The 55,015-nt window shown below is 67.3% G+C and carries 56 protein-coding genes (2 of these 56 only partly in view); 27 read left to right on the top strand and 29 right to left on the bottom strand.

What is annotated here, in order from left to right:
* Both MC375_RS09440 and MC375_RS09435 read left to right on the top strand, forming a co-directional pair.
* Nucleotides 1-38: the final stretch of a DUF1428 domain-containing protein gene (locus MC375_RS09440; protein ID WP_242103102.1), read on the top strand. It extends 325 nt beyond the left edge of the window; 38 of the gene's 363 nt are visible here — the last part of the coding sequence; its start codon lies beyond the left edge, outside the window; it ends in the stop codon at nucleotides 36-38.
* 9 nt (nucleotides 39-47) lie between these two features.
* Nucleotides 48-686 (top strand): dihydrofolate reductase family protein, encoded by a 639-nt coding sequence (locus tag MC375_RS09435; protein ID WP_242103101.1) that lies wholly within the window; start codon nucleotides 48-50, stop codon nucleotides 684-686.
* Between the two features lie 67 nt (nucleotides 687-753).
* Here MC375_RS09435 and MC375_RS09430 read toward each other — a convergent pair whose 3' ends face one another.
* Both MC375_RS09430 and MC375_RS09425 read right to left on the bottom strand, forming a co-directional pair.
* Nucleotides 754-1,602, bottom strand: coding sequence for a glycoside hydrolase family 16 protein (locus tag MC375_RS09430; protein ID WP_242103100.1), 849 nt, complete (start codon nucleotides 1,600-1,602; stop codon nucleotides 754-756).
* 64 nt (nucleotides 1,603-1,666) lie between these two features.
* Nucleotides 1,667-2,581, bottom strand: coding sequence for a hypothetical protein (locus MC375_RS09425; protein ID WP_242103099.1), 915 nt, complete (start codon nucleotides 2,579-2,581; stop codon nucleotides 1,667-1,669).
* A gap of 149 nt (nucleotides 2,582-2,730) precedes the next feature.
* Here MC375_RS09425 and MC375_RS09420 point away from each other — a divergent pair, with 149 nt between their 5' ends.
* The gene (locus MC375_RS09420) at nucleotides 2,731-4,197 is read left to right on the top strand and encodes an amidohydrolase family protein (RefSeq protein ID WP_242103098.1); all 1,467 of its coding nucleotides are present in this window, start codon (nucleotides 2,731-2,733) and stop codon (nucleotides 4,195-4,197) included.
* 34 nt (nucleotides 4,198-4,231) lie between these two features.
* Here MC375_RS09420 and MC375_RS09415 read toward each other — a convergent pair whose 3' ends face one another.
* The 5 genes from MC375_RS09415 to MC375_RS09395 form a co-directional block, all read right to left on the bottom strand.
* Complete coding sequence (locus tag MC375_RS09415; protein ID WP_242103097.1) at nucleotides 4,232-4,948, bottom strand: hypothetical protein; 717 nt, start codon at nucleotides 4,946-4,948, stop codon at nucleotides 4,232-4,234.
* A gap of 95 nt (nucleotides 4,949-5,043) precedes the next feature.
* Nucleotides 5,044-5,940 carry a hypothetical protein gene (locus MC375_RS09410; protein WP_242103096.1) on the bottom strand — a complete coding sequence of 299 codons (897 nt, stop codon included), beginning with the start codon at nucleotides 5,938-5,940 and terminating at the stop codon, nucleotides 5,044-5,046.
* Nucleotides 5,941-6,072: 132 nt separating this feature from the next.
* Nucleotides 6,073-6,588, bottom strand: a complete 516-nt coding sequence (locus tag MC375_RS09405; RefSeq protein ID WP_242103095.1) for a DUF1697 domain-containing protein — start codon at nucleotides 6,586-6,588, stop codon at nucleotides 6,073-6,075.
* A 33-nt stretch (nucleotides 6,589-6,621) separates the two neighbouring features.
* The gene (locus MC375_RS09400) at nucleotides 6,622-8,073 is read right to left on the bottom strand and encodes an MATE family efflux transporter (protein WP_242103094.1); all 1,452 of its coding nucleotides are present in this window, start codon (nucleotides 8,071-8,073) and stop codon (nucleotides 6,622-6,624) included.
* Nucleotides 8,074-8,188: 115 nt separating this feature from the next.
* Nucleotides 8,189-8,368 carry a hypothetical protein gene (locus MC375_RS09395; protein WP_242103093.1) on the bottom strand — a complete coding sequence of 60 codons (180 nt, stop codon included), beginning with the start codon at nucleotides 8,366-8,368 and terminating at the stop codon, nucleotides 8,189-8,191.
* A gap of 31 nt (nucleotides 8,369-8,399) precedes the next feature.
* Between MC375_RS09395 and MC375_RS09390 the strand changes: the two genes are divergently transcribed.
* The 3 genes from MC375_RS09390 to MC375_RS09380 all read left to right on the top strand — a co-directional run bounded on the left by MC375_RS09390 (nucleotide 8,400) and on the right by MC375_RS09380 (nucleotide 10,514).
* The gene (locus MC375_RS09390) at nucleotides 8,400-8,933 is read left to right on the top strand and encodes a phage baseplate assembly protein V (protein ID WP_242103092.1); all 534 of its coding nucleotides are present in this window, start codon (nucleotides 8,400-8,402) and stop codon (nucleotides 8,931-8,933) included.
* On the top strand, nucleotides 8,933-9,241 hold the full coding sequence (locus MC375_RS09385) for a hypothetical protein (protein WP_242103091.1): 309 nt from the start codon (nucleotides 8,933-8,935) through the stop codon (nucleotides 9,239-9,241). Before MC375_RS09390 ends, MC375_RS09385 begins: the two co-directional genes overlap by 1 nt.
* Nucleotides 9,242-9,470: 229 nt before the next feature.
* A complete protein-coding gene (locus MC375_RS09380) occupies nucleotides 9,471-10,514 on the top strand; it encodes a glycoside hydrolase family 5 protein (RefSeq protein ID WP_242103090.1) in 1,044 nt (347 codons plus the stop codon).
* Between the two features lie 63 nt (nucleotides 10,515-10,577).
* On the opposite strand, the gene MC375_RS09375 is transcribed toward MC375_RS09380, so the two are convergent.
* A complete protein-coding gene (locus tag MC375_RS09375; protein WP_242103089.1) occupies nucleotides 10,578-10,850 on the bottom strand; it encodes a DUF2277 domain-containing protein in 273 nt (90 codons plus the stop codon).
* A 188-nt stretch (nucleotides 10,851-11,038) separates the two neighbouring features.
* On the opposite strand from MC375_RS09375, the gene MC375_RS09370 reads away from it, so the two are divergent.
* The 3 genes from MC375_RS09370 (at nucleotide 11,039) to MC375_RS09360 (ending at nucleotide 13,701) form a co-directional block, all read left to right on the top strand.
* Nucleotides 11,039-11,953, top strand: coding sequence for a helix-turn-helix domain-containing GNAT family N-acetyltransferase (locus MC375_RS09370; protein WP_242103088.1), 915 nt, complete (start codon nucleotides 11,039-11,041; stop codon nucleotides 11,951-11,953).
* 211 nt (nucleotides 11,954-12,164) lie between these two features.
* Entirely contained in the window at nucleotides 12,165-12,674 is a 510-nt protein-coding gene (locus MC375_RS09365) for a hypothetical protein (protein ID WP_242103087.1), read from the top strand.
* 190 nt (nucleotides 12,675-12,864) lie between these two features.
* On the top strand, nucleotides 12,865-13,701 hold the full coding sequence (locus MC375_RS09360; protein WP_242103086.1) for a restriction endonuclease: 837 nt from the start codon (nucleotides 12,865-12,867) through the stop codon (nucleotides 13,699-13,701).
* Between the two features lie 25 nt (nucleotides 13,702-13,726).
* On the opposite strand, the gene MC375_RS09355 is transcribed toward MC375_RS09360, so the two are convergent.
* The 6 genes from MC375_RS09355 to MC375_RS09330 form a co-directional block, all read right to left on the bottom strand.
* Nucleotides 13,727-14,422, bottom strand: coding sequence for a transposase (locus MC375_RS09355; protein ID WP_242103085.1), 696 nt, complete (start codon nucleotides 14,420-14,422; stop codon nucleotides 13,727-13,729).
* 470 nt (nucleotides 14,423-14,892) lie between these two features.
* Nucleotides 14,893-15,252: a hypothetical protein gene (locus MC375_RS09350; RefSeq protein WP_242103084.1), complete on the bottom strand. Its 360-nt coding sequence runs from the start codon at nucleotides 15,250-15,252 to the stop codon at nucleotides 14,893-14,895.
* Between the two features lie 5 nt (nucleotides 15,253-15,257).
* A complete protein-coding gene (locus tag MC375_RS09345) occupies nucleotides 15,258-18,467 on the bottom strand; it encodes an RHS repeat-associated core domain-containing protein (RefSeq protein ID WP_242103083.1) in 3,210 nt (1,069 codons plus the stop codon).
* A complete protein-coding gene (locus MC375_RS09340) occupies nucleotides 18,464-21,166 on the bottom strand; it encodes a chitinase N-terminal domain-containing protein (RefSeq protein WP_242103082.1) in 2,703 nt (900 codons plus the stop codon). The genes MC375_RS09345 and MC375_RS09340 overlap by 4 nt, the downstream gene beginning before the upstream one ends.
* A 232-nt stretch (nucleotides 21,167-21,398) precedes the next feature.
* Nucleotides 21,399-22,061, bottom strand: a complete 663-nt coding sequence (locus MC375_RS09335) for a DsbA family oxidoreductase (protein ID WP_242103081.1) — start codon at nucleotides 22,059-22,061, stop codon at nucleotides 21,399-21,401.
* A gap of 210 nt (nucleotides 22,062-22,271) precedes the next feature.
* A complete protein-coding gene (locus MC375_RS09330) occupies nucleotides 22,272-23,144 on the bottom strand; it encodes a formylglycine-generating enzyme family protein (protein ID WP_242103080.1) in 873 nt (290 codons plus the stop codon).
* A 251-nt stretch (nucleotides 23,145-23,395) separates the two neighbouring features.
* Here MC375_RS09330 and MC375_RS09325 point away from each other — a divergent pair, with 251 nt between their 5' ends.
* The 3 genes from MC375_RS09325 to MC375_RS09315 all read left to right on the top strand — a co-directional run bounded on the left by MC375_RS09325 (nucleotide 23,396) and on the right by MC375_RS09315 (nucleotide 25,334).
* Nucleotides 23,396-23,980: an RNA polymerase sigma factor gene (locus MC375_RS09325; RefSeq protein WP_242103079.1), complete on the top strand. Its 585-nt coding sequence runs from the start codon at nucleotides 23,396-23,398 to the stop codon at nucleotides 23,978-23,980.
* Entirely contained in the window at nucleotides 23,973-24,629 is a 657-nt protein-coding gene (locus tag MC375_RS09320) for an NrsF family protein (protein WP_242103078.1), read from the top strand. The genes MC375_RS09325 and MC375_RS09320 overlap by 8 nt, the downstream gene beginning before the upstream one ends.
* 165 nt (nucleotides 24,630-24,794) lie before the next feature.
* A complete protein-coding gene (locus tag MC375_RS09315; protein ID WP_242103077.1) occupies nucleotides 24,795-25,334 on the top strand; it encodes an SRPBCC family protein in 540 nt (179 codons plus the stop codon).
* A 56-nt stretch (nucleotides 25,335-25,390) separates the two neighbouring features.
* Here MC375_RS09315 and hutU read toward each other — a convergent pair whose 3' ends face one another.
* From hutU to MC375_RS09300, 3 genes are all read right to left on the bottom strand, one after another.
* Nucleotides 25,391-27,073, bottom strand: coding sequence for a urocanate hydratase (gene hutU / locus MC375_RS09310; RefSeq protein WP_242103076.1), 1,683 nt, complete (start codon nucleotides 27,071-27,073; stop codon nucleotides 25,391-25,393).
* A gap of 159 nt (nucleotides 27,074-27,232) precedes the next feature.
* The gene (locus MC375_RS09305) at nucleotides 27,233-27,562 is read right to left on the bottom strand and encodes a hypothetical protein (protein WP_242103075.1); all 330 of its coding nucleotides are present in this window, start codon (nucleotides 27,560-27,562) and stop codon (nucleotides 27,233-27,235) included.
* Nucleotides 27,563-27,663: 101 nt separating this feature from the next.
* Nucleotides 27,664-28,200, bottom strand: coding sequence for a nuclear transport factor 2 family protein (locus tag MC375_RS09300; protein ID WP_242103074.1), 537 nt, complete (start codon nucleotides 28,198-28,200; stop codon nucleotides 27,664-27,666).
* Nucleotides 28,201-28,290: 90 nt separating this feature from the next.
* Here MC375_RS09300 and MC375_RS09295 point away from each other — a divergent pair, with 90 nt between their 5' ends.
* From MC375_RS09295 to MC375_RS09280, 4 genes are all read left to right on the top strand, one after another.
* Nucleotides 28,291-29,052, top strand: a complete 762-nt coding sequence (locus tag MC375_RS09295) for a ThuA domain-containing protein (protein WP_242103073.1) — start codon at nucleotides 28,291-28,293, stop codon at nucleotides 29,050-29,052.
* Between the two features lie 204 nt (nucleotides 29,053-29,256).
* Entirely contained in the window at nucleotides 29,257-30,540 is a 1,284-nt protein-coding gene (locus MC375_RS09290; protein ID WP_242103072.1) for an ectonucleotide pyrophosphatase/phosphodiesterase, read from the top strand.
* Between the two features lie 130 nt (nucleotides 30,541-30,670).
* Nucleotides 30,671-32,224: a DNA-3-methyladenine glycosylase 2 gene (locus MC375_RS09285; RefSeq protein ID WP_242103071.1), complete on the top strand. Its 1,554-nt coding sequence runs from the start codon at nucleotides 30,671-30,673 to the stop codon at nucleotides 32,222-32,224.
* On the top strand, nucleotides 32,224-32,739 hold the full coding sequence (locus MC375_RS09280; RefSeq protein ID WP_242103070.1) for a methylated-DNA--[protein]-cysteine S-methyltransferase: 516 nt from the start codon (nucleotides 32,224-32,226) through the stop codon (nucleotides 32,737-32,739). Before MC375_RS09285 ends, MC375_RS09280 begins: the two co-directional genes overlap by 1 nt.
* A gap of 168 nt (nucleotides 32,740-32,907) precedes the next feature.
* On the opposite strand, the gene MC375_RS09275 is transcribed toward MC375_RS09280, so the two are convergent.
* Nucleotides 32,908-34,173 carry a formimidoylglutamate deiminase gene (locus tag MC375_RS09275; protein WP_242103069.1) on the bottom strand — a complete coding sequence of 422 codons (1,266 nt, stop codon included), beginning with the start codon at nucleotides 34,171-34,173 and terminating at the stop codon, nucleotides 32,908-32,910.
* A gap of 62 nt (nucleotides 34,174-34,235) precedes the next feature.
* Between MC375_RS09275 and MC375_RS09270 the strand changes: the two genes are divergently transcribed.
* From MC375_RS09270 to MC375_RS09260, 3 genes are read left to right on the top strand one after another with little or no spacing between them, the layout of a single operon-like run.
* Nucleotides 34,236-34,472, top strand: a complete 237-nt coding sequence (locus MC375_RS09270; protein WP_242103068.1) for a hypothetical protein — start codon at nucleotides 34,236-34,238, stop codon at nucleotides 34,470-34,472.
* Nucleotides 34,462-35,682, top strand: a complete 1,221-nt coding sequence (gene hutI / locus MC375_RS09265) for an imidazolonepropionase (protein WP_242103067.1) — start codon at nucleotides 34,462-34,464, stop codon at nucleotides 35,680-35,682. Before MC375_RS09270 ends, hutI begins: the two co-directional genes overlap by 11 nt.
* Nucleotides 35,683-35,742: 60 nt before the next feature.
* A complete protein-coding gene (locus tag MC375_RS09260; protein WP_242103066.1) occupies nucleotides 35,743-36,936 on the top strand; it encodes a dipeptidase in 1,194 nt (397 codons plus the stop codon).
* A gap of 90 nt (nucleotides 36,937-37,026) precedes the next feature.
* On the opposite strand, the gene MC375_RS09255 is transcribed toward MC375_RS09260, so the two are convergent.
* Nucleotides 37,027-37,206, bottom strand: coding sequence for a 30S ribosomal protein THX (locus MC375_RS09255; RefSeq protein ID WP_242103065.1), 180 nt, complete (start codon nucleotides 37,204-37,206; stop codon nucleotides 37,027-37,029).
* 232 nt (nucleotides 37,207-37,438) lie between these two features.
* Nucleotides 37,439-37,849 (bottom strand): MerC domain-containing protein, encoded by a 411-nt coding sequence (locus tag MC375_RS09250; RefSeq protein WP_242103064.1) that lies wholly within the window; start codon nucleotides 37,847-37,849, stop codon nucleotides 37,439-37,441.
* Nucleotides 37,850-37,926: 77 nt separating this feature from the next.
* Between MC375_RS09250 and MC375_RS09245 the strand changes: the two genes are divergently transcribed.
* From MC375_RS09245 to MC375_RS09220, 6 genes are all read left to right on the top strand, one after another.
* Complete coding sequence (locus MC375_RS09245) at nucleotides 37,927-40,119, top strand: TonB-dependent receptor (protein ID WP_242103063.1); 2,193 nt, start codon at nucleotides 37,927-37,929, stop codon at nucleotides 40,117-40,119.
* A complete protein-coding gene (locus MC375_RS09240) occupies nucleotides 40,119-40,634 on the top strand; it encodes a DUF2938 domain-containing protein (protein WP_242103062.1) in 516 nt (171 codons plus the stop codon). The genes MC375_RS09245 and MC375_RS09240 overlap by 1 nt, the downstream gene beginning before the upstream one ends.
* 123 nt (nucleotides 40,635-40,757) lie before the next feature.
* Entirely contained in the window at nucleotides 40,758-41,150 is a 393-nt protein-coding gene (locus tag MC375_RS09235; RefSeq protein ID WP_242103061.1) for a MarR family winged helix-turn-helix transcriptional regulator, read from the top strand.
* Nucleotides 41,147-41,587: a PaaI family thioesterase gene (locus MC375_RS09230; RefSeq protein WP_242103060.1), complete on the top strand. Its 441-nt coding sequence runs from the start codon at nucleotides 41,147-41,149 to the stop codon at nucleotides 41,585-41,587. Before MC375_RS09235 ends, MC375_RS09230 begins: the two co-directional genes overlap by 4 nt.
* 19 nt (nucleotides 41,588-41,606) lie before the next feature.
* Nucleotides 41,607-42,848: an MFS transporter gene (locus MC375_RS09225; protein ID WP_242103059.1), complete on the top strand. Its 1,242-nt coding sequence runs from the start codon at nucleotides 41,607-41,609 to the stop codon at nucleotides 42,846-42,848.
* The gene (locus MC375_RS09220; RefSeq protein ID WP_242103058.1) at nucleotides 42,845-43,210 is read left to right on the top strand and encodes a cupin domain-containing protein; all 366 of its coding nucleotides are present in this window, start codon (nucleotides 42,845-42,847) and stop codon (nucleotides 43,208-43,210) included. The genes MC375_RS09225 and MC375_RS09220 overlap by 4 nt, the downstream gene beginning before the upstream one ends.
* A 9-nt stretch (nucleotides 43,211-43,219) precedes the next feature.
* On the opposite strand, the gene MC375_RS09215 is transcribed toward MC375_RS09220, so the two are convergent.
* Both MC375_RS09215 and gltX read right to left on the bottom strand, forming a co-directional pair.
* Nucleotides 43,220-43,711 carry a transcriptional repressor gene (locus MC375_RS09215; protein ID WP_242103057.1) on the bottom strand — a complete coding sequence of 164 codons (492 nt, stop codon included), beginning with the start codon at nucleotides 43,709-43,711 and terminating at the stop codon, nucleotides 43,220-43,222.
* Nucleotides 43,712-43,742: 31 nt separating this feature from the next.
* A complete protein-coding gene (gene gltX / locus MC375_RS09210; protein ID WP_242103056.1) occupies nucleotides 43,743-45,140 on the bottom strand; it encodes a glutamate--tRNA ligase in 1,398 nt (465 codons plus the stop codon).
* A 154-nt stretch (nucleotides 45,141-45,294) separates the two neighbouring features.
* On the opposite strand from gltX, the gene lpxH reads away from it, so the two are divergent.
* Nucleotides 45,295-46,026: a UDP-2,3-diacylglucosamine diphosphatase gene (gene lpxH, locus MC375_RS09205; RefSeq protein WP_242103055.1), complete on the top strand. Its 732-nt coding sequence runs from the start codon at nucleotides 45,295-45,297 to the stop codon at nucleotides 46,024-46,026.
* 205 nt (nucleotides 46,027-46,231) lie between these two features.
* Here lpxH and MC375_RS09200 read toward each other — a convergent pair whose 3' ends face one another.
* The 6 genes from MC375_RS09200 to MC375_RS09175 all read right to left on the bottom strand — a co-directional run bounded on the left by MC375_RS09200 (nucleotide 46,232) and on the right by MC375_RS09175 (nucleotide 52,255).
* The gene (locus MC375_RS09200) at nucleotides 46,232-46,705 is read right to left on the bottom strand and encodes a hypothetical protein (RefSeq protein ID WP_242103054.1); all 474 of its coding nucleotides are present in this window, start codon (nucleotides 46,703-46,705) and stop codon (nucleotides 46,232-46,234) included.
* Between the two features lie 52 nt (nucleotides 46,706-46,757).
* The gene (locus MC375_RS09195; RefSeq protein ID WP_242103186.1) at nucleotides 46,758-47,555 is read right to left on the bottom strand and encodes a ferritin-like domain-containing protein; all 798 of its coding nucleotides are present in this window, start codon (nucleotides 47,553-47,555) and stop codon (nucleotides 46,758-46,760) included.
* Between the two features lie 87 nt (nucleotides 47,556-47,642).
* Nucleotides 47,643-49,115, bottom strand: coding sequence for an amidophosphoribosyltransferase (gene purF, locus MC375_RS09190; RefSeq protein ID WP_242103053.1), 1,473 nt, complete (start codon nucleotides 49,113-49,115; stop codon nucleotides 47,643-47,645).
* Nucleotides 49,116-49,136: 21 nt separating this feature from the next.
* Nucleotides 49,137-50,105 carry an SPOR domain-containing protein gene (locus MC375_RS09185; protein ID WP_242103052.1) on the bottom strand — a complete coding sequence of 323 codons (969 nt, stop codon included), beginning with the start codon at nucleotides 50,103-50,105 and terminating at the stop codon, nucleotides 49,137-49,139.
* 88 nt (nucleotides 50,106-50,193) lie between these two features.
* The gene (locus MC375_RS09180; RefSeq protein ID WP_242103051.1) at nucleotides 50,194-51,537 is read right to left on the bottom strand and encodes a folylpolyglutamate synthase/dihydrofolate synthase family protein; all 1,344 of its coding nucleotides are present in this window, start codon (nucleotides 51,535-51,537) and stop codon (nucleotides 50,194-50,196) included.
* 73 nt (nucleotides 51,538-51,610) lie between these two features.
* On the bottom strand, nucleotides 51,611-52,255 hold the full coding sequence (locus MC375_RS09175; RefSeq protein ID WP_242103050.1) for a histidine phosphatase family protein: 645 nt from the start codon (nucleotides 52,253-52,255) through the stop codon (nucleotides 51,611-51,613).
* A 181-nt stretch (nucleotides 52,256-52,436) separates the two neighbouring features.
* Here MC375_RS09175 and MC375_RS09170 point away from each other — a divergent pair, with 181 nt between their 5' ends.
* Nucleotides 52,437-52,835, top strand: coding sequence for a DUF3224 domain-containing protein (locus tag MC375_RS09170; protein WP_242103049.1), 399 nt, complete (start codon nucleotides 52,437-52,439; stop codon nucleotides 52,833-52,835).
* Nucleotides 52,836-52,911: 76 nt separating this feature from the next.
* On the opposite strand, the gene MC375_RS09165 is transcribed toward MC375_RS09170, so the two are convergent.
* Nucleotides 52,912-55,015 carry the 3' portion of a S46 family peptidase gene (locus MC375_RS09165; protein WP_242103185.1) on the bottom strand. It continues 71 nt past the right edge of the window, so 2,104 of the gene's 2,175 nt are visible here — the last part of the coding sequence; its start codon lies beyond the right edge, outside the window — the gene reads right to left on this strand; its stop codon occupies nucleotides 52,912-52,914.

The raw sequence follows: 55,015 nt of genomic DNA, 5'->3' as shown, positions 1-55,015 counted from the left end.
GCGGCTTCGCGCCGGTAGTCGAGCTTGGCGCGCGATAGGCGGCCCGCATGCGCAGGATCATCGTCGCGGCATTCACCAGCCTGGACGGCGTGATGCAGGCCCCGGGCGGTCCGGACGAGGACCGCAGCGGCGGGTTCGCGTACGGCGGCTGGGTCGCGCCCCACTTCGACGAGACCGTCGGCGAAGCCATGGGCGAACTGTTCTCGCGTCCGTTCGAGCTGCTGCTGGGCCGGCGCACGTACGACATTTTCGCCGCGCACTGGCCGCGCGTACCGGACGACAACCCGGATGCCGACATCGCGGCGCTGTTCAACGGCATCACCAAGCACGTGGCGACGCATCGCCCGGACTCGCTGGACTGGCAGAACAGCCAGGCGCTGGGCGAAGACGTCATCGCCTCGCTGCGCGTGCTCAAGCAGGGCGACGGACCCGACCTGCTGACCGAGGGCAGCAGCGATCTGGTGCAGCAGCTGCTGGCCGCCGACCTCGTGGACGAGCTGCGGGTGCTGGTGTTCCCGGTCGTGCTGGGACGGGGCAAGCGCCTGTTCGGCCAGGATGCGGCACCGGCGGGACTGATGCTGCGCAAGTCCGTGACTTCGCCCAGCGGCGTGGTCATCGCCAACTACGAACGCGCCGGCGAGGTACGGACCGGCTCGTTCGCGCTCGAGGAACCGACAAAGCCCTGAACCGGTACTCGCAGGCAGCAGTCGCAAGGCAGGCCCCCGGGACGTCCCCCGGGGCCTGCGTTCTCGCCTATTCCGCCTGTTCCAGCAGCTCGTAGGCGCGCACGTAGTCGACCTGCAGCGTCGCCGGAAACACGCTGTCGTCCACCCCTTCCTTGCCGCCCCAGTTGCCGCCGACCGCGACGTTGAGCAGGAAATGGAAGCGCTGGTCGAACGGCCACGCATCGGGCCCGGTGCCTTCGTTGGCGAACGCGAACATCGGGATATCGTCGATGTAGCCGCGGATGCTCTCCGGAGTCCAGTCCACGCGATACAGGTGGAAGTCCTCCATCACCCCGTCGACGAGGCGGGTGGCGGTGCGCTGGGTGCCGGCCACATGGTTGTAGGCCTGGGTATGCACGCTGATGTGCACGCGCTCTGGGTCGAAGCCCACGTGTTCCATGATGTCGATCTCGCCCGAGCGCGGCCAGTCGCCGTATTTCCAGTCGGTCGGCAGCATCCAGATCGCAGGCCAGGTGCCGCGGCCCGAGGGCAGCTTGGCGCGCACCTCGAAGCGGCCATAGAGAAAATCGCCCTTGCCCTTGGAGATCAGCCTGGTCGACGTATAGGCACGGCCGTCCCTGGATTCCCTGCGCGCAACGATATGCAGCACGCCGTCGCGCACGAATGCGTTGTCCGCGCTGTCGGTATAGAACTGCAGCTCGTTGTTGCCCCAGCCGTGGCCACCCAGGTCGTAGCCCCACTTCGCCGGATCCGGCTTGCCGCTGTAATCGAACTCGTCCTGCCACGTCGGCGTGGATGCGAAGGTCCAGGCCTTGTCTGGCGTGGACGACGCAGCGCGCGTCCCGACGCCTTCTCCCGGGGTAGCGCACGACGCCGTCGTCAGCAACACGGCCAGCGTCGCGAATCTCGTGGTCATTGCGAAGACATGCATGGTCTGCTCCGGGGCTGCGAGTTTGCTGGCGATGGTGCGCCGGGCTGCGTCAGAAGAACGCGATGCCCGGACGCAGCACCAGCTGGAACAGCGCCAGCAGCGCGAGCACCACCGCCAGCGGCCCTGCGATCGGCCACGACCGCGACCCGGTTCCCACCACGGAGCGCGCCTGACGCCATGCGCCCGCCTGCAGCCAGACAACGCCCACCACGGTGACGACCACCGGAACGATCAGCACTTCGATCCATTCCCGCGGCACCCGGAACGGCACGATCAGGCCGATGGCCAGCAGCGCCGGCAAGGTCGCCGCCAGGAACACATAGCGGTGACGGGCGCCGGAATCGGCGACCTGGGCCGGATTGCCGGCCAGTTCGAGCAGCGGCTTCAACAGCCACAGCGCGAAAAGCGGAATCGCGACCAGCGCGAGCAGCGCCACCAGCGTCCTGGCGCTCTCGCCCATGCCCAGGTATGCCATGGCGCGTCCGGCGTCGCCCTGCGGCAGCAGGGCACCCGTCGCCAGCTGCGGCAGCGCCATGAACACGCCGCTGAATGCCAGCCAGAACAGAAGCAGACGCCACCATGCCGCGCCCGTGTTTTCGCGCCGCAGCCACCATCCGCATGCGATGCCGAACAGCAGCGTGGCCAGCACGCCGGTGCCCTGGAACAGTTCGGCCAGCGGATGCGTGCCGGACCAGCTGTGGTTGTTGTGGAACAGGGTCGGGCGCAGCCCCGGCACCAGCGCCTTGGGCAGCACCAGGAACAGTTCCTGCACGAAGAACACCAGATTGAACGCGAGCACGTAGAGCAGCATCGAGACCAGGCTCATGCGCCAGTTCCAGGCTGGCAGCGGGCGCACGGCAAGCGCGCGCTGGCCGCGCGTGCGCGCCCAGCCCAGGACGGCGTAGGCCATCGGCGCGACGACAAGGACCAGCAGGATGGCGATCGGCAGCATGTGTGTCCGCATGCAGAGCATGCATGGAGGAAACCGACGCGAGGATACGTCAGCGCCCCGTGCTAAGGACACGGGGGCGGAATCGGAATCCAGGCAGCCGGCACATGAACATCCGCGCGCAAGCCGTTAGGATGGCCCGGTCCCGCTGCGAGGAGCATTCCATGCGCCGCATCCGGCACGACCCCGACGGCCTGCGCCTGCCGATCAAGCTCGACAGCACGAGCAATGGCGAATTCGTTCCCGTTCCGCTGGAGCCGGTCCACTACCATGCGCGCAGGCTGGCGCTGGAGAACGCGACCGCGCACGCGCGCCGTGTCGGCCGGACCCGGCGCGATTTCCTCGTCTCCTCCTGCGGCGCGGCGACCACGCTGCTGGCGATGAACACCGCATTTCTCGCCGGCTGCAGGCGCGGGGCGTCGTACGAGGTACCGAAGGAGGCGGCGCTGGAACCCGCGGCCGCGGACGCGGCGCTCGGCGGCAACGAATTCATCTTCGACGTGCAGGGTCATTTCGTGAACCCGACCGGCGCATGGACGCGCGCCCTGCCCGAGGGCGCACGCCCGCTCGGCTTCGTCGACATGAGCGGCTGCGCGGCGGCCGACGCGCCGGGGCTCGACTACCTGCGCTGCGTGGGAAGCGAGGAATTCATCAAGGACATCTTCCTCGACTCGGACACCGACCTCACCGTGCTCAGCTTCGTGCCTTCCACCCGCGAGGACGAGCCGCTCACCATCGAGGAAGCCGCGGCGACCGCCGCCGTGGTGGAGAAGATGGAGGGCACGCACCGGCTGTACCTGCATGGCCGGGTCAACCCCAACCAGCCGGGCGATGTCGAGGACATGCAACGCCTTGCGGAGCGGTTCGACATCGCCGCGTGGAAGACCTACACGCAGTGGGGCCCGGACGGGCGCGGCTTCTTCATGGACGACGAGCCCGGCCTGCGCATGATCGAGGAAGCGCGGCGCCTGGGCATCCGCAACATCGCCATCCACAAGGGCCTGCCGTTCGGCCAGAAGTCCTACGAGCACAGCACCTGCGTGGACATCGGGCGCGTCGCCAAGCGCTTCCCGGACGTCAACTTCCTGATCTACCACTCCGGATTCGTCACCGAGAAAAGCGAAGGACCTTACGATCCCGCGCGCAGCGACGGCATCGATGCGCTGCTGACCTCGCTTGAGGAGAACGGCATCGGCCGGGGCGGCAACGTGTACGCCGAACTGGGTTCGACCTGGCGGTTCCTGATGCGCGATCCCGACCAGGCCGCGCATGCGCTGGGCAAGCTGTTCGCGCGCCTGGGCGAGGACAACGTGCTGTGGGGCACCGATTCGATCTGGTATGGAAGTCCACAGGACCAGATCCAGGCGTTCCGCACGTTCCAGATCTCGCCGGAGTTCCGCGAGCGCTTCGAATACCCGGAGATCACGCCGGCCATGCGCGCCAAGGTGTTCGGGCTGAATGCGCTCAAGCTGTATCCGGTGCCCGAGGATGTGCTCTCGAAGCATCTGGCGAAGGACGCCATCGCCGCGCGGCGCGAGGATTACCGCAATGCCCCCGACCCACGCTTCGCCACCTACGGGCCGAAGACGCGACGCGAATTCCTGAATCTGCGAGGCTGGGGCGCTGCCTGAGCGCCCACGATCGTGTCGGCGCGCGTCGCCCCTGCTACAGCGCGGCGTACCACTGCGCGAAGCGCTGCCAGGTCGGGGTGCCCGGGACCAGCAGGATCGATGCATGCAGGGAGACGAACAGCCCGAGCAGCACGACGAAGGCGCGGCGCCCGCGCGCCGCATGGCGATCCAGCCAGATCAGCAGGCCGAGGATCGCGTAGATCACCGAGAAGCTGATCCACACGTAGAACGGCGGCGGCACCGAGGGCACCCAGAAAATCATCACCCGCGCCAGCGAGGGATCGATCAGGGTCAGCGCGGTGCCGGCCATGTAGCGCGCGTGCAGCGCGGCGTCGCGGCGGTGGCGGATGCCCAGGCCCCAGACCACCATCAGGATGGTTGCGCCGGACATGCCCAGGTACAGGATGGTCTGCTGCATCGGCAGCGCCGCGACCGGCGCCGAGGCGATCCGCTGCTGCGCCAGCACCAGCGCGGTGACCGCGATCATCGGCACGACCAGGTAGGAGGCCTTGCCGATGCGCCTGTGCCAGGCCCGCTGCCGCCCACGGATCAGCATCGGCTGGGCGATGAGCATCGCGATCCACGCGAGCATGGAGACCGCATGCAGATGGGCCAGCTTCTGCGCAGCGCCGAGCGCGCCGAAATACGGCTTCCAGAAGCCGAACACTGCCACCCCAAGCAGCAGCAGGACCCACGGCCATGCGCCGGTGCCCCAGATGCGCGTGCGCTGGAAGTAAGGTGTGGTCGTCATGGCTGCCCCCGATGCGTTCCACACCAGAACGGTATCAGGGCGCATTAACGGTCAGCAGCGGGCATGGCTCCTGGAACCCGCCTGGGGCACCGCACTCAGTGATCTGCCGCGGGGCACGCTGGCGGCCACGACGGATCCGCACCGGGGTGCAGATCGACCAGGAACAGCTCCCCCGAGTCCGCGCCTTCCGCCTGCGCAAACAGCAGGCGCTTGCCATCCGGCGACAGCAGCGGTCCCACCTGGAACACGTCCGCGCGCGCCGGCACCTGACCGCGATCGCGCCAGTCTTCGCCGACCCGGTCGTAGACGTACAGGTGCGAGCGTTCGCCGCGGTTGGCCACCACCACGATGACCTTGCCGTCGCGCGACAGGTCGGCTTCGTATTCGTCGGCCGGACTGTTGACCGGCGCAGGCAGCGGCTCGACCCGCCACTGCCCGTCCGCCAGCGGCGTGGCCATGAACAGATCGCGCCCGCCCGGACCACCGGGCCGGTCGGATCCGAACAGCAGGCGGCCATCGGGCAGCTCGCGCGGCAGCAATTCGGTATGCGGTGAGTTCACCGGCTCGGGCAGCCGCTGCGGTGCGCCCCACGCGCCATCCGCTTCGCGCTCCACCTTCCAGATGTCCAGGTCCTCGCCGTTGTGGCGCGCGCTGCCGTAGTACAGCCGCTGGCCGTCGGGGCTGAAGGCCGGATCGGTTTCGAGCACGCCGGGCGCTGCGGCGAATGCGGGCTCTTTCGGCGCCGACCAGCGTCCGTCCTCGCAACGCGAATGCAGCAGGCGGTAGTTGTCGAACTGACGGTCGGCGCGGAAGAAGAACAGCTCGTGGCCGTCGGGCGAGAGCGTCGGCGAGGATTCGTACTGGTCCGTCGCCAGTGCCGGCGGGGTCCAGCGCACCGGGGCCGCCATGGTCGGCGCGTCTTCGGCGGGCGCGGCTTGGCAGGCCAGCAGCCCCGCGAGCAGACACGGGCCAATCGCATTGCGTGCAGGCATCGGGCTCTCCTCGTCGGATGCCGTAACATCCTAGGCGCGGCCGCTGCGGGTCGGCTGCGAAAATTATGCAAGGCAGCCTTGAATCGCACGATCCAGGCGCTTCGCGATCGGGCGTCGGGCGCCCTTGTGCGCTTACGGACGCGACATCTCGATCAGCCGCCGCACCGTATTGAGATTGCGCGCGGTCCCTGCCTTCGCTGCTGGCACCTTGAGCTTCGAATCGCGCATGCCGTCGCCGTAATCGACGTAGATCTCGCGCCGGCCCAGGGCGATCCGCTCGCCCTGCCGGTGCGCGACGCGCTCCAGCGCGTCCGTCGGTGGCGCGGCGTCGAGGAAGCTGACCATCAGGCGGTTGCCGGCGGCGTCCGCGAACGGGTTCGCCGCCACTACCGCCGCCAGTTCGGCATGGGTGCGCACGAGCACGCTCACCGGCCTGCCGAACCAGCCGGCCAGCGCGGTTTCCAGCGCGGCCTTGACCGAGGCTTCGGTGCCGGTGGCACGAAACACGACGTTGCCGCTGGCGATGTAGGTGCGCACTTCGGCGAAGCCGGCCGCCTCGCACAGCGCCCGCAGCTCGGCCATCGGCAGCTTGCCGGTGCCGCCGACGTTCACCGCGCGCAGCAGCGCGATCCAGGTCGTTGCCTTCATGTTCTCTTTCGTCCACGTGGCGCGGCGGCGCGCCTACACCTTCATTGTCTTCCACCCGCCGCGCGAGAACAGCCACAGCGTGAACAGGCCCACCGAAGTCTCGGAGACGAACACCGCCCAGAACACGCCGGTCGCTTCCCAGCCCATCTGCAGGGCGAGCAGCCAGGCCAGCGGGATCTGGATCAGCCAGAAGAACACCAGATTGATTCGGGTCGGGGTGACCGTGTCGCCGGCGCCGTTGAAGGCCTGCACCGCCACCATCCACCAGCCGTAGACGAAGAACGAATACGACAGGATCCGCAACCATTGGGCACCGACCGCGACCACCGCGGGATCTTCGCTGAACAATCCGACCAGCCGGTCCGGCAGCAGGAAGAACAGCACCGACACGACGACCAGATAGGCCATGTTGTACCAGCCGATGCGCCAAACCGAGGCTTCGGCGCGATCGGGCTGCTCGGCGCCCAGGTTCTGCCCGACCAGCGTCGCCGCCGCGTTGGACATGCCCCAGGCCGGCATCATGGTGAACATCATGATGCGGATGGCGATGGTGGCGCCGGCCACCGCCTCGCTGCCGATGCTGGCCAGGATCCGCATCAGGAAGATCCACGAGGTCATCGCCACGATCATCTGGCCCACGCCGCCCAGCGAGGTGCGCACGATGTGCCAGAGGATCGTGCCGCGCCAGACCAGCTGCGAGGTCAGCACGCGGATGTGCTGGCCGCCGCGGAATAGGATCCACAGCTGCATCAGCACGCCGGCGCCGCGCCCGATGTTGGTGGCGATGGCCGCGCCTTCGATGCCCATGGCCGGGATCGGACCGAAGCCGAAGATCAGGATCGGGTCCAGCACGATGTTCAGGCCGTTGGCCACCCACAGCACGCGCATGGCGACGGCCGCATCGCCCGCGCCACGGAAGATCGCGTTGATCACGAACAGCAGCATGATCACGGCGTTGCCGCCGAGCATCCATTGCATGTAGCGGGAACCGTGCTCGAGCGTCCAGGCGTCGGCCCCCATCAGCGCCAGCAGGTCGCGCGCCCAGACGATGCCCGCGACCGCGAACGGCACCGAGGCCAGCAGCGCGATCCACAGGGCCTGCACCGCGGTGACGGCGGCTTCCTCGCGCCTGCCTTCGCCGATGCGCCGCGCCACCAGGGCGGTGATGCCCATCGCCAGGCCCATCGCGATCGAATACAGCAGGAACAGATAGCTCTCGGTCAGCCCCACGGTGGCCACGGCGGAAGAGCCGAGTTTGGCGACGAAATAGATGTCCACCACCGCAAACGTGGACTCCAGCACCAGCTCGAGCACCATCGGCACCGCAAGCAGGAACACGGCGCGGCGCAGCGGAATCCGGGTGTAGTCCGCGCCGGTGCCGCGGATGGCATTGCGCAGTTCGGCCCAGAGCGAGTAGCCCCCGGCCGGGGCCGCCATCGTCGCGGCGGAATCGTCGGATAGCGAAGGCTGCGGTTCGTGGCTCATGCTGGATCGTCCTGCGGGCCGTGGCGGGAGGTCGCGGCGGCGTATCACGCGCCGGCCGTTCGAGGATACGACGGGCCGGCGGGTGTAATTTCGACAACGGCGCCCTGATCGCGATTCAATCCGGCCGCCGCCGTTGCAGCGGGCGCAGGCGCGCCTTCGGCAGGCTGAGGGTCAGGCCCGCGTTCCGGCCGGCAAGGGTGGCGATGCGGTATTCGGCCGCCGTGCCGATCGCCAGCGAGCTTTCCGTGAACTGGATGCGGGGCGGGGTCGTTCGATCGCGTACGGGCTTCTGCAACGGTGACGACCGGTAGCCACACGTGACCACGTTGAAGTGGGCGCAGACCCTCAAGCGCCAAGGCGGCGATGCTCGCGCGGGGGCGTGCCTGCACTCCGCCCCTTCGGTTGCACTGCGCTTCCCATCGTCGAGGTTCACCATGCCCCACTACGGCAAGTATCGCGGCACCGTCCGTGACAACGCGGACCCGCTGCAACAGGCGCGCCTGCTCGTCGCGGTGCCCGCTGTGAATGGCGCGTCGACCGCTTGGGCGCTGCCTTGCCTGCCGCCCGGCGTGAGCGCGACGCTGCCGGCCATCGACAGTGCCGTGTGGGTGGAGTTCGAGTCAGGCGACCTTACACATCCGATCTGGTGCGGGGTGTACTGGACGGACTCCGCGCAGGTGCCCATGCCGTTGCGCGATCCCGGCGTGCAGGCACCGGAAACCATCGCGCTGCGCACCCGCGACGGTGCAAACCTGCAGATCGACGCGCAGGGCATCGTGCTGGACAACGCCAAGGGTGCGATCGTCAGCCTGCGCGGCCCAGTCGTTTCCATCAACCACGGCGCGCTGGAGATCGTCTGATGGGCACGCCCGTGGTGACGATCGCCTCCACGCTGCTATGCGCCCATGGCGCCTCCGCAGGCGCCATCCCAGGCACCTCCCGCGTATACGCCAACGGCGCAGCATTGCTGTGCGTGGGCGATCCCGTCGTCGTGGCGGACTGCCCAGGGCCGCAGGCGCAACCACGTTGCACCGCGATCCAGCTGGCGGGCGCCGCGCGCGTGCGGATCCTGGGCCGGGCCGTGGCCTTGGGTTCCGATGCCACATGCGAGCCGAACGGTTTGCCTGCGGGCGTGATCGCGGTCAGTGAACGCGTGCGGGTTCGATAACCGTCGCGAGAACCGCACCGCACTTCCGCGATTGGAAACGAAGCCATCCGCCAGCTGCACTGCAGCCAGTTTGTGATGCATTTCGCCTGCGAACCATGCACGGTGTCGTGTGATGCCGCAGGCATTTGCGTTTCTGTGACCAAACGACATCGCCTTGCCGTCGCGACAGCAGTGCGCGCGGGCAAGATATGGACACAGCGGCGGCCGCGCCTCCGCAGGAGCCGCCGCGATGTCCGCCATCCTCGTCCTGGGCCGCGTTCTCATTGTCGCCTTCGCCGCGTGGTGTCTCACGACGATCACGACCGGCGATGCGCTGGCGGCGGGGACTGCCTATCGCGGCGTCAACCTGGCCGGCGCCGAATTCAACGCCGGGCGCCTGCCGGGCACCGTGCACAAGGATTACACCTATCCAAAAACCAGCGATGTCGATTACTTCGCCGGACGCGGCATGAACGTATTCCGGCTCCCGTTCCGCTGGGAGCGGCTGCAGCCGGCGCTGCAGGGCGAGTTCGACGCCGCTGAGCTATCCCGCATCGATGCGTTCATTGCGCACGCCACCGACCAGGGCCACTTCGTGGTGATCGATCCGCATAACTACGCGCGCTATCGCGGCGAAGTGATCGGCAAGGAGATCGAGGCCGCCGCGTTCGCCGATCTGTGGGCGCGGCTGGCGACCCACTACCGCGACAATCAGAAAGTCATCTTCGGGCTGATGAACGAGCCCAATGGCATGCCGACCGAACTGTGGCGCAACGACGCCAACGCCGCGATCCGCGCGATCCGCGCGGCCGGTGCCGACAATCTCGTGCTCGTTCCCGGCAATGCCTGGAGCACGGCGGGGACCTGGTTCCAGGACTGGTATGGAACCCCCAATGCGACGGCGATGCTGGAAATCGAGGATCCGGGCAACAACTTCGCGTTCGAGGTGCACCAGTATCTCGACAGCAACTCTTCCGGCACCTCGGAGACCTGCGTCGACGCGACCGTCGGCTCGCGGCGGCTCGAAGGATTCACCAAATGGCTGCGCATGCACGGCAAGCGCGGTTTTCTTGGCGAATTCGCCGGGGGCCGCAACGAGACCTGCCATGCCGCGCTGGAAGACATGCTCGCGCATGTCGAAGCCAATGCCGAGGTCTGGCTCGGCTGGACCTACTGGGCGGGCGGCCCGTGGTGGGGCGAATACATCTTCACCCTGCAACCCACCGGCTGTCCCACCGCCTGCGTCGATCGTCCGCAGATGGCTGCATTGCGGCCGTATCTGGATCCGCCGTAAGGCGGGAGATCGCGGCGCCGCAACGATCCGTGCGGGCGATGGCGCAAGCGCCGCGCGCCAGCGCTAGCGCGGCCCGAAACGTTTGACCGACAGCGCGGCCGCTTTCGCACGCTCGGCTTCGCGATTCTTGGGCGGCATCACGGTGAAGAGCGAATCGATCAGGATTGTGGCCGCCTCGCTGACCTGGTCGACCGCCCGCTCGAACGCGGCCTCGTTCGCCTTGGACGGCGTATTGAAGCCGCTGAGCTTGCGTACGAACTGCAGCGCCGATGCACGGATCTCGTCCTGCGAGGCAGGCGGTTCGAAGTTGTAGAGCGTGCGGATGTTCCTGCACATGGTTCCTCCGGTTGAATGGCCGTTCGGGACGCCCGCCGTCTGGCAGCGGGACGATACCCGGACGACGAACCAAGCTGCACGCCTTCGACCATCAGCCCCGGAGGACGAGTTTCGAGGTGGGTCACGACCCCGTTGCGGGCCCGTCGACCGCTGGCTAGTATGTTGACTAAGTCAACATAGAGCCCGCCATGGACGTCGTCCAGGAAGTCAGACGGTTCAACCGCTACTACACGCGCCTGATCGGGCTGCTCGACGAACACCTGCCCGAGACCGGCTACTCGCTGCCGGAGGGCCGGGTCATCTACGAGCTGGCCACCACGGGCCAGCAGACCGCCGCAGACCTCAGCCGCAGCCTGGGGATCGACAAGGCCCAGCTCAGCCGGCTGGTCCGCACCCTCACCGCCCGCGGGCTGGTGACCAGCGCGGTGGACGCCAACCATGCCAAGAAGAAGCCCCTGTCCCTGACCCCGGCCGGCCGGGTGGCCTTCACCGAACTCGACCACGGCTCGCACCTGCGCATGGCCGGCCTGCTCGAACCGGTGAGCGAAGCCGGGCGCAAGACCCTGGTCTCGAGCCTGCGCCGGATCCAGGACACGTTCGGCGCGCCCGAGCGCGTGCCGGCACCGGTGAGCCTGCGTCGGCCGGTCCCCGGCGACCTGGGCTGGGTGATCCATCGCCAGGCCGTGTTGTATGCCCACGAATACGGCTGGGACTGGACCTACGAAGCGCTGGTCGCGAGGATCCTGGGCGAGTTCGCGGCCGGGTTCGATCCCGCGCGCGAAGACGCCTGGATCGCCGAACGCGGCGGCCAGATCGTGGGTTCGATCTTCCTGATGGCCGGCGACGAACCCGGCGTCGCCCGGCTGCGCCTGCTCTACGTCGAGCCAGGCGCGCGCGGCACCGGCCTCGGCCGACGGCTGGTCGAGACCTGCATCGCCCGTGCGCGCGAACTGGGCTACCGCCGGCTCACCCTGTGGACCAATGACGTGCTGACCGCGGCGCGACGGATCTACCAGGCCACTGGCTTCGAACTGACCGCGCAGGCCCCGCACCAATCCTTCGGCAAGGCGCTGGTCGGGCAGACCTGGGACCTGGCGCTGTAAGGGCGCGTCGGTGCACACCAGGTGCGCTGCAGGTTTCCGTCTTCGACCCAGATCGCCACAAGCGCCGATCCGCGAGCTGCAACGTGACCTAGGCCCCGATTCGTTCTTTTTGCACGGTTGATCCCGCTGCCGGTGGCCCATCGCCGGGGCCCCCTGCGTTGGCAGGTGGAAGTCGCGCGCATCGGGCCTGCGACCCATCCGGGAGAAGCGCATGCAGACCGAAACCATCGACGGCACCGTCGTGAGTGCCGCTGTCCAGCGAGCCACGAGCAAGGTCACGGTCTATTCCGAAATCGTGTTCCGCCTGGCGGACGGCTCCGAACGCCGCATGGACAAGGTGGCGGTCGCCCCGGGTGTTGCCGAGGCCCTGCAGCCCGGGTCGCGGGGGCGCTTCTACGCCTACAAGGCAATCGACCACAAGGGCATCATCGCCGCACGCACGCAGGGGGGCCACGCGGCGTTCGTCATGCCCAGCGGCAACGAACGGATCATGCTGATGGCGGCCATCGTCGGCTCGGCCTATTTCATCGTCATGCTCATGACGCGCGGCGGGCTGAGCCTGCTCGCGCTCGCGCTTGGCGTGCTGGGCGGTTTCGCCTACCACTCCTACCGCAAGCTGCGTATCGAAAGCCGCGCGCGCTACGACGCGGACAGTGGCTACGCGGCGGCATCGCTGGCCCGGTCGGAACCCTCGACTGCCGGCGAGGTGAAAAGTACCTGATGCTCGCAGGCATGCATTTGCGCGACACGTGTGGAGCGCGACCTCGCCCTTGCGGGAGTTCCTGAACGGAAAAGTCTGCCCCGCATTCAAGTCGGTGAACGCCTTCAAGGACGGCCCGCACAACGGTAGCCCGCATGCCTGTGCAGCGTGATTGCGATATCGTTCGACCCCTTCCTGATGTCGGGACAGCATGACAAGACGCAGGCAAAGCGGGCTCGATAGCGTTGCAGCGTTGCCCTGGCCGGTGGGGATCGTGCTCGGTGTCGTCGGCTTCGTCGCGATCCGCTACGGAATCGGCTGGTTCTTCGGCGCATCGGACGGACGCATCGGCCAGGAGATCGCCGACCAGGCTTCCGGCGGAATGCTCGCACCGCTGGCCTGGCTGGTGATGGGCCTGTGCTGGTTCGCGGCCCTGGTGTCGTACCTGCGCGGCCGCGCGCGACGCAAGCTGCTGGATGCGCAGACCGGGCTGGAGAGTTTCAACCGCGCGCACTGGCGCGAGTTCGAACTGCTGGTCGGCGAGGCGTTCCGCCGCCAGGGCTACGCGGTGGAGGAAACCGGCCAGGGCGGCGCCGATGGCGGCATCGACCTGATCCTGCGCAAGGGCGGGCGCACGACGCTGGTGCAGGTGAAGCGATGGCGCCGGGTGCAGGTGGATGTGCGCGTCGTGCGCGAGATGTACGGTCTGATGGTGCATCACCGCGCCGACGCCGTCTGCATCGCCGCCCTCGGCGGCTTCACCCGCGCCGCAGAGCGCTTCGCCAGCGACAAACCCATCGAACTGATCGACGCGCCGGCGCTGCTGGCACTGGTCTCGAGCGTGCAGCAGGACGGGAGCCTCGGGAGCATCGAGCCGTCGCAACCCGATCGCTCCGAAGCAACGCCGGCAGCCAGAGCGGCACCGGCGTGCCCGCACTGCCGGACGACGATGGTCCTGCGCCACAACAAGTCGACCGGGGAAGCGTTCTGGGGATGTTCCGCCTACCCTGCCTGCCGCGGCACGCGTGCCGCATCCGCGCTGGATTGAGGAAAACAGGGGTCGAAAACAGGGGTCAGAGTACCAATTCCCTCCGCGGACGACCCGGCTGTCCGAGTCCTGCCCGTCGCTTCAACTGGTCCTCGATCTGCGCCTGGAATTTTGATGTGCCCAAGGCCCGCTGCCGCTGCACATAAAGGCGGATCGCCGCCAGATCTTCGTCCGGAATGCCCTGACCCACCAGTTCGCGATACCGGGCGCATCGCTGCTCGTCATCCACGCCAAGCCGCAGATAGACCTCGTGCGGCATCACCGCCGCATCATGGCGACCCATGCCGTTGGCAGCAAAGCTCGACCAGCGGTAGGCCTGCGGCTCCGTCACCATACCCGCCCTCACCGGGTTCAGTTCAATGTAGCGATAGCAGGTCATTACATAGCGCTCGCTATCCACCAGGCTGGACTTGTATCGCCCTTCCCACAGCGTCCCGGTCCTGCCGGCCGAATCGTTGATGTATCGCACATATCGCCGCCCGACTGCCTGCATCATCCGCGCCACCGAACCGATGGCCTCCGGCGTGACCAGGAGATGCACATGGTTGGTCATCAAAACGTACGCGTGCACTCTGCAACCGGAGGCTGACGCCGCGTCGCGCAGATCCTGAAGATAACGCGTGTAGTCCGCTTCACAGTAGAAGCACGCCTGCCGGTCGTTACCGCGCTGGATGACGTGCTGCGCCACTCCCGCCAGATCCAGCCGCTTGGTCCTTGGCATCCGGTGCCTCTCCGTCTTGAAGAGAAGCAATCGTCGCGTGGAAGCGGCTCAGCGCCTATCGGTGCCGCTACCAGAGAACGGTAGGAAATCTACGGAACAGGCCGTCAGAAAAGGTACTCTGACCCCTATTTCATATTTCACGCTGGAACAGGCTGTCAGAAAAGGTACCCTGACCCCTATTTCTACCTATTTCTACGCAAGGCCAAGCAACGACTCGTGAGCGAAGTTCTGGACTCGTTGATCGCGCAGAACAGTCGCTAGCTCGCGACTTCACGAACGCCAAAAACAACAAGGCCCGCATCGCTGCGGGCCTTGTGCTTTATGGGGCTGGATTAATTGCCTCCGTCCCGTTTGTTCCAGGCTGTGAATCGTTGATGCTTGACCATCCGACACCTCCCGGGGGATTGTCCCCGTTCAAAGGTGTCCGTCAAACCCGGGCCAGCTCACTCCGTCCCTTTTGATTCTTTGACTCAAACCTGAGCCAGAACTTCTTCGACATACTTTTCGTCGAAATTCTCATCAGCCAGGTCCATCGCCATCTCTCTAATGGCTTGGTCTGCAAATCTTGCTTTCAAATCAAGCGTGAGTGCGTCGAGCAAGTAGCCGAGCATCTCTTTTCGAATAGCTCCGGCGACAAAGAATTGCAGCAGCCTGCGGAAGTTTGCCCGGTTCACGAATATGTACTGATCTCCGGCGAGTTGAACGGGAGCGCTTGCGCCCCCCTTGTTAAGCAACCGCAGGTGCTCATCAAGCTCTGTCCTGTACATCAATTGAAAATCTTCAGGCGAAAGCTTCCCCATAAGCAATTCGGATATATCGGAGCGCTTCATGTCGCCTATGTACCTTCAGGCTTCTTCGGGGGAGGAGGAGGAACTGGCCGCCCCTCTGGCCCGCCAGTTAAGGGCTTCCTATGCTGAAACTTACCTGCTCGGTCATACGAATCCTTGTAAGTCTTTATCGTCTTTCCATTCTCGTTCTTTACCCGCACATATTCAGCACGACTTTGACCAGACCCCTTACCAGGGCGGACTTCAGTCGTTTTGGTGAATCGACCAACACGCTCCGTCCTGACACTTCTTTGGACTTTGCTGTGAGTGATTTTGGCAACAACAATGACGGCCGCAAGCTGAGTTATCCGCGGCCCGGAAATTTCCGGATTTTCAATGAAGTCACCTATAGCCTGCCCTAATACAGCACCTTCTTCAGCACCACTTCCTGCCGTAGTCGCTGCGGCTTCGCCACCTGCCCATACGCGCATCTTTTCTTCGTCATCGCCCATCATCAGACCGACTGATGCGCCATAGCCGATTTCGCATGACCGGCATTCTTGCCTGCCGTCAGGATCTTTGAATGAATACGGATTGTTGGCGGCGTATTTGTAGCGGTTGAAGTTGTCGCCAGTGTTGCCATCCGCGGTCACCGGATCGACTGACAGGAACCTCCCCAACAACGGGTCGTAATACCTCTGCTGCATCTGCACCAGCCCCGTCGCCGCATCCTCCACATGCCCGGTATAGCCCGGGCCGTCGCGGCCGGCCCGCATCGGCTTGCCATAGGGCTCGTAGTCAGTCCGCTCAACCTCCTGGCGATTGGCATCGGTCACAACCACCGGGCTGCCCAGCGCGTCGGTGTGCTGGTACTGGGTCGTCACCGTGCCGCCGCCAACGGGCCATTCCCGCGTCGCGATGAGACTGCCGCCCAGGTACACGTAGTTGGTGTAGGTGTTGGTCCGGTGGTCCTTGACGAAGCCCAGCTGACCCGATTGAGCGTAGAAGCTGTACTTGCTGGCCGTGGTGGAGTCCAAAAATCGGCGCCCGTGCCCGTCGTAGGCGTAGCTGGAGGACGGTGAGTTCACACCCCGCAGGCGGTTACCATAGTCGAAGGCGTAGACGGTGCTGTTTCTATCCTTAAGGTTGCCTTGCGGGTCGTATTCCAGTGCCCAGAATGGGTCACTAGCATTCGCCCCTGTGCATACCGGCCCCTTGCGCACGAAGGCCAGCTGCCACTGAGGGTTGTAGCAGTAGTAATGGTCCCGGCTGGGGTTACCCTCGGTCACCTGGGTCCGGGTGAGGTTGTCCAGCACGTCATAGCTGTAGTTGGCCGTGCCGAACATCATCGGTGCGCTGGTGCTGATCAGGCGGTCCAGCGCGTCGTAGACCATGCTCCGGTCCCCATGATTACCGGTGCGGCCGTCGCTAATCGCAGCGACGTTGCCATTGCGGTCGTAGTCATAGCCATCGTTGAGCACCGCACTCGCACCGCAAGCGCCGTAGCTGTCGCAGCTGGTATCGGGCAGCTGCCGCACGTTCTGGGTCAGGGTGTGGGTGATCCCGTTGCCGTAGGTGAACTGCTGGATCGCCCCGTTGGGGAAGTAGCTCACCCCACTGGCGAAGGTGCCGGCCTGGGTCGGACGGCCCAGGGCATCAGGCGCGTAGTCGACGGTCAATGGCCCGGGGTAGGTATCGCTCGCCAGGTGCCCGTTGGCATTGTAGGTATGCCCGAGCGACCAGTTGATCGATCCGTACAGCATCTGCTCGTTGGTCGGCAGCCGGCGCCGGTTGTAGGTGTAGTTGGTCGTCACCTGGCTGGTGCCGCCGTTGTCGGCGGTGATGCTGGCCAGCAGACTGTCGGGCGTATAGGTCGAGGTGGTATTGCCCAACCCGTTCGGGAAGCTTAACGTCTTGAGCCGGTTGCGGGCGTCGTAGGTGCGGTCCGCTCGGCGGGCGGCTACCGTCGCTGAACTCAGACACTCAGCGCCCGTGGCTGCATAGCCGGCCGCCGACCATGACAGGTTGCCCGCTGCGTCGTAGCCCATGGCCGTGACCCCAGTCTCCGGTTCGTCAGTACGGCACAGCTCCTGGTTCGAGTTGTAGGTGTAGCTACGGGTGGCGCTGAGCGTGTCGTCCGCATTGCGGCGCTTGATCGTGAGCGGCTTGCCATGTGGGTCGCGGGCGATCTCCGTGGCGTTTGTACTGGTAGGTGCGTACCGGGTGACACCAACCGGGGCCTCCGTGCTGGGCTGATCGTAGGCCTGGTACTGGATTGCCGTCTGGTAACCGCGCGGGTTGGTGACCCGGGTCTGAAAGCCGCTCAGGTACTCGGTCGTGGTCGTCAACGGACCCAGTTCCGAGTTCTGCGCCACCGTCAACGTCCGATCGAGCGCGTCATAGGTGTACGTGGTGCCTTTGAGCGTGGTGTCGGCGTAGTTGGTCAGGCTGGCCAGCGGGTAGGACTGGAATACCAGCCGGCCCGCATCGTCGTAGCGCTTGACCACGAAGCTGTAGCTGGTCGAATCGCCGTTGGCGAAGGATTCCTCCACGACCGGCCGCCACAGGGCGTCGTAGCGCGTGACCTTGAAGCCGTTGCCCGTGTATTCCGACAGGCGCCAGTGACTGGGCAACCCGTAGATGCCAGGCTTGAACGCAAAGTCGCGCGTCGTCGAGTTCCAGGCAACCGTGTCGCCGTCCGGGTAATCGATCAGCGACAGCCGCCCCATCGCGTCGTACTGATACTGGGTGACGAAGCCGTTCTCATCGGTGACCGAAGCGATGGTGCCGTCATTGTTGACCACCGCCGATTCGGTCACCGGGGTGGGTTGGTCCGTCGTGGCCGGATGGGTGATCGTCTGCGGGATGCCGCGCATCCAGTTCGAGAGCGTGGTGATGTTGTTGTTGCCGTCCTTGACCGTGGACAGGGTGCCGTCCTGGGTTCCGGTGGTCAGGTTGTAGGTCAGGGTCTGCTGGATCTTGCCGAACGCCTTGGTCTGCAGCGGTAGGGCGGTGGCAGCGTCGTAGCTGGTCTCCGACACCACATGCCCATTGCACGACTGGGTTGATGACGGAATCGAAGTGAGGCAGGTCACGCTCTTGACCTGGCCGATCACCCACGCCGTCTTGTTGTTCTCGTAGACGATCTGCTCGGTCTTCTCGTACGTGACCGTCTGCGCCTGCGCGCCCAGCGGCGACAGGCATGCCAGGAGCGCAGCCACCGGCCAGGCGCGGCGCTGAAAGAAACGCGCGGTCTTCGTGCTCCGGAGCCCGTTCATGGCGCGCCCTCCCCCGGATCCGCAGGCACTTCTGGCGGCGGCTCCTCGGGTACCAGCAGGCTGGTATCGCCTTCCACCTGCACGGTCTTGACCGCCGAATACGGGCTGCAGCCGTTGGCGTTGCAGGCCTGCACCTGGTACTGGTAGGTGCCGGCGATGTTGATCGTCCGGGCCGTGCTGGTGCCGGCGCCGGTGTAGACATCGTTCCACCCGGTGCTGTTCCGGTTCTGCTGCAACACGTAATTGGTCGCAGTGGAGACGCTGGTCCAGCTGACCGTGAACGGCTCGTAGGTCTGCGCGGTGGTCGGCGCGGTCAGGGTGGGCGCCGGCAACGGCGAGGAGACCGTGGTGGTATCGATCGCCGAATAGGCGGCGCAGCCGGCCCCGTTGCAGGCGCGGACCCGATAGTCGTAGGTGCCCGTGCCCTTGGCGGACGCGGCCCAGCTCACGATGCCTGCGTCCACGATGTTGACCCAACTGCCGCCGTTCTTACGCTCGTCCAGCTCGTAGCGGGTCGCCAGCGAGACCGCCGTCCAGCCGACGGTGTAGCTGCCGCTGGTGTTGGTGGCCGGCGCGGTCAGCGTGGGCACGCCGCTGGGCGGAATGGCGACCTCGGTGGTCTTGATCGCCGACCAGCCGGAACAGCCGGCGCTGTTGCAGGCGCGCACCTGATAGCTCCAGCTGCCATCGGTCTTGCCGGAGAGCGATCTGCTGGTGGCCGACGTGTTCTGCAGGGTGGCCCAGCCGCCCTGGTTCTTCTGTTCCTGCAATTGATAGGTCGCGGCGCCCGAGACGGCGGTCCAGCTGACCGTAAAGCTGCCGGTGGCGTTCGTGGCAGGCGCGGTCAGCGTTGGGGCCGTACCCGGCGGCAGAACGAGCGTTGTGCCCGGCATCGTCTTGGCCACGGTGCCGGTTCGGGTGATCTTGGTCGGTTGCGCGAACTCGTCGAAACAGTAGCTTCCGGCGACGGGCACCGCGCAGGTCTTGTCGACCTCCCAGATGAAATCCGCCCCGTCCTGCAAGGTGGCGGTCCAGACCCGTGGGCGCGGATACTCCGAGACGAAACCTGCCCCACGGGGTTGCGGGCTGACGCCGATCCTGGCCGAGTAGGCCTGGCCGGAGGTCGCATAGTTGTAGTCGTTGAGCACGGTGCGCAGCGCGTTCGACCCCTTGCCGGTCTCGACGCTGAGCGCCTTGCCTTCGTTGTAGCGGTAGCTGTTGCCGTAGAGGTGCTTGGTCCAGCTGCCGTCGGGCTCGGTGATGGTGACGCTGCGCGCACCGGCGCAGTCGTCACTTGTGCATACGGGATCCAGGCAATTGGACTGGGTGCAGACCGGTTCGGTCTCACCAGGCGGATATTGCCAGGTGCCGAGCCCGCCCGACCACGCATACGTCCATGTGCCCGTTGTAATACCGGGGCCGGAAATTTGGCGGTTCTTGAGCGTCAGCGAGAAGGCCCGCACCGGCAGGAGGAAGAAGTCATCGCTCTTGCCGTTCGGGTCGGGCTGGCCCGGGCTCCGGTAGTTTCGGCAGATCGCCGGCACGTTGGTCCGGCCGAAGCGCACCGGCCCGACGGTATAGGTGCCTGTCGCTCCGGAGGGATGGGTGATGGTGCCGGTGAAATTGTCGGCAAGCACAGAATCCAGCTGGAAACATCCGTACGGGCGCGCCTCGTCGCCGGACGGCTGGATCACTGCGTTGGACAGGTTGGCAAACGAGAGCTGCCAACTGCTCGTATCCGGCAAGGTCACGCTGGACAGGGAATTACCCTGGTAGCCGTAGCTCCAGGTATGCGATCCATCGCTGACCGTGGAAATGAGGCCGCTGGTGTTGTAGCCGAAGGTGAGGGTGCGGCTGTCGTTGGAGGTGATCTGCGTGATCTTGAGCGCCTGGGTCGGCGTGTTGGAATAGCTATAGGTCACCCAGTTGCCGAAGCGATCCTCCACCCGCGTGACATACAGCGCGACCTTGAAGCGCGCTGCGGTGAAGCCGAGCGGATTGCCCTCCCAATCGTGACCATAGTCCACTCCTTGATACTTGTAGTCCGGCTCTCGAGTCCGGGCCATGTGATTGAACCAGTACTTGGTCCCGTCGCTGGCGATCGCCAGGAATCCCTGGCCGGTGCCATTGGCGATGCTCGACAGACAGCTGAAATAGGTGTTTCCGGCGGTTACCCACTTGTAAGGCCCGCCCGTGCTCGGCTTGGGCCAGGTCGTGGTCGCCTGCAGCATCTCGCCGCCTCCGGGCATGTCGGCATAGTTACCAGACCAGAATTCGTCCGCGGGCAGCCCCCCAGCGCCCATCGGCGGCACAGCCACGTCACAGCGGTTGTCGTGCCATGCCTCTTGGAACACGCCGCTGAGATGGGGAATGTCCAGTTCCCATTCGGCAAACGGATGGGCATAGCCTGTGTAGCCTTCCCGATTGGTCACCGTGAATTTCCGCGTAACCGCCACCGGCAGCTTGCTGTTGCCCGGGATGGACACGTCCGTGGCGGTGAACGACAGCACGCCCGAATACAGGTCGAGGCTGTCGCCGAACACGTTGTCCGCGCTCAGCGCGGCCACGGCACGTTTGGACTCGATCAGGCGGTCGTACTCTTCCCACGCCTGCTTGCCCTGGGCGCTCGCCACCACGGGCAACACGCACAACACCACCGCCGCGCCCGCAAGCGCGACAGCCCTGGTCCATCCGGCCATGCTTCCCCTTCCCGTTCCCTTTCAGCCTTGCGGCCGAATCCTGTATCCCCTGCCGCGACGATCTCCTCGTCCGGCATCCGGCTTATCCGTCAGCGGTGAATCGTTGTCAAGACTTAAGCAGCCAATCTGATCGGCACGAAAATCATCGGGTCTGATTCCTGCGGCAGCCGACGCATGCCGGCGGGACACCAGCAACGGTCATCAACCTGATGTTCGGGAATCGACCCCCAACCTATCTCCCCGCCGCAATCTGCCGCAACGCCCGCTCGAACACCTCGACCGGCTGACCGCCGGAAATCAGGTGCTTCTGGTCGATGATCACGGCCGGCACGCCCTGGATGCCGCTGCGCAAGTAGAACTGCTCCTCGGCGCGGACCGCGTCGGCGTAGGCATCCGAGGCAAGGATCTCCCGCGCACGGTCGGCCGACAATCCGCTGTCGCCGGCAATGCGGACCAGGGTGTCGTGATCCGACACATCCTGCCCGTCGCTGAAGTAGGCACGCAACAGCGCATGCTTGAGTTCGCGCTGTCCGCCTTCTACCCCCGCCCAATGCAGCAGCCGGTGCGCGTCGAAGGTGTTGTAGATGCGGCGACGCTCCGGCGAGAAGGTGAAACCCAGCGTCGCACCGCGCTCGCGGATGCGCTCGTGGTTCTGGGCGAGCTGTTCGGCGGACAACCCGTACTTCTTCGCCAGGTGTTCACCGATGTCCTCGCCTTCGGCGGCAAGCTGCGGGTTGAGCTCGAACGGCCGGAAGTGGACGTCCGCTTCCACTTCACCCTGCGTGCGCGCCAGTGCCTGTTCCAGCGACGCCAGTCCGATGGCGCACCACGGGCAGACGACATCGGAGACAAAGTCGATGCGCAGACGGATCGGAATTCTGGCGGTGTCGGGCATGGTGGGCTCTGGCGCGAGAGACAACGCAGCCTACATAGCCGCGGTTGCCCAAGGGTGATGGCCCGTGGAACGGAGTATTCCTGCGTCGATCGTTTCGTATTCGCCAGATACCGCTGTTCACGAACGAACACTGGGGAAATCGCTCCGTCGGAAATATTCGCCGCAGCATCCGCGTTGCGGCTCCGCGAGAAAAAATCGGCTGGACCAGCATCACTCGCCGATGCGCTCGGCCTCGGTGGCGGAAAGCGTGCGGGCAAGCCGGAATCCGCCGTCGTTCCTGGGCGCGTCTGGCTTGACGCGGCTGCGCCTGGCCGAGCGCAGTTCTTCCGCCCAGTCGTCCCAGGAGCCTCCGCGCACCCGCCGGATCTGGCAGGTGTCTTCCACGTAGGCACGTCCGCTCGTCGGCAACGATTCGCGCCAGCAGTCCGCGACGTATTCCCACACGTTGCCGACCATGTCGTACAGACCGAATGCATTGGGCCGGTAGCTGCCAACCGCGGAAGTGAAGGCCGTCCCGTCATCGCATTCGAGCATCCGTGCGCTCGTGTCTCCTTCGCGCAGGGCCCTGGCGGTCATGTCTTTCACTGCCGGAAGTGCGCGCGCCAGGCTAGCGTCGCCGCCGTTCGCGTAGGCGCAGGCCTGATTCCCCTCCTCACCCCAGAAGTACGTCGACGTCGTGCCCGCGCGCGCAGCGTATTCCCATTCCGCCTCGCTCGGCAGGCGATAATCCCGACCCGTCCTGCGCGCGAGCCAGGAGGCGTAGTCCCTCGCGTCCTCCCAGGAGATGCACGTCACCGGATGGTCGTCGGTCTGCTCGAAGGCGTGCTTGCGCCACGACGCGTCCGGATCCACGGCGGTGTCGTCGTCGATGCTGCTGAACCCGAACGTAAAGCACCCGCCGCCGACTGGTCGCCCCGTCTCCGCTGCGAACGCCGCGTATTGCCCGCGGGTGACTTCGGTTTCCCCAATCGCGAAGCTCGCGACCTGCACGCCGCTGCGCGGACCTTCGTGCTGGCGCCGCTTCGGTTCATCACCATGCTTGACGGCTCCCATCGTGAAGGTCCCGCCGGGAATCAGGACCATGCGCGGGCAGTCCGGGCAATCGCTGACGACCTCATGCGCGGGAACGGCCGGTACGAACAGGACCCACGCACCCAGGAGCCATCCTGCACGCTGTGGCAAACGCTGTGGCATCTGGTTCCTCCCGCTGTCTCGCCGATCGATTCCCTGTTAATTCGCGTGGCGGGAGAAAAGGTGTCATCGCCTGCCGATCTGGCCCGGTGCTAGGATCGCCGCGAACACGACAGCGCGGCTTCCGGAGGCGCACCGGCTCGATGGACGGTTTTTCATCCACGCTGGAGGCGGAGGAGCGCAGGCTGGCAGAGCTGATGAGCGCCTACCAGCAGGGCGATCTGGCGGCCTTTGAGCAGTTGTACGCACTGCTGGTCGATGGCGTGCGCCGTTACATCGCAAAAGTCCATCGCGACCAGGGCGCGGTTCACGACCTCGTGCAGGACACGTTTCTCGAACTGCACCGTTCACGGCGCACCTACACCCCTCCGCTACCGGTGCGTCCATGGGTCTTCGGAATCGCCCGCAACGTAGCGGCGCGTAGCCGCCGCTCGGCGCAACTCCGCCCGGAGGGACTGCCCCCGTCCGCTCTCGATGCCGCGCTGGCGATCGCCGCGCCCGCGGGCGGCGTGCCCTCGGCCGACGCCCTCGACATGGAGAAGGCGCTCAGGCGCCTGCCGGTGGGCACGCGCGATCCTTGGCTGCTGCACCATGTCCTGGGACACAGCTTCGACGCGATCGCCGCGCGCCTGGGCATTACGGTGGTGGCGGCCAAGCTGCGTTCGAGCCGTGCGACCAGGGCGCTGCGTCTTGCGTTGCACCCGACAGGCAGGAGCGGCGATGAGTAAGCGCAGCGTGCCCGCCGCACTGTATTTGGCAGTGAAGCGCGACCTGCGGCCGGTCCGGCCGCTCGCCAGTCCTTCCCGGCGGGCGTTGGCATTGCTGCCGGTCGCGATCTTCCTGCTCGTCGCCATGCCGGTGTTCTGGGCCTGGCGCACCCAGGGCGTTCCGGCGCCATGGCCATCGTGGGGTCTGTCGGTCCTCGAGACCGCCCTGAGCCTGGTCGTCCTCGGGGCCGCCTTCCGCGAAGCCGTTCCCGGGCGCGAACTGTCGGCCAGAGCGCTCTCCGTGCTGATCTGCATCGCCTGCATCGGCTTTCTGCTGGTCAATGCGACCACGCGCGGTCCGGTGCAGGTTCCGCAAGAGACCTGGATCCGATGGATCCGGGAGTGCATTTCCATGGCGCTCGCCTTTTCAGCCCCCGCGCTGATCGCACCCGCCTGGCTCGTGTCGCGCGCCTTGCCGAACCGGCCGGCATTGACCGGAGCACTGTGCGGCCTGGGTGTAGGCCTGATGGCGGACGCGGGCCTGCGCCTGGCCTGCTGGGACGGCGTTTACGCGCATATCGTGCTTGCGCATGGCGGAGCCGTCGTCCTTCTCATGGCGCTCGGTGCTCTGAGCGCGACGCTCGTGGAGCGCATCAAGGCGCGCAGTTGACCCGGCGCGAAGCTGGTCGCGAGCGTCACTGACCCGGCCCGGCAAGAGACGCGGAAAGCGCCGCCATGCAAATCCGGGGTCGCCCGCGAACGTCGGGCTCGAACGGAGAGTGAAGCTGGCGCCGCCGTCGCCCCCGCGATCAGCATTGCGGCCAGCGATCCCGACATGGCGCGGTTGGCAAAGCCAGGCGATGTCATCGCGCTGTCGATTTCGCGCTGGCCGATCCGTCGTCCACAAGAAGGCGCCGATGACGGGGCCACCATCACCACCCACAAGGAGCACGCCATGAAGATCACCGTCGAAACGCTCGCCCGCACCGACCTGGAGACAGTCTGGTCGGCCTACAACACTCCGGACGACATCACCCAGTGGAACTCGCCGTCGCCTGACTGGCACTCGCCACGCAGCCAGGTCGACCTGCGTGAAGGCGGCACCTTCAACACGCGCATGGAAGCCAGGGACGGCAGCGTGGGCTTCGATTTCGAAGGCACCTACACCAAGGTCGTGCCGCAGCGGCTGATCGAGTACCGCATGGGCGACGGCCGCGAAGTCGCCGTGCACTTCGACCAGAGCGAAGACGGCGTGCGCGTGCGCACGATCTTCGACGCGGAAACCGAAAATGCGCCCGAGGTGCAGCAGCAGGGCTGGCAGGCGATCCTCGACAACTTCGGGCGTTATGCCGAAACCAGGGTCAGCGCGCGCTGACCGCGCGGCGTGCAAGCCGGTTACCCATAGGGTGCGCCCTGGCGCACCCTATGTCTTCAGCACATCGGCAGCTTGAGTCCTTGTTCCGCTGCACACTGCTTGGCGATGTCATAGCCCGCATCGGCATGCCGCATCACCCCAGTGCCCGGATCGTTCCACAGCACGCGCGCGATGCGCTTGTCGGCTTCCGGCGTGCCGTCGCAGACGATCACCACGCCGCTGTGCTGGGAATAGCCCATCCCCACCCCGCCGCCGTGATGCAGCGAGACCCAGGTGGCGCCACCGGCGACGTTGAGCATGGCGTTGAGCAGCGGCCAGTCGGAGACCGCATCGCTGCCGTCGAGCATCGCTTCGGTCTCGCGGTTGGGCGATGCGACGCTGCCGGAATCGAGGTGATCGCGGCCGATCACCACCGGCGCGCTCAGTTCGCCATTGCGGACCATCTCGTTGAAGGCCAGGCCGAGCTTGTGGCGTAGCCCCAGGCCGACCCAGCAGATGCGCGCGGGAAGGCCCTGGAAGCTGATGCGCTCGCGCGCCATGTCCAGCCAGTTGTGCAGGTGCGCATCGTCCGGGATCAGTTCCTTGACCTTGGCATCGGTCCTGTAGATGTCCTCCGGATCGCCGGATAGCGCGACCCAGCGGAACGGGCCGACGCCGCGGCAGAACAGCGGGCGCACATAGGCGGGAACGAAGCCGGGGAAATCGAAGGCGTTGGCGCAGCCTTCGTCCTTGGCCATCTGCCGGATGTTATTGCCGTAGTCCACGGTGGGGATGCCCAGCGCGTGGAAGGCGAGCATGGCCTCGACGTGCACGCGCATCGACTTCTTCGCCGCATCGCGCACGCGCTCGGGGTCCTGCTTCTGCAGGGCGAGCCACTGCTCCACCGTCCAGCCGATCGGTAGGTAGCCGTGCACGGGATCGTGCGCGCTGGTCTGGTCGGTCACCGCGTCCGGGCGCACGCCGCGCTCGACCAGCTGCGGCAGGATTTCTGCGGCGTTGCCGAGCAGGGCGATGGATTTCGCTTCGCCGGCCTTGGTGTACTTCTCGATGCGCGCGAGCGCATCGTCGAGGTCGCTGGCCTGCTCATCGACATAACGAGTCTTCAGCCGGAAGTCGATGCTGCTCTGCCGGCATTCGATGTTGAGGCTGCTCATGCCGGCCAGCGACGCCGCCAGCGGCTGCGCGCCGCCCATGCCGCCCAAACCGGCCGTGAGCAGCCATTTGCCGGTGAGATCGCCGCCGTAATGCTGGCGGCCCAGTTCCACGAAGGTCTCGTAGGTGCCCTGCACGATGCCCTGCGAGCCGATGTAGATCCATGAGCCCGCGGTCATCTGGCCGTACATCATCAGGCCCTTGCGATCGAGCTCGTTGAAGTGCTCCCACGTAGCCCAGTGCGGCACCAGGTTGGAATTGGCGATCAGCACGCGCGGCGCGTCGGGATGGGTGGGGAACACGCCGACCGGCTTGCCCGATTGCACCAGCAGAGTTTCGTCGTCGCCGAGGGTCTTGAGCGTCTCCAGGATCCTGTCGTAACACTGCCAGTCGCGCGCGGCGCGGCCGATGCCGCCGTAAACCACCAGCTCGGCCGGGTTCTCCGCCACTTCCGCATCCAGGTTGTTCTGCAGCATGCGGAACGGGGCCTCGGTCAGCCAGCTCCTGCAGCTGAGCGTGCTGCCGCGCGGGGCGCGGATCCTTCGGCTGGGGTCGTTGCGCAACGCGGCGCGGGGCGTATCGGCCATGGCGGCATCCATCGGAAAACGATGCCCCGATTATCCCCCAGCGCGCCTTTGGACCGGTGCCGCGCGTTCGATCGGGCACAAATCACGCTGCGGACCTGCCGGGTTGCGCAAAACAAACGCCCGGCATGGCCGGGCGTTATTGCAGTGCCTGGTGCGCGATCAGTGCACGGCGGGGTCGAGCGAACGCAGCGCGTCCGCCAGGTCCCAGCGTCCGGTGCGGCGTAGTTCTTCGCCGGAATAGCTGCGGCCGGTGGCGCTGACGCAGCGCTTGGTGCCGCGGTTGTCGGCACGCGGCTTGATGCGGGTGGCGATGCGCGAACCGGTTTCGCGCAGGCAGTTGCGGTCGTGAAGCGCCTCATCCTCGGCCTGCGCGCGCTTTTCCGCCGGGCTGGCATCGGGGCTTGGGGCCTCGTCCTGTGCGGTCGCGGCGAAGGCCACAGTGCACAGCACGGCTGCCAGCAGGGCGCGTGTCTTGGAAGTGCGGGTCATGGGAGCACCTCTTGGTGAGTGCCGCCGGTGCGGCATGCTTCCACCATACGCCGTTGCCGACGGGGCGGCGAAGGCCCCGGCGGTCGCGATTCAGAGTCGCGTCAGGCTTGCGGACAGGCGGCCTGGCGGCCGGCGTGGAAGGCTTGCACGGCCGCTTCGTCCGCGGGCCTGCGCCCGGCTCCGTTGTCGAACAGCACACGCCATACGCCGTCGGCGTCCCGGTGCCAGACCGAATGGAAGGTACCGACCGAGAACCGTTCCTTGGCGCCGGGCGTAAGATCCTCGAACAGGGCCGGTCCGCTGGACCAGGCGACATCGTCCGGTCCGCCGATGGTCACCCGGTTCGGGTACCAGGATAGCTTGAGCCCCTTGCCGGCCACGATATCGGCCCAGGCGGCGACCACCGCCTCGCGCCCGCGCAGCGGCTGCGGCGCGCCGGAATTGAAGGCGGCCTGCGGGTGCAGATGTTCGGCGAAGGCGGCAGTGTCGTGATCGGCCACCGATTGCGCGAAGCTGAGTTCGCGCGCCCAGACCTGGCATTCGGCGTCGGTCAGCCTGGGTGCTGGCGCGGGCGCGGCTTCCTGCGCAATGGCGGGCAGAGCCGGGAGCATCAGGATCGCAAGCAACCAGGCGCGCATCGCGGTACTCCCTCGGGCGGGGGCGCCAAGGTCGCGCTTCCGTGCGCCTGCGGCAAGCGACGGAAGTCATGTCGCGCTAATCTTGCCCGTATGCACATTCCAACCATCCTCGCCTGCTGTGCCGCCCTGCTGCTCGCAGGCGGCTGTACCGCCACCTCCGTGCAATCGACGCCGGAGGCGACCGTCCCGGCTTCGCCCACGCGCATCCTGGTGTTCACGCATACCGCGGGCTTCCGCCACGACTCGATCCCGGTGGGCGTGGACACGCTGCGCGCGCTGGCGGCCGAGTCGGGCCTGCAGGTCGAGCACAGCGAGGACCCGAACCTGTTCGACGCCGCGAGCCTGTCGCGCTTCCGCGCGGTGGTGTTCCTCAATGCCACCGGCGATGTGCTCGATGGTCCGCAACAGCTTGCGTTCGAACGCTACATCGCTGCGGGCGGCGGCTACCTCGGCGTGCATGCGGCCGCCGATACCGAATACGACTGGCCGTGGTATGGCGACCTGGTTGGCGCGTGGTTCCAGGGACATCCGCCGGGACTGCAGACCACGGATGTGCGCTTCGAAGGTGACCAAGCCGGGCTCGCCGCGGACTGGCGCATCAGCGACGAGTTGTACAACTACAAGCGCAACCCGCGTAGTGATGTCGAGGTGCTCGCCACAGTGGACGAAGACGATTACACCGGCGGCACGATGGGCAACGATCACCCGATCGCATGGTGCCATGCCTCCGGCGGCGGCCGTGCCTGGTATACCGGCCTCGGCCACGACGCCAAGATGTATGCCGACCCGACCTATCGCGCGCACCTGCTGCGCGGACTGCATTACGTGACCGGGCAGTCTGCCGACTGCTGATCCGCTTCCGTAGGAGCGGCGTGAGTCGCGAGCGTTTGGCCATTCACGCCACCGATTGTCGAGCTCGCGACTGACGTCGCTCCTACACCGAAACCGGTATGTAGGAGCGGCGTGAGCCGCGAGCTTTAGACCTTTATGTTTCACCCAGATCAATGCGCGACACCCGCGAACGGATTGTCATGAGCGTCATTTATGATCGCCGGCATGCCGATACCGCTCCGTTTCCTGTCCGCGCTGCTCGCCTGCCTGCTGGCGTCCTGCGCGACATCGCCCTCCACTTCCGGTCCGGATTCCAATCCCGCCAGCGCGGCGCGCGCTGTCGCCACGCATGCGCCTGACAGCGTGCTGCTGGTGTCTCTGGACGGCTTTCGCGCCGACTATCTGGACCTGGGCATCACCCCCAACCTCTCGCGCATTGCGCGCGAGGGCGTGCGTGCGCGCTGGATGAGTCCGTCGTACCCCACGCTCACCTTCCCCAATCACTACAGCATGGTCACCGGCCTGGTGCCGGACCACCATGGCATCGTCCACAACACCATGCGCGATGCGGCGATCGGCGGATTCAAGCTGTCCGACCGCAAGGCCGTTGGCGATGGCCGCTGGTGGGATGGACAACCCATCTGGGTGAGCGCGGAAAAGGCCGGTCTGCCGAGCGCCACCCTGTACTGGCCAGGCAGCGAGGCGGAGATCGCAGGCGTCCGGCCGACGCGCTGGAGCCAATACCGCGAGGGCCACACCCTGCCACTGCACGAGCGCGTAGACACGGTGCTCGGCTGGCTGTCCGAGCCGCAGGCGACGCGGCCGCGCATCGCCACGCTGTACTTCGAAACCGTCGATCACGACAGCCACGCCTACGGCCCCGATTCGCCGCAGGCGTATGCGGCGGTACGGGCGGTGGATGCGGAACTCGGACGCCTGCTGGATGGGCTTGTCGCTCGCGGCATCGCGGAACACGTGAACCTTGTCGTCGTGTCCGACCATGGCATGGCCGCCGTGCCACGTCCGCAGCTGGTCGCGGTGGAGGACGTGGTCTCGAAGGAGGAAGCCACGGTCGTCACCATCGGCCAGGTGATCACCATCGCGCCCAACCCGGGGCACGAAGCGCGGGTCGAACGCAAGCTGCTCGGCATGCACGATGGTTACGATTGCTGGCGCAAGGGCGAGCTGCCCGCACGCTGGCACTACGGCAGCCATCCGCGCATCCCGCCGATCGTCTGCCAGATGCACGAAGGCTGGGACATGCTGCCACGCGAGACGATCGCCAAACGCACGACGGCGATACGCGGGTCGCATGGTTACGACCCGGCGCTACCGTCGATGCGCGCACTGTTCGTCGCCAGCGGCCCCGCGTTCCGTCGCGGCGTGACGTTGCAACCATTCGCGAATGTCGATGTCTATCCGCTGCTGGCGCGATTGCTCGGCATCCAGCCCGCACCGAACGATGGCGACATCGCGCCGCTGCTGCCCGCGTTGCGCGCAACGCCGTAGGTCGGCCCACGCCCCGACGACATGGCGTTCGGCTAGGCTGCGTGTCGGCGACGTAGCGCCGACCTACACGTCCGATGCCCATGTCCGAAAGCGGCCAGTCGCCGGTTTCCGGCGGTGCTAGGCTGACCCCATGATTTCCGATCCGGTCACCGCCTTGCCCGACGCCCACGTCTGCGAACAGGCGCGGCTGAGCCGCGATCCGCGCTTCGACGGCGTGTTCTTTACTGCGGTGCACAGCACCCGCATCTACTGCCGCCCCGTGTGCCCCGCGCCCTGGGCGAAGCGGGTCCGCTATTACGTGACCGCCGCGGCGGCCGAAGCAGACGGTTACCGGCCCTGCCTGCGCTGCCGGCCCGAACTCTCCCCCGCCGACGGCGCGTGGCGGCGCGGCGATGCGGTCCTGGCACGCGCGCTCAAGCTGATCGACCAGGGCTTCCTGGATGAGCATCCGCTGTCCGCGCTCGCCGACCGGGTCAATGTGGGCGAACGCCAGTTGCGTCGGCTGTTCGTGGAGCGCGTGGGCGCGCCGCCGATTGCGGTGCAGGGGACGCGCCGCCTGCTGTTCGCCAAGCAGCTGCTGACCGAAACGGCGCTGCCGATCACCGAAGTCGCGCTTGCCTCCGGTTTTGGCAGCGTGCGCCGTTTCAACGCGAGCTTCCAGGCTGCCTATCGCATGGCGCCGCGCGACCTGCGCAAGCGTCCCGTGGGCGAAGTGCGCCAGGATGGCGAAAGCCTGGTACTGCGGCTGGGCTATCGGCCGCCGTACGACTTCCCGGCGATGCTCGACTTCCTGCGCGGTCGCGCGCTGCCCGGCGTGGAAGTGGTCGATGCCGACAGCTACGCACGCGTGATCGCGGGCGAGCGGGGCACGCCGCCCGGGTGGCTGCGGGTCAGCGCCTGGCCCGATGCGCGTGCCGGCACCGAACATGCGCTGCGGCTGGAGCTGCACGCCGCGCAGGCCTCGCGGCTGCTCGACATCGTCGGCCGGCTGCGGCGCATGTTCGACCTGGATGCCGATCCGGATGCGATCGGCGCGGCGCTGTCGCCTGATCCGCGCCTGGCGCCATTGTTGCGTCAGCGTCCGGGCCTGCGGATTCCGAGCGGCTGGGACGGATTCGAGATCGCGGTGCGCGCGATCCTGGGCCAGCAGGTGAGCGTGGCCGCGGCGCGCACGTTCGCAGCGCGCATCGCGCAGCGCTTTGGCGAGACCTTGCCGACGCCGTCGACACCCGGACTCGAGCACCTGTTCCCCACGCCGCAGGTACTGGCGGACGCGGATCTGACCCAGATCGGCCTGACCCGCGCACGCGCCGATACCGTGCGCACGGTGGCGCGCGCGGTGCTCGAGGGCACAGTCGACTTCCGGGTCGATCGCACGCTGGAGGATTTCGTTGCGCGCTGGACCGCCCTGCCCGGCATCGGACCCTGGACCGCGCACTACATCGCGTTGCGGGCGATGGGCCATCCCGACGCCTTCCCCGCCGATGATCTGGTGCTGCAGAAGGCGCTGCCCGGCGACGGGTCGCGCATGAGCGCCGCGGCGCTGACTGCGCACGCGGAACGCTGGCGCCCATGGCGCGCGTACGCGGTGCTGCACTTGTGGCGCGACAGCATGCCGGTACCGATCGCCCCGCGCGAACGCGCCGCCGCGCAAGGCGCGAGGAAGCGCCGGGAAGCAGCGTGATGGCAACCCGTGCGATCGCGTGGCGCCATGTCGACAGCCCGGTCGGCCCGCTGTTGCTCGCCGCATCGGACGATGCGTTGGTCGCGATCGAATTCCAACGCAACCGGCATCCGGTGCGGCGCGACGCGGACTGGCATGAAGGCGACAACGCCGTGCTACGCGACGCGCAACGCCAGCTGGATGAGTACTTCGCCGGGACACGCCGCAGCTTCGATGTGCCGCTTGCGCCGCTGGGCACGCCGTTCCAGCGCGAGGTCTGGAGCACGCTGGCCCGGATTCCCTATGGCGACACGTGGAGTTATCGCGATGTGGCCAGGTCCATCGGCAAGCCCGAAGCGGTGCGCGCGGTCGGCGCTGCCAACGGCCGCAATCCGATTCCCATCGTCCTGCCCTGCCACCGTGTGATCGGCGCCGACGGCGCGCTCACCGGCTTCGGCGGCGGGCTGCCGACGAAGGCCTTCCTGCTGCGATTGGAAGGTGCGCTGCCGCGCGAGCCCGCCGAACTGTTCGGGTAGGTCGGGGCGGCCCCCGACGCGTGACGCTCGAGCGTCGGCCGCGTAGGGCCGACCTGCGTCCCAGCCATTCGGTGTTCTGTATCGCCCACGTAGGAGCACCTGTTCGGCGCGGCCGCTATCCAGGCACCCTGGTCGCGCCGAAGCGGCGCTCCTACGGAAGGGATCTGGCTATGCCGACAACAACTTCGACATCGCGCTGCGATAGCGTTCTGCGATGCGCTCGTGGTCGCGATGCCGGCCAGCGCTGACGACCGTCTGTCCCGCGACGCTGACTTCGCGCACCACGCTGCGGTTGCCGCTGAAGATCCAGCGATCGGCGACATCGGCCTGCGCTGCACCCGCGAGAAGCGGGGCTGTGGCATCGAGCACGATGTGATCGCCCGTGTCGCCGAATCCCGTTGCATTCGCACTGCTTCCCGCCACGCCGCTCAGCAGGGTCACGCCCACGCTGGGCGAATCGGCGGCCACTGCGACGTTGCGGTGCCGGGTCGCCAGCCGTTGTCCGTACTCGAGCCAGCGTAGTTCTTCCACCGGCGAGACCGAGATGTGCGAATCCGAACCGATGCCCCATGCGCCACCCGCATCCAGGAACGCGCGCAGCGGGAACAGGCCATCGCCGAGATTGGCTTCGGTGGTCGGGCAGATCGCCACGGTTGCGCCGGAACTGGCGATCCCCGCGATCTCGGCAGCGTCCAGATGGGTCGCATGCACCAGCGTCCAGCGCGGATCGACCTGCGCATTGGCCAGCAGCCATTCCACCGGACGCGCATTGCGGATGGCGATGCAATCCTGCACTTCGCCCACCTGCTCTGCGATGTGGATATGGATCCGGCAATCACGCGGCAGCGCCTCCAGCACGGCCTGCATCGCGGCCCGCGGCACCGCGCGCAGGCTGTGCAGGGCGCATCCCACGCGCAGCGTGGCGTCCTGGTGCGCGTGCAGGGTTTCGAACAGGCGCAGGTAGCCCTCGACATTGTGGCCGAAGCGCTGCTGGCGATCGGACAGCGCGCGCCCATCGAAACCGCCGCTCATGTACAGCACCGGCAGCAGGGTCAGGCGGATGCCGGCTTCGCGCGCGGCGGCGATGAGCGCATCGGACATCGCAGTCGGCACGGCATACGGCCCGCCGTCGGGCGCGTGATGCAGGTAATGGAACTCGCAGACCGTGGTGTAACCGGCTTCGAGCATCTCCACGTACAGCTGCGCGGCCACCGCGTGCAGCGTGTCCGGATCGAAGCGCGCGGCGAACCGGTACATCGTCTCGCGCCAGGTCCAGAAGCTGTCTTCAGGATGGGTCTGGCGTTCGGCCAGGCCCGCCATCGCCCGCTGGAAGGCATGCGAATGCAGGTTGGCGATGCCGGGCGTGCGCCAGCCATCGGCCACGCGCGTTATCCCGGCCTTGTTCGCGGCGTCGGCGTTCGTATGTTCGGACATGCGGCCACGGCTGCGCGGTGGGATGCGCTAGGCTACCGCGTCGGAACCGGATGGGATACGTCGTGGACACGAGTCTGCTTGGCGTCGTGGTGGCGGTGATCGTGGCCGCAGGCGTGTTTGCGCTGCTCGTGCGCCGCCACGTCGAACGCGCCGACGCCCCCGAATTCGGCAGCAGCGACGCGAGCGGCCCGGCAATCGTGTCGGGTACCGGAGGCGGCGCACACGGTGCGCACGATTGCGCCGGTTCGTTCGGGGGCGGCGATTGCGGGGCCGGCGATGGAGGGGGCGGTGGCGACTGAGCCCTGGGACGGCCTGATCCTCGGCGCTTCGCTGGCCACCCTGGATGGCGATGGGGGCTACGGCGCGATCGACAATGCAGCGCTGGGTTGGAAGGACGGGGTTTTCACGTTCGTGGGCGCCCGCACTGCACTGCCAGGCGCGCCCGCGTCGCTTGCCGACGAGGTGATCGAGACCGACGGTTGGATTACCCCAGGGCTGGTCGACTGCCATACCCATCTGGTGTTTGCCGGCGACCGCGCCGCCGAGTTCGAACAGCGCCTGCAAGGTGCCAGCTACGAGGAAATCGCACGCTCCGGCGGCGGGATCGTGTCGACCGTGCGCGCCACCCGCGCGGCGAGCGAAGCGGATCTGACGAGGGAATCGTCGCCTCGCCTGCAGGCGCTGATCGCCGATGGCGTGACCACGGTGGAGATCAAATCCGGCTACGGCCTGGACTTCGACAACGAACGCAAGATGCTGCGGGTCGCACGCCAGCTGGGCGAGCGCCTGCAGGTGGGCGTGCGCACCACCTTCCTCGGTGCGCATGCGTTGCCGCCGGAGTTCGCCGGCGATCCGGACGGCTACATTGATGCCGTCGTCGAATGGCTGCCGCGGCTGCACGCCGAAGGACTGGTGGATGCGGTGGATGCGTTCTGCGAGCGCATCGGATTCACCGCCGCGCAGACGCGGCGCGTGTTCGAAGCCGCCCGTGCGCTGGGGCTGCCGGTCAAACTCCACGCCGACCAGTTGAGCGACGGTGCCGGAGCGGCGCTGGTGGCCGAATTCGGCGGCCTGTCGGCAGACCATGTCGAGTACACCTCGGAAGCCGGAGTGCACGCCATGGCCGAAGCCGGCACCGTCGCGGTGCTGCTGCCCGGCGCGTTCCATGTCCTGCGCGAAACCACCCTGCCGCCGGTGGCCGAATTCCATGCGCGGGGCGTGCCGATCGCGGTCGCCACCGACTGCAATCCCGGCACCTCGCCGCTGCAGTCGCTGCGCCAGGCGATGCAGCTGGCCTGCACGCATTTCCGGCTCACACCCGAGGAAGCGCTGCGCGGCGCAACGGTCAACGGCGCGCGCGCACTGGGGCTGCACGACCGCGGCGTGCTGCGCCACGGCCTGCGTGCCGACTTCGTGCACTGGCGCATCCGCCATCCGGCCGAACTGTGCTACTGGCTGGGCGGAAACCTGGCGCTTTGCGTCTATGCCGCCGGCCAACGCGTCGCCTAGCTCTCCGGCGGCCCGGCGGTTTGTCGCACAATGCGGGCGAACCAGATGAAAGGACCGCACATGCTCCGCACCATGCTCGCCCTCGCCTGCCTGCTGGGCTCCCCGGCCTTCGCCGCACAGGCGCCCGAGGCGGCGCAGCGGCTCGCGCAGGAGGCGGTGATCGTCGACACCCATATCGATGCGCCAGGCATCCTCACCGAGAAATGGGCCGACCTCGGGAACGAAGCCAAGGATCGCGAGTTCGATTATTCCAAGGCGCGCGCCGGCGGCCTGGATGTGGCCTTCATGTCGATCTACACCTCGCCCAAGCAGGACGAGGACGGCAGCGCCTGGCAGGTGGCCAACGCGATGATCGACGGCGTGGAAGCCCTGGTGCAGCGCCACCCCGACAAGTTCGCGATCCTCACCTCACCGGGCGATGCCGACCGGCTCGCGCAGGGCGGCCGCGTGCTGCTGCCCCTGGGCATGGAGAACGGCGCCCCGCTCGGCGACAAGCTGGAAAACGTGAAGTTCTTCTTCGACCGCGGCGTGCGTTACATCACCCTCGCCCACAGCGCCAACAACCGCATGGCCGATTCGTCGTACGCGCTGGAGAAAAAGTGGAACGGGCTCAGCCCACTCGGCCGCGAGGCGGTGCGCGAGATGAACCGGCTCGGGATCATGGTCGACGTCTCGCATCTGGGCGATGCCTCGGCCAAGGAGGCGATCGTACTGAGCCGGGTGCCGGTGATCGCCAGTCATTCCGCATTCCGCCACTTCACTCCCGATTTCGAGCGCAACATCAGCGACGAGATCGCCAAGGCCGTGGCGGCCAAGGGCGGCGTGGTGCAGGTGCCGTTCGGCACCGCGTTCATCGATCCGGCGAGCGCCGCCACCACCCAGGCGCGTTTTCGCGCCGTCGCCGATTTCGACCGACGCAATGCCGCGCTCAAGGCGCAGGGCAAGCCGGAAGAATCGCGCGAGGCGTTCGACAAGGCATGGGAAGCCGCGCATCCGCCGGGAACCAGCACGCTGGATCAGGTGCTCGACCAGATCGATCACGGGGTGAAGCTGATGGGCGTTGACCACGTCGGCATCGGCTCGGACTTCGACGGCGTCGGTGGCGAGCTGGCGAGCGAACTCAAGACGGTCGCCGATTACTCCCATCTGGTCGCGGGCCTGCAGGCGCGCGGCTACGAGGACGCCGACATCCGCAAGATCCTGGGCGGCAACCTGCTACGTGTGTGGGCGGAAGTCGAAGCCGGGGCGAAATGACCCGTGGTGCGGGCGCGGTCCCGCAGGATGCCGAAAAAACAAAGCCCCGCATCAGCGGGGCTTTTCGGTCCGAAGGCGAAGGCCGGGTGCTTACCTGGCAGCCGCCTTCTTCGCCACGACCTTCTTGGCCGGCGCCTTGGTGGCGGCTGCCTTCTTGGCGACCGGCGCGCTGGCGCTGCCGGTGGCCTTGGTAGCCACGTGCGAGCGGGCATTGCCGTAGCTCGAGTTGTAGCGCTTGCCCTTGGCGGTCTTGCGGTCGCCCTTGCCCATGGTGTCGTACTCCTGCGATCTGTGGATCCGCGCGCGGGTGCGGAAAGGCGCGCATTCTAAAGGAAAAGCCGGGCTGGGGCCCGCGTTGGCCCATCAGGATACCCGGTGCATCAGGGCCGGCCCTATAGCCCTCTTAGTACGGGGGCGCCCTGAAGGGGCAGGGTTTGACAGCGCATGGCCGGGACCAAGGTTCGCGCAGCGAACTTTGGGATTGATCCGTGCGCAGCAAGGATCAATGCGCGCAGGAAGCATCGTGCACGTGGCCGTGGTTGAGCCGCAGATTCACCAGATGTCCCAGGCCGACCAGGGTTCCACCCAGGGTCATGGCCACGGCGTGAGGCACCACGGTCTCGTGCAACGGCTGGTACAGCACGCCCAGCCACAGGATCGCCAGTCCTGGCAGCAGCAGCCCCAGTGCCCGCACCACACGATGGCGCCGGTAGCCCCAGAGCAGGCTGAAGACGCCCAGCAGCGTGGCGAAGAGCACGAAGCCCCGCTCGAAGCCATCGCTCAGCCAACTCGCAATCCCCAGCGACGGCAGCGCCGCGATCACGACTGGCAGCAGCGCGCAGTGCAGCGCGCACATGAGCGAGCCCATGGCGCCGAAGCGATCGAGCCAGTGGTGGCGGTGCAGGTCGGGCATGACTTCCGGGCTGTTGACGGGCAGGTGCGCTGGAATGGTAATAATATAACATCACTCATCCAACAAGACCAAGCCTGATGCCCGTACGCCCCTGCGTTCTCTCCCGCCCCGGCCCACTGTCCGCCGCCATCCTCCTGGCCCTGGCCACCGCGCCGGCACTGGCCCAGGAGGATGCCCGCCATGACGAGGTCAAGGACCTGTCCGCCGTCGTGGTCCGGGCCACACCGCTGCCGCAGACGGCCGAGGACCTGGCGCGGCCGGTCGAGGTGCTGGCCGGCGCACGTCTGGACGAGGCCAAGGCCAATTCACTGGGCGAAACCGTGAACCGCCTGCCGGGCGTGCAGTCCTCGTACTTCGGGCCGGGCGTCGGGCGTCCGATCATCCGCGGCATGGACGGCGCGCGCGTGCAGGTGCTCAGCGACGGCCTGTCCTCCGGCGACGTGTCCACGGTGAGCGTGGACCATGCCGTCTCGATCGAGCCGTTCCTGGCCAACCAGATCGAGGTGCTCAAAGGCCCCTCCACCCTGCTCTACGGCAGCGGCGCCATCGGCGGCGCGGTCAACGTCGTCGACGGTCGCATTCCCGAGGCAGCCACCGAAGATCCGTTCGAGGGCCGCGCCGAACTGCGCGCCGGCAGCGTCAACAGCGAGAAGACCGGCATGGTGCGCGTCGACGGCACCAGCGCCTCCGGACATTTCGTGTTCCACGCCGACGCGTTGCATCGCGAAACCGGCGACTACGACATCCCGGGTTACGCCGAGAGCGCGGCAATGCGCGCCAGCGAACAGGAAGAAGGCGAGGAAGAGGGCCACGAGGAAGAGGAAGAGGCCCATGGCGTGCTGCCCAACAGCTTCGTGCGCACCGACAGCGGTGCGCTTGGCGTCTCCTACGTCGGCGAGCGCGGCTTCCTCGGCGTCGGCGCCAGCCTGTTCAACACCCGCTACGGCGTGCCCGGACATGCGCACGAACACGAGGAACATGAGGAGGGTGAGGTCGAAGCCGGAGCCGAAGAAGAAGGCCCCGTGCACATCCTCATGGATCAGCGCCGCAGCGAACTGCGCGGCGGCCTGAACGGACTGGGCGCGTTCGATACGCTGCGGGTGAAGCTGGCGCGCAACGAATACACCCATACCGAATACGAAGGCCAGCAAGTCGGCACCGTATTCGACAACGACAGCACCGAAGCTCGGGTGGAACTGGCGCATCGCGGCTGGGCCGGCTGGGACGGCGCATTCGGGCTGCAGGCGTCGGACCGCGACTTCCGCGCCATCGGCGACGAAGCCTTCGTGCCTGCCTCGCAGTCGCGCGATATCGGCCTGTTCTGGATGGGCAGGCGCAGCTTCGGACCAGTGGACCTCGAGCTGGGCGCACGCCACGACCGCAACAGCGTCGACGTCGATGCGGATGAGGCGATCGGACCATCGCGCGATTTCAGCGCCACCAGTTTGTCCGCATCTGCGCGTTGGAACCTGGACGAGGACCTGCATCTGTCCTTCGGCCTCGACCGCGCGCAGCGCTCGCCCACCGCCGAGGAGCTGTATTCCAACGGCCTGCACGTGGCCACCCAGAGCTTCGAATTCGGCAATCCGGATCTGGATGTGGAAACCGCCAATCGCGCCGAGATCGGCGCGCACTGGCACCACGGCCCGATCAAGATCGGCGCATCCGTCTATGCGGTGGACTACACCGACTTCGTTTATCTGGCCGATACCGGGGTGGAGGACGATGGCACGCCGGCGCGTGTCTGGAACCAGGGCGATGCGCGCTTTACCGGCGCCGAAGCCGAGCTGCAGTGGACCTTCCTCGACAACGACACCGGCCGATGGAGTCTGCGCGCCTTCGGCGACCTGGTGCGCGGACGCCTGACCGGCGACGGCACGCGCGAGGTCGCCTTCTCGGTGCCGCACGATGATCACACCCACGACTACACGGCCGAGATCGCGCTGTCGGGCAACCTGCCGCGGATCGCACCCTGGCGCGTGGGCGGCGAGTTGCGTTGGGAAGGCGAGCACTGGCGCGCGGGTGCCGGCGCGGTGCGCTATGCGCGCCAGGACAATGTGGCCGACTTCGAATCCGAAACCGCGGGCTACACGCTGGTCAACGCGAACGTTGCCTGGCATCTCGACACCCCCGGCGGCAACGCCTGGGAGTTGTTCGTCGACGGCAGCAACCTGCTGGACGAAGAGGCGCGTCCGCATACCTCGTTCCTGAAGGATCTCGCACCGCTACCGGGACGCAACATCAGCGCCGGGGTCAGGCTGTTCTTCTGATGGCGACGGCGCTGGCGGAATTCGCCGCGCGCAGCATCGCCGCCGGGATCGGGGCCACGGTCGTGGTCGACCTGTGGGCGCTGCTGCTGCGGCGAGCGCTGGGCTGGGCTTCGCTCGACTGGTCGATGGCCGGGCGCTGGATCGGGCATCTGCGGAGCGGCAGGTTCGCGCACGAACGCATCGCAGCGGCGCCCGTGGTCCGCGGCGAACGCGCGATCGGCTGGATCTTCCACTATGCGGTCGGAATCGTGTTCGCCTCCGCGCTGCTGGCGGTCATGGGCGCCGACTGGGCACGCCGGCCGACGCTGACCGCCTGCCTGGCGACCGGCTGGCTGACGATCGTGTTCCCGTGGTTCGTGATGCAGCCGGCGATGGGTGCGGGAGTCGCGGCTGCGCGTACACCGCACCCGCCCCGGGCCCGCCTGCAGAGCCTGCTGACCCATACCGTCTTCGGGATCGGCCTGTATCTCGCGTTCGCCGGCCTCGCTCTGCTCTTCCCATCGGCCGCAGCCTAGTCCCTGCTGCCTGATCCGGCGGCCACGTGCCTGGCAGACATCGTTGACGTGCGTCGGAAAATACGTGTATATGCACCTATGGACCAGCTCAAGCCCCAGACCAGTCCCTGCACCTGTTTCCGCATGCGCAAACTGACCCGGCTGATGAGCCAGCGCTACGACCGCCGGCTCGCCGCTGCCGACATCAACGTCAATCAGTATTCGATCCTGCGGCGGATCGGCCGGAATATGCGCACCGTGAGCGAGCTCGCCCGCGAGCTGGGCATGGACCGCACCACCCTCAGCCGCGATCTCAAGCCGCTCATCGCCCGCGGCTGGGTCGAGCAGGTCGCCGGCGAAGACGCACGCCAGCGGCCGCTGCGCGTGGCTGCCGCCGGCGTCCGCGCACTCAAGCAGGCCATGCCGCTGTGGCGCGATGCGCAGGACGAAATCGAAACCCTGCTCGGGAGCCAGCGCACATTGCGCCTGCACGCGCAGCTCGACGAGGCCATCAGGCGGCTGGATCACAAGGCATGAACCTGCGCCCCGACATCGACGAAATGCTCCGTGGCCTGCTGCCCAAAGGCGCATCGCTGCAGATTCCACCGCCCTGCCTGACCGACATGCAGGGCGAATTCGTGGAGTACGTGGAAGGCGTGTCGCTCAGCGCGCGTTTTCCGGTGCTGGCGCGCTACCGCAACCCGATGGGACATATGCAGGGCGGTTTCATAGTCGCCGCGCTGGACAATACGCTGGGGCCGTTCTCCTATCTGATCGCGCCGCCGAGCGCGACCGCGTCGTTGAATACCCAATACCTGCGCCCTGTCGTTGCGGGCATGCCGCACATCCGCTGCAAGGCCTGGCTGGTGGAGCGCACCCGCAACCAGCTGCACCTGGCGGCGGACGTCCGCGATCCCGACGATCGCGTGCTGGCGCTGTGCCAGTCGACCTGCCAGATCCTGCCCACCGCATGATCCTGCGACCCTGATGCCCATGTCCGCCACCGCACCCTCCGCCAACCGACATGCCTGGCTGCTGATCGCAGCCGCCACGCTGACCCTGATGGTGACCATGGGCGTGCGCCAGTCGCTGGGGCTGTTCGTGCAGCCGATCGCGCGCGACACCGCGCTCGGCATCGTCGAGATCAGCTTCGCGCTGGCGGTGGCGCAGCTGGTGTGGGGCATCGTCCAGCCGTTGTTCGGCGCCTGGGCGGACAAGACCGGGCCTGGCCGTGTGCTGGTCGCCGGCGGCCTGTTGCTGGTACTGGGCATGGCGCTGACGCCGATGCTGATCTCGCCCTGGGGCCTGGTGTTCACCCTCGGCCTGCTCGGTGCGGCAGGCGCGGGAGCGGGCAGCTTCTCGGTGCTGATTGGCGCCGCGGCGCAGCACGTCCCGGCCGAGAAGCGCTCGATGACCGCCGGCATCATCAACGCGGGCGGATCGTTCGGCCAGTTCGTGTTCGCCCCGTTCGCCCAGGCCATGATCGCGGCATTCGGCTGGGCTGCCGGCATGTGGGCCCTGGCGGTGTCCGCACTGGCCACGCTGCCGCTGGCGTGGCCGCTGCGCGGCCGCAAGCATCGCACCACGAATACCGCAGCGGTCGCTGCACCTGCAGACATCGGCCTCCGTCAGCAGTTGCACATCGCGTTGCGCGACCGCAGCTACTGGATGCTGCACATCGGGTTCTTCACCTGTGGCTTCCACATCGCCTTCCTGGTCACGCACCTGCCCAGCGAGATCGCGCTGTGCGGATTGTCGGACCGGGTCTCGGCGATCTCGCTGGCGCTGATCGGCCTGTTCAACGTGGCGGGCAGCCTGGGAATCGGCTGGCTCGGGCAGCGCTACCGGATGAAGTCGCTGCTGGCACTGATGTATGCCAGCCGTGCACTGCTGATCGTCCTGTACCTGGCCTCGCCGCCGACGCCACTGGTGTTCTATGCGTTCGCCGCAGGGCTGGGCCTGACCTGGCTGGCGACGGTGCCGCCAACCGCGGGCCTGGTGGGCAAGCTGTTCGGCGCGCGTTACCTGGGCACGCTCTTCGGCCTGACACTGCTCTCGCACCAGGTCGGCGGCTTCTTCGGCGCATGGCTGGGCGGTCTTGCGATGGAACGCTTCGGCGATTACAGCTGGATGTGGTACGCCGACATCGCCCTGGCCCTGCTGGCCGCGCTGGCCAATCTGCCGATCCGCGAGGCCCGACTGTTCCCTGCACGAACCGCCCCGGAGGCCGCATGAATGACTCACCGGAAGAAGCCATCGATCTCGGACGCAAGCTCGCCACCTTTTCCGAACATTGGCAGCCGCGCACGATCGCCACGTTCAACGGCCACGACATCATGGTGGTGAAGGTGAAGGGCGAGTTCGTCTGGCACAGCCACGACGACACCGACGACCTGTTCCTGGTCCTGCACGGCAACCTCCGCATCGAACTGGAAGATCGCACCGTCCGGCTCGGCCCTGGGCAGCTGTTCGTGGTGCCGCGCGGCGCCGCGCACCGCCCGGTGGCGGACGAGGAGGCGCACTTGCTGCTGATCGAACCGACCGGCACACCCAACACCGGCGATCCGGCAACGGCCGCGACGCGCAGGACGATCTAGCAGCGTCGATCAGCGCGGCGGCAGCTGCGCGCAATCCGCGCACAGCCCATGCACTTCCAGGGTCTGCGTCTGCGGGCTGAAGCCGAGCGCGCGCGCCTGCGCGTCCAAGGTCGTCACGACGTGTTCGTCTTCCAGCTCCACCGCCTTGTGGCAGGCATCGCAAATCAGGAACGGCGCCGAATGCTGCGCGGCATTGGGGTGGTGGCAGGCAACGAATGAATTGACCGATTCGAGCTTGTGGATGAAGCCGTTCGCCAGCAGGAAATCGAGCGCGCGGTAAACCGTGGGCGGTGCCGCCGCGCCGGCGCCTTCCCCGTCGCGCACCTTGTCCAGCAGGTCGTAGGCCTTGATCGGCTGGCCGGCCTGGGCGATCAGGCCCAGCACCCGCGCGCGGATCGCCGTCAGGCGCAGCCCACGATCGCTGCAGGCGCGCTCCACCGCCGCCACGAAGCCGGCGGCGTCGTGGACGTGCAGTTCCGGCGAGGTGCATGGATGGGTCATGACTGGATGATGGTGCCGAAATGCAGGCGACTCAAGCGATGCGCGCGATCGCCGCGTCGATGCGTTTGAGCGCCTCTGCCTGGCCGGCGAGGTAGACGGTGTGCGCGATGTCGGGGCTGACCTGGGTGCCGGTGATCGCCACGCGCAGCGGCTGCGCCACCTTGCCCATGCCGAGGCCGAGCGCCTCCGCGCTGGCATGCAGGGCGTGCGAAACGGTTTCCGCACTCCACGTCGTGAGTTTCGACAGGCGCTCGCGGGCCTCGGCCAGCGGCATGCCGGCAGCGGCGGTGAGGTGCTTGGCGACGGCGGCGGCGTCGTAATCGTGCAGCGGACCGAACCACACCGCGGCGCGCTCGGCCATGTCCTTGAGCGTCTGCACGCGGTCGCGCAGCGCGATGACGATATCCGCCGGTGCGGGCCCTGCCGACAGGTCGTAACCCGCCTGCCGCAGATGCCACTCGAGGTGCCTGCCGACCTGCTCCGGATCGTCGGACTTCAGATACTGCTGGTTGAGCCAGCCGAGCTTGGCCGGGTCCAGGCGCGATGCCTTGGCGTTGACGTCCTTCAGGTCGAACAGCGACGTCATTTCGGCGATCGAGAAGATCTCCTGATCGCCGTGCGACCAGCCCAGACGCACCAAGTAGTTGAGCAGCGCGTGAGGCAGATAGCCGGCATCGCGGTACTGCATCACATCTGCGGCGCCGGTGCGCTTGGACAGCTTGGCGCCGTGTTCGTCCAGGATCATCGGCAGGTGCGCGAACGCTGGCACATCGGCGCCCAGCGCGCGATAGATGTTGATCTGGCGCGGCGTGTTGTTGACGTGATCGTCGCCGCGCACCACATCGCTGATGCGCATGTCGATATCGTCGACCACCACCGCGAAGTTGTAGGTGGGGTAGCCATCGGAACGGAAGATCACCAGGTCGTCGAGTTCGGCATTGGCGATCTCGATGCGGCCCTTGACCTTGTCGTCCCAGGCCACCGCTCCTTCTAGCGGATTCCTGAAGCGAATGACGCGGTTGGGATCGTCGCGATACTCCAGGTTGGCATCGCGGGCGGCGCCGCTGTAGCGCGGCTTTTCGTTCGCGGCCATGGCCGCCTCGCGCATCGCCTCGAGCTCTTCCCTGGTTTCGTAAGCGTAGTAGGCGGTGCCGGCGCGCACCATCTGCTCGGCGACTTCGCGGTAGCGATCCAGCCGATCGGTCTGGTAGATCGGGCCTTCGTCGTAGTCCAGCCCGAGCCAGTCCATCGCTTCGAGGATGGCGTCGATCGCCGCCTGGGTGCTGCGTTCGCGGTCGGTGTCCTCCACCCGCAGGATGAACTGCCCCCCATGGCGGCGCGCCTGCAGCCAGCAGTACAGCGCGGTGCGCGCACCGCCGATATGCAGGTAACCGGTCGGGCTCGGGGCGAAGCGGGTGCGCGTGGTCATGGGCAGGCCTGGAACGGAACCGCGCGATTTTACGCCCTGCAGGAGCGGCCTTGGCCGCGATTGGCCGCGCCTTGCCTCATCCGTGGCGCGCTTTCTGAAAAGAGCATTCGCGGCCAAGGCCGCTCCCACAGTGACCCACCACTACAATGGCGGCATGACCACGCTGTTCATTTCCGACCTGCATCTGGACCCCGAACGCCCCGAGATCACCCGCCTGTTCGGGGAATTCATCGAGGGCGAAGCGCGCGGCGCCGATGCGCTGTACATCCTGGGCGATCTGTTCGAAGCCTGGGTCGGCGACGACGATCCTTCCGAAACCGGCGCCTTCGTCGCATCGAAACTCAAGGCGCTGGCGGGCGCGGGCGTGCCCGTGGCCTTCATCCGCGGCAACCGCGACTTCCTGCTCGGCGAGGATTACGCGCGGCGCGCGGGCATGGCGATCCTGCCGGATCCGGCGGTCGCCATGCTGTACGGAACTCCGACCCTGCTGATGCACGGCGACCTGCTGTGCACGGACGACACCGCCTACCAGCAGTTCCGCGTGCAGACGCGCGATCCACGCTGGCAGGCGCAATTCCTGTCGCAGCCGCTGCCCGCGCGGATCGCCTTTGCGCAACAGGCGCGCGCGGCAAGCGCGGCGCACCAGTCAGGGCTGAAGGACCAGGGCACGATGGAAACGATCACCGACGTGTCGCCGGCCACGGTGGCCGATACGTTCCGGCGTTACGGCATCGGTCGACTCATCCATGGACATACCCATCGGCCGGCGATCCATGAGCTCGATGTCGAGGGCCGTGCATGCCAGCGTGTCGTGCTTGGGGATTGGTATGACCAGGGCTCCGTCCTGCGCGTCGCCCCCGACGGCATCCGTCTGGACATGCTCTAAAAAAAAGCGTAACCAGTTCTGCCGACGCGCTGCGGCGCGCTGTAATGGGATCGCGAGTGGTGGGAGATCGCGGCGCGGCTCCGTCTTGCGGGTAGACCGCGGCGGCCTGAAGGTCGAAGCGCTGTAGCCGACCGCTTTCGCCGCGCCGCGGAGGAAATGCGCTCCCTCGTACTACCCCCGACGCCGGAGCGAGCAGGCGCCAGCCCTACTTCGCCGCTTCTGCGCAACCCTTGTAATCCGTATTCCCGTAGCGGAAGGCCGCGGTGAACGCGTATTGCGTGTCGGACATGCCGTCGCTGCATTCGCCACGACGGATATCCAGTTCGAACGCGGTACCAGCGTCCGTCCCTTCGTAGCGGATGCCATCGGCCTGCAGCGTGTGCTGCCCGGTCAGATGCTTGCCGACCTGGTCTTCCATCGTGGTGAAGTGCAGGGTGTCGCCGTCCACGCGTATGCCCCAGAACGGCTCGGTGCCTACGACCCGATAGGCGAGCACCGGTTCGCCTTCCTGCCCCGGGCCGCGCTTGCCCTGCGGGGGCGGTGTATCGGTCGCTGGCGTCGGCGGCGTGGGCGCTGCTGGCGATTCGGGAGTCGGCTGGGGGTCCGGCGCCGTGCAGCCGGCGATGCATACCAGCGCGAGCGCGCACGCGAACGAGACAACCGCAGCGGTACGTGACATGTCGGACTCTCCTGGAATCGGCATCGGCCCACCAAGCCTGCGCGGGGACACGTTAAGAGGAACTGACGGCCTGCAGGCTGCGCAGCTCGTCCTCGTCGAACCCGGCCGCCAGGCGTGCCTCCAGGTTGAACGGGCCGTGCAGGGCTCCGCCGGCGTGCTCGCGCAGCAGGCGCCGGAACTCGGCATGCGGTTCCAAGCCTTCGCGCTCGCAGAACCAGCGGAACCAGCGCGAGCCGGCGGCGACGTGCGCGACTTCCTCTCGCAGGATCACCTCCAGGATGTCTGCGGTCGCATCGTCGCCGAGGGCGCGCAGCTTGACGATCATGCCGGGTGTCACGTCCAGTCCGCGCGCCTCCAGCACCCGCGGCACCAGCGCCATCCGCGCCAGCCCGGAATGCGCCGTCTTTTCCGCCATTTCCCACAGACCGTTGTGCGCGTCGAAGTCGCCGTAGTCGTGCCCAAGCTGGCGCAGCCGATCGCGCAGCATCACGAAATGCCGGGCCTCGTCGTTGGCAACGCCTACCCAGTCCGCATAGAACCTTTCGGGCAGGCCACGGAAGCGGTAGACCGCATCCCAGGCCAGGTCGATCGCATTGAACTCGATATGGGCAATGGAGTGGACGAACACCGCGCGCCCGGCTTGCGTTCCGAAGCCGCGTCTGGGGAGATCGCGCGGATGCACCAGTGTCGGTTTGGGCGGGCGTCCGGGCATGTGGATGGGTTCGGGCGCGGCACCGTTGTCGTCGATGTCCAGCTCACCGCGCTGGAACGCCTGCGCGGCGGCGAAGGTCGACGCGACCTTGGCTTCGCAGGTCGCGGCATCCAGGCAGGTCCTGGCCGTGGCGAACAGCCGTGTCGCAGGAGCGACGTGAGTCGCGAGCTGTTCGCGCGTTCCGGTCAGATGCTCGCGACTCACGTCGCTCCTACACGCAGGGTGTCAAAGCGCCAGCCGGCGCTGGCGCTTCGCATCGTCCGAACGCAAGCGCTTGAGCCCCTCGAAATAGCCTGGCTCCACGCCGGTCACGTACTCGCCACTGAAGCAGGACGAATCGAACACGCGGCCCGGAAACTTCGGCCCCGCGACTGCGGCTTCCAGGTCGGCCAGATCCTGATAGACCAGCCAGTCGCAGCCGATCATCCGTTCGATCTCGTCCTCGCTGCGACCGTGCGCGATCAGTTCCTCGGGCGTGGGCATGTCGATGCCGTAGATGTTGGGGTAACGCACCGGCGGCGCGGCGCTGGCCAGGTAGACCTTGCGCGCACCGGCGTCGCGCGCCATCTGCACGATCTGGCTCGAGGTGGTGCCGCGCACGATCGAATCGTCGACGAGCAGCACCACGCGGTTGCGGAACTCCAGCGGGATCGGATTGAGCTTGCGCTTGACCGATTTCGCGCGCTCGCCCTGCCCCGGCATGATGAAGGTGCGGCCCACGTACCGGTTCTTGATGAAGCCCTCGCGGTACTTCACGCCGAGTACGTTGGCGATTTCCAGCGCCGAGTCGCGCGAGGTATCCGGAATCGGGATCACCACGTCGATGTCGTGATCGGGCCGCTCGCGCAGGATCTTCTCGCCCAGGGTCACGCCCATGCGCATGCGCGCCTTGTGCACCGAGATCTCCTCTATCATCGAGTCCGGGCGCGCGAAATAGACGTACTCGAAGATGCACGGCGCGTGCTGCTGCGGTTCGGCGCACTGCCGCTCGTGCAGCTCGCCGCGCGCGGTGACCACGATCGCCTCGCCCGGGCGCACGTCGCGCACGCGCTCGAAACCGAGGATGTCCAGCGCCACCGATTCCGAAGCGATCGCATACTCGGGGCCCGCATCCCCCAACCGGCGACCGAGCACCAGCGGACGGATCCCGTGCGGATCGCGGAAGGCGACCAGGCCCAGCCCCAACACCGTGGCCACCACCGCATAGCCGCCGCGGGCACGGCGGTTGACGCCTTCCACCGCGCGGAACGCGCTTTCGGGCGTGAGCGCCTTCTGCATGTCCAGCTCGTGCGCGAACACGTTGAGCAGCACTTCCGAATCGGACTGGGTGTTGACGTTGCGGCGGTCCTGTTCGAACACCTCGCGCCGCAGCGCATCGGTGTTGATCAGGTTGCCGTTGTGCGCCAGCGCGATCCCGTAAGGCGAATTCACGTAGAACGGCTGCGCCTCGTCGCTGCCCTCGCTGCCCGCGGTCGGGTAGCGACAGTGGCCGACGCCGACCTTGCCTTCGAGCAGGGTCATGGCCTTGGCGTCGAACACGTCGCGCACCAGGCCGTTGCCCTTGTGCACGCGCAGCTGGGTGCCGTTGACGGTGGCGATGCCGGCGGCATCCTGGCCGCGGTGCTGCAGCACGGTCAGCCCGTCGTACAGCTGGGCTGCGACGTCCGAGGTGCCGACGATGCCGACGATGCCGCACATGTGTGTGTTTGCTCCTCGCGCTCAGGGATGTGGGCGCACGATGCCGCTGACGCCGGCTTTCGCGCTCAGCTGCGCGCGCAGCTGGTCGGCTTCGGCACGGCTGAGCACCGGGCCCACGCGCACGCGGGTGAGCGCACCCTTGTCGCTGTTGACCGTTTCGGTGAAGGCGGTGAAACCGGCAGCGCGCAGGCGATCGCGCAGCTTCCCGGCTTCGGTGGCGTTGCCGAAGGCGCCGACCTGCACTGCGAACCCGGTACCGGAAGCGGCGGGCGCGGACGCAGGCGCTGCCGGCCTGGGAGTTTCTGTCGGCGCCGTCGCCACCGGCGCGGTCGCAGGTTTCGGCGCTGGCGTTTCCGCTGGCAGGGGCTCGGTGGTCACCGCCGCTGCGGCCGGCTTGGCGACCGGTTGCGAGGTACTGGCGGCGGGTGCGGTTGTGGCGGCTGTGCCCGCATCGGCATCCAGCACCACCACGCGGGCGCCCACGTCATCGCGCACGTGCGCGGCGCGCAGGCGCGCGGCTTCGGCGTCGGCGCGGGTGGCATAGGGCCCGATGCGCACGCGCCAGGCGCTGCGACCATTGAGCGTGGTCTGCTCGCTGTAGCCCGGCAGCTGCGAGCCGCGCAGGTGACCGACGACGGTGCCGGCATCGGCGCGAGTGGCGTAGGAGCCGAAATGCACGGCGTAATCGCCGCCCACCACGCTGGGTGGCTGCATCGGCTCGGCGCCGGCGTCGGCCGTGTCGACGGTGGGCAGCCTTTCCCCCGCCGGCGGTGCGGGTGTTGCGAGCGCGCCCTCGTCCCCCGCCTGCGGGCTCACCAGCGGCAGGTCGCGGGTTTCCATTCCGCTCGGCGGCTGGTTGGGGATGTCCAGCGGCACGTCGGAAACGCCGCTGTCGGGCGCCGGGCCCTTCACCAGCATCGGCAGGAAGATCACGGCCAGCGCGATCAGCACGGCAGCGCCGACCAGGCGCTGTTTCGTCGGAGTATCCATCGGCACTCGCTCGGTCGTGGGGCGATCTGAAGGCGTGCGGAATTATACGCGTGGCCTGTCGTGCCCCGACTGCGGGCCGGGTGCGAACCTAGGTCCGGTTCAGCGCCTGCAACGCCTCGGCCGCCGCATGGAAGGAGCCGAACACCAGGATGCGGTCGCCGGCACGGGCCTGGGCGCGTGCGGCGTGCAGGGCCGTCGCGACATCGACGTACCGCTCCGCGGAGGCCGCCGGGGTCCCCGCAAGACGCGACGCGAGTTCATCCGCGCCCAGACCACGCGCACCGGCCGCCAGCGAGCTGGCCAGCAGCCAGGCATCCACCTGCGCCGCCAGCCCCGCCACCACCGCCGCATGGTCCTTGTCCGCAAGCGCCGCGTACACCGCGATGGTGCGCCCGATGCAGGGCCTGGCGAGCAGTGCGGCCGCCAGCTCGCGCGCGGCTTGCGGATTGTGGCCGACGTCGACGAGAACCTCGATCCCATCCAGAGCGAACCGCTGCAGGCGCGCATTGATATGCACCTGCGCCACGCCACGCATGAAGGCCTCGTCGGGGATGTCCTCATCAAGAGAACGCAGCGCGGCGATCGCGGTGGCCGCATTGCGCAGTTGCACCGGCGCCGCCAGGGGCGGCATCGGCAGCTCGAGTTCGAAACCAAGCTCCCGCCAGCGCCATGTACCGACACCTTCGGCGGGCGGATCGACGAAGAAGTCGCAGCCGGCCCGGATCGCCGGGGCGCCGATGGCATAGGCATGCCGCAGCACGCTGGCCGGCGGATCGTCCTCGCCGAGCACGAGAGGCTTCCAGGCGCGGGCGATGCCGGCCTTCTCCAAGCCGATCGCCTCGCGCCCGGCGCCGAGCCAGTCCTGGTGATCCAGGTCCACCGTGGTGACCACGGCCACGTCCGGATCGATGAGGTTGGTCGCGTCCAGGCGCCCGCCCAGACCGACTTCCAGGATCGCCAGGTCAAGCCCGCTATGGCCGAACAGCCATAGCGCGGCGAGCGTGCCGTATTCGAAATAGGTGAGCGACACGGGGCGATCCTGCTCTGCGGGAGCAGCACCTGTCGTCTCGCCCGACATCCGGTCCGGAGCGCCGGGCGGCCGCCCCAGCCGCGCCGCTTCCACGGCTTCGAATGCGGCCACCAGATCCGCATCTGCGGCTTCGACGCCGCCGATCCGTACGCGCTCGTTGTAGCGCAGCAGATGCGGCGATGTATACGCGCCGACCTTCCAGCCGGCCGCGAGCGCGATGGATTCGACGAAGGCGACCGTCGAGCCCTTGCCGTTGGTGCCGGCGACGGTGATCACGTGACGCGCCGGCTTGGCCAGCTGCATGCGCCGGGCGACTTCGCGCACCCGGTCCAGGCCCATGTCGATGGACTTGGGGTGCTGGGCCTCGATGTAGTCCAGCCAGTCGGCGAGGGTACGTGTCATGCTCGATCGAAGCGGCGGATTTCACGGCGAACCAAGCCAGGTTCCCGCAGGCTGCAGCGCCAAAGTCCGCCGTTCACAGCGCCCGGTGCACGGCCTCGCCAAACAGCGGCGTGTGGTGCGCGCAGTCGTTGAGGCGGACCACGTCGAGATGTTCGAGGTCCGGGCCTTCCAGCAGGTTGAGCGTGGTCGGCGCCTGGCGGAAGGTCCACAACTTGGCGAACGGAATCCCGAGCACGTGGCAGAGCAGCACACGATTGACCGCATCGTGGGCGACGACCAGCAGGGTGTCGCCATCGCCCAGGCCACGTGCCGCACGCGCGAGCGCCGGCCAGGCGCGTTCGAAAACGTGTTGCAGGGACTCGCCCTCGGGCATGAGGACTTCGTGGGGCGCGTCGCGCCAGGCCTGCAGGCGCTCGGGATCGCGCTCGCGGATCTCGCTGGAGAGCAGGCCTTCCCAGGTGCCGTGCGCGATTTCCTTCAACCCCTCGTCGGTGGTCAGCATCGCTGCGCGCTCCGGCCCCAGCGCGAGCTGGGCGGTGTGGAACGAACGCGACAGCGGCGAGGAGACGGCGCGGTCGATCGCCACGTCCCGCAGGCGCGCGCCCAGGGCGGCCGCCTGCGTTTCGCCCACGGGCGACAGCGGGATGTCCTCCTGCCCCTGGTAGCGGCCTTCGGCATTCCAGGGCGTTTCGCCGTGGCGGGCAAGCAGGATTCTCATGGATCGACGCAGTGGACCGGGCGCGGCAGGTTATCAGAGCGCTCGCTGGGGTGGCTGACTGCCGGTTGCGGCTGGCAGTCAGCGGTTCGGCATACGCCTGGAGGACACGACGCCGCCCCGGCTGCTGGCGGCCCCCGGCGCTTTGCGCGACGATGCCCACCCATCCCGCGGAGCGTTCCCCATGCCACAGGCAAAAGGCAGGTTCGAAGTGAAGCGCACGCCGCAGGGCGCCGTCGACCTGGGCGGCGGTGCGGAAGCGGGCCACTTCCGCTTCGACAAGACATTCGAAGGGCCGTTGCAGGCCGCCAGCGTGGTCCACATGCTGGCCGTCGGCACCGCGGTCGAGGGCTCGGCCGCATATGTCGCCATCGAACGCGTCAGCGGCACGCTCGACGGTCGAAAGGGCGTGTTCTTCGCCCAGCACAGCGGCGTGATGGAGCGTGGCAAGCCGTCGCTGTCGCTGACCGTGGTCCCCGACTCCGGCACCGACGGGCTGCAGGGCCTGAGCGGCAGCATGCAGATCGAGATCGTCGACGGGCAGCACTTCTACACCTTCGACTACGAAGTGCGGCCGGAGTGAGGCTGTCGCATTGCCGGCGGGCGAACTTCAATTCGCTTCGCGAAGGTCGGTCAGCGCAAGGACAGTCCCGCAACCGCTAATCGGCAGGCAGGTTCATTTCCTTTAGCAGGTGCGGCGCCGGATACACCTTGGCCAGCAACCAGCGCAGATAGCGCACATCCACGTGGATCGCACGCTTGTAGCGTGGGTCGTACATCCAGCTGGCGCTGACGGCCTCCCAGTTGCTGTCGAAATTCAGGCCGATGAGCTTGCCGTTGGCGTCGAGCACGGGCGAACCGGAATTGCCGCCGGTGGTGTCGAGATTGGTGAGGAAATCGACGGTCTGGGTCTTGAGCCGCGGGTCGGAGGTGCTGCCGAAATCGCCCTTGACGATTGCATCGCGCAGCGCCTGCGGTGCATCGAACGGGGCCTGGCCGGTGTGCTTTTCGAGGATGCCCTGCACCGTGGTCACCGGCACGTAGTCCACGCCATCGCGCGGCGACATGGGACTGACCTTGCCATAGCTCACCCGCAAGGTGGAGTTGGCATCGGGATAGACCGCGCGGCCCTGGGACTTCCGGTAGGCGATGAGCGCGCGCATATAGGCCGGGCGCAGACGCATCAGCTCGCCCTGGCGCTGCTTGTCGGTGTCTTCTCCACGCAGCACCGCGGGCATCAGCTTTGCCGCCGCCTGGAGCAGCGGGTCGTCGCTGTTCCCAAGCGCCTGGGCGTCGGCCGACATCCAGCGCAGGCGCTGGTCCTCCGTGCCGAGTTTGGTGCCCGCGTACAAGGTGTCCAGCGCGGCTTTGGCTTGGACTTCGTCCTGGCCGAAGAGCGCGTCGACCTCGGCGATGCGCTGGTCCGCCGGCAGCGCGCGATAGCGGCGCAGCAGTTCGGCCAGCAGCGCCTTTTCCACGGTCGCGTCGTAGCGGCGCTGCACCTGTTTGAGCTGGCCGTCGATCAGCGCCTCGTCGCGCTGCTGGTAGCCGGTCTCGCGCTGCGCGTCGGGCTTGCCTCGTTCGGCGGCCAGGCGCTGCAACTGCAATGCGCTCTTGAGCAGCTGCGTCTGCGTGCGCATCAGGCCAAACAGCTGCTCGCGTTCGCGCTCCGCACGAGCGGAGTCCAGTACGGCCTGCGCGGCAGCAATGTCGGCACGCGTGTCCCTGGCATCACGCTGCCCGGCAAGCCAGACCAGCATCGCGGCCTCGTCCTCACCGCGCGTCGGCACCGCATCGCTGCGACGCAGGCCGTCGAGCTCGCCCTGGGCGCGCTTGAGGCTGTTCTTGAGGCTGGCGAGCTGCGCGGCGTAGAGCGTGGTCGTGTCCTTGTTGCCGGAAGTTGCGGTTTCTATGGTCTTGATCATCGCGCCGTAGATTTCGACCCGCGATGGCAGCTGCCATTCCACCTGGTCCTTGAACTCCGAGGCCATGCGGTGGCGGTAGGTAATGCCCGGATAGCCAGCGAGCATGGCGAAATCGCCCACGCCCACCGGGTCGGTGGAGACCTGCAGATGCGCCGGAGGCGCATAGGGCACGTTGTCGGGCGCATAGGCCGCAGGCTTACCGTCCTTGCCCACGTAGGCGCGCAGCAGGGTGAAGTCGCCGCTATGCCGCGGCCACATGAAATTGTCGATTTCGTCGCCGTAGTTGCCGATGGCCTCGGGCGGCGCATAGACGAGGCGCACGTCCTTCAGTTCCAGCTGCTTGATCAGGTAGTAGTCGGTGCCGTAGTACATGCTGGCCACGCTGCAGCGATGCCCGGCGTCGGCCTCGCACTCGGCGACCGCGGCCTTGGTCGCCGCGTCGACGGCGTCGTAGTAGGTGCGCCCGGTCTTGCCGCGCGCGTCGGCCAGGATGCGGCCGGTGACCCGGTCGAAGCCGGTGGTGACCAGCACGCGATAGTCCGGATTCGCCGGCAACTCTTCAGCGCGGCTCGCGGCGATGTAGCCGTCGCCGATCAGGTCGCGCGTCTGGCCATCGACCGACTTGCCCGAGTTGTACTGGATCACGCCGAAGGCGACGTGGTGGTTGGTCAGTACCAGTCCGTCCTTCGAGACGAAGGCGCCCGTCGCACCGCCCACCTTGACCACGGCATTCATCGGTGCCCGGGTCAGGTCGGCCAGATCCTCCGGATCGCCCTTGAATCCGGCTTCCTTCAGCTGTGCGGCGATGTCCGGCAGCTGCGCGGGCATCCACATGCCC

This window comes from Lysobacter sp. M2-1, from assembly GCF_022662495.1.
In the GTDB taxonomy this organism is placed as follows: Bacteria; Pseudomonadota; Gammaproteobacteria; order Xanthomonadales; family Xanthomonadaceae; genus JAKPBU01.
This window is presented reverse-complemented; position numbering and strand designations above follow the sequence as displayed.

Bases quoted from the DNA above. Each gene is read 5' to 3' on its own strand.
- MC375_RS09235 (WP_242103061.1), top strand. From the start codon at position 40,758: ATGCGCAAACTGACCCGGCTGATGAGCCAGCGCTACGACCGCCGGCTC.
- MC375_RS09430 (WP_242103100.1), bottom strand. From the start codon at position 1,602: ATGACCACGAGATTCGCGACGCTGGCCGTGTTGCTGACGACGGCGTCG.
- MC375_RS09185 (WP_242103052.1), bottom strand. From the start codon at position 50,105: ATGGATACTCCGACGAAACAGCGCCTGGTCGGCGCTGCCGTGCTGATC.
- purF (WP_242103053.1), bottom strand. From the start codon at position 49,115: ATGTGCGGCATCGTCGGCATCGTCGGCACCTCGGACGTCGCAGCCCAG.
- MC375_RS09315 (WP_242103077.1), top strand. From the start codon at position 24,795: ATGGCGCGGTTGGCAAAGCCAGGCGATGTCATCGCGCTGTCGATTTCG.
- MC375_RS09245 (WP_242103063.1), top strand. From the start codon at position 37,927: ATGCCCGTACGCCCCTGCGTTCTCTCCCGCCCCGGCCCACTGTCCGCC.
- MC375_RS09240 (WP_242103062.1), top strand. From the start codon at position 40,119: ATGGCGACGGCGCTGGCGGAATTCGCCGCGCGCAGCATCGCCGCCGGG.
- MC375_RS09320 (WP_242103078.1), top strand. From the start codon at position 23,973: ATGAGTAAGCGCAGCGTGCCCGCCGCACTGTATTTGGCAGTGAAGCGC.
- MC375_RS09230 (WP_242103060.1), top strand. From the start codon at position 41,147: ATGAACCTGCGCCCCGACATCGACGAAATGCTCCGTGGCCTGCTGCCC.
- MC375_RS09260 (WP_242103066.1), top strand. From the start codon at position 35,743: ATGCTCCGCACCATGCTCGCCCTCGCCTGCCTGCTGGGCTCCCCGGCC.
- MC375_RS09385 (WP_242103091.1), top strand. From the start codon at position 8,933: ATGGGCACGCCCGTGGTGACGATCGCCTCCACGCTGCTATGCGCCCAT.
- MC375_RS09305 (WP_242103075.1), bottom strand. From the start codon at position 27,562: ATGACCCGCACTTCCAAGACACGCGCCCTGCTGGCAGCCGTGCTGTGC.
- MC375_RS09300 (WP_242103074.1), bottom strand. From the start codon at position 28,200: ATGCGCGCCTGGTTGCTTGCGATCCTGATGCTCCCGGCTCTGCCCGCC.
- MC375_RS09215 (WP_242103057.1), bottom strand. From the start codon at position 43,711: ATGACCCATCCATGCACCTCGCCGGAACTGCACGTCCACGACGCCGCC.
- MC375_RS09170 (WP_242103049.1), top strand. From the start codon at position 52,437: ATGCCACAGGCAAAAGGCAGGTTCGAAGTGAAGCGCACGCCGCAGGGC.
- MC375_RS09405 (WP_242103095.1), bottom strand. From the start codon at position 6,588: ATGAAGGCAACGACCTGGATCGCGCTGCTGCGCGCGGTGAACGTCGGC.
- MC375_RS09255 (WP_242103065.1), bottom strand. From the start codon at position 37,206: ATGGGCAAGGGCGACCGCAAGACCGCCAAGGGCAAGCGCTACAACTCG.
- MC375_RS09380 (WP_242103090.1), top strand. From the start codon at position 9,471: ATGTCCGCCATCCTCGTCCTGGGCCGCGTTCTCATTGTCGCCTTCGCC.
- MC375_RS09340 (WP_242103082.1), bottom strand. From the start codon at position 21,166: ATGGCCGGATGGACCAGGGCTGTCGCGCTTGCGGGCGCGGCGGTGGTG.
- lpxH (WP_242103055.1), top strand. From the start codon at position 45,295: ATGACCACGCTGTTCATTTCCGACCTGCATCTGGACCCCGAACGCCCC.
- MC375_RS09200 (WP_242103054.1), bottom strand. From the start codon at position 46,705: ATGTCACGTACCGCTGCGGTTGTCTCGTTCGCGTGCGCGCTCGCGCTG.
- MC375_RS09175 (WP_242103050.1), bottom strand. From the start codon at position 52,255: ATGAGAATCCTGCTTGCCCGCCACGGCGAAACGCCCTGGAATGCCGAA.
- MC375_RS09330 (WP_242103080.1), bottom strand. From the start codon at position 23,144: ATGGTCCTGATTCCCGGCGGGACCTTCACGATGGGAGCCGTCAAGCAT.
- MC375_RS09370 (WP_242103088.1), top strand. From the start codon at position 11,039: ATGGACGTCGTCCAGGAAGTCAGACGGTTCAACCGCTACTACACGCGC.
- MC375_RS09400 (WP_242103094.1), bottom strand. From the start codon at position 8,073: ATGAGCCACGAACCGCAGCCTTCGCTATCCGACGATTCCGCCGCGACG.
- MC375_RS09280 (WP_242103070.1), top strand. From the start codon at position 32,224: ATGGCAACCCGTGCGATCGCGTGGCGCCATGTCGACAGCCCGGTCGGC.
- MC375_RS09355 (WP_242103085.1), bottom strand. From the start codon at position 14,422: ATGCCAAGGACCAAGCGGCTGGATCTGGCGGGAGTGGCGCAGCACGTC.
- MC375_RS09410 (WP_242103096.1), bottom strand. From the start codon at position 5,940: ATGCCTGCACGCAATGCGATTGGCCCGTGTCTGCTCGCGGGGCTGCTG.
- MC375_RS09275 (WP_242103069.1), bottom strand. From the start codon at position 34,173: ATGTCCGAACATACGAACGCCGACGCCGCGAACAAGGCCGGGATAACG.
- MC375_RS09290 (WP_242103072.1), top strand. From the start codon at position 29,257: ATGCCGATACCGCTCCGTTTCCTGTCCGCGCTGCTCGCCTGCCTGCTG.
- MC375_RS09325 (WP_242103079.1), top strand. From the start codon at position 23,396: ATGGACGGTTTTTCATCCACGCTGGAGGCGGAGGAGCGCAGGCTGGCA.
- MC375_RS09250 (WP_242103064.1), bottom strand. From the start codon at position 37,849: ATGCCCGACCTGCACCGCCACCACTGGCTCGATCGCTTCGGCGCCATG.
- MC375_RS09435 (WP_242103101.1), top strand. From the start codon at position 48: ATGCGCAGGATCATCGTCGCGGCATTCACCAGCCTGGACGGCGTGATG.
- MC375_RS09220 (WP_242103058.1), top strand. From the start codon at position 42,845: ATGAATGACTCACCGGAAGAAGCCATCGATCTCGGACGCAAGCTCGCC.
- gltX (WP_242103056.1), bottom strand. From the start codon at position 45,140: ATGACCACGCGCACCCGCTTCGCCCCGAGCCCGACCGGTTACCTGCAT.
- MC375_RS09295 (WP_242103073.1), top strand. From the start codon at position 28,291: ATGCACATTCCAACCATCCTCGCCTGCTGTGCCGCCCTGCTGCTCGCA.
- MC375_RS09375 (WP_242103089.1), bottom strand. From the start codon at position 10,850: ATGTGCAGGAACATCCGCACGCTCTACAACTTCGAACCGCCTGCCTCG.
- MC375_RS09425 (WP_242103099.1), bottom strand. From the start codon at position 2,581: ATGCGGACACACATGCTGCCGATCGCCATCCTGCTGGTCCTTGTCGTC.
- MC375_RS09350 (WP_242103084.1), bottom strand. From the start codon at position 15,252: ATGAAGCGCTCCGATATATCCGAATTGCTTATGGGGAAGCTTTCGCCT.
- MC375_RS09365 (WP_242103087.1), top strand. From the start codon at position 12,165: ATGCAGACCGAAACCATCGACGGCACCGTCGTGAGTGCCGCTGTCCAG.
- MC375_RS09345 (WP_242103083.1), bottom strand. From the start codon at position 18,467: ATGAACGGGCTCCGGAGCACGAAGACCGCGCGTTTCTTTCAGCGCCGC.
- MC375_RS09225 (WP_242103059.1), top strand. From the start codon at position 41,607: ATGTCCGCCACCGCACCCTCCGCCAACCGACATGCCTGGCTGCTGATC.
- MC375_RS09285 (WP_242103071.1), top strand. From the start codon at position 30,671: ATGATTTCCGATCCGGTCACCGCCTTGCCCGACGCCCACGTCTGCGAA.
- MC375_RS09415 (WP_242103097.1), bottom strand. From the start codon at position 4,948: ATGACGACCACACCTTACTTCCAGCGCACGCGCATCTGGGGCACCGGC.
- MC375_RS09420 (WP_242103098.1), top strand. From the start codon at position 2,731: ATGCGCCGCATCCGGCACGACCCCGACGGCCTGCGCCTGCCGATCAAG.
- MC375_RS09360 (WP_242103086.1), top strand. From the start codon at position 12,865: ATGACAAGACGCAGGCAAAGCGGGCTCGATAGCGTTGCAGCGTTGCCC.
- MC375_RS09335 (WP_242103081.1), bottom strand. From the start codon at position 22,061: ATGCCCGACACCGCCAGAATTCCGATCCGTCTGCGCATCGACTTTGTC.
- hutU (WP_242103076.1), bottom strand. From the start codon at position 27,073: ATGGCCGATACGCCCCGCGCCGCGTTGCGCAACGACCCCAGCCGAAGG.
- MC375_RS09180 (WP_242103051.1), bottom strand. From the start codon at position 51,537: ATGACACGTACCCTCGCCGACTGGCTGGACTACATCGAGGCCCAGCAC.